Source organism: Antarcticimicrobium sp. (assembly GCF_029212575.1).
GTDB lineage: Bacteria > Pseudomonadota > Alphaproteobacteria > Rhodobacterales > Rhodobacteraceae > Antarcticimicrobium.
The window spans coordinates 1-55,266 of the sequence record NZ_JARGPK010000090.1; the positions used below are offsets into that span (position 1 = coordinate 1).

Consider the following 55,266-nt stretch of genomic DNA (forward strand, 5'->3'; position numbering starts at 1 on the left):
AACGGGAACCCGGCAACAGGGGGCGGCGCGCGCCGCCCCCTTTTATTCAGAGTCCGATCTCCTCGACTGGTGAGATCGACACCGATCGGATGCAGAGTCGGACGCAACGTCCCGAAATGCATTGATTTCCTTGCAATTCCAAAATTTTCATTGAGATGTGGTGCGGGTGAAGGGACTTGAACCCCCACGCCTTGCGGCGCCAGAACCTAAATCTGGTGCGTCTACCAATTCCGCCACACCCGCACGCGGCGCGGCCGGGGCCGCGCGTGCTGCGCCTCATAACAAAGCTCGCTGAGCGATGCGAGGGAAAACCGCCGGTTCCCGGCGCTAGAGGTCGAGCGCGCGGAACGCCGCGGGCAGGATCTCGGGCAGATCCTCGGCGACCAGCCCGGGACCAAAGGCGCGCGCCGCCTCCACATGCAGCCAGGCCGCTGTTTCGGCGGCCTCGAAGGGGGAAAACCCGCGCGCCATAAGCCCTGCGATCAGGCCGGCCAGCACATCGCCCGATCCCGCCGTCGCCAGCCAGGGCGCCGCGCGTTCATAGGCCGCCGAATGGATCGCGCAGCGCCCGCCTGGGGCGGCGATCACCGTATCGGGGCCCTTGAACAGCACCACGCAGCGGGCGCGTTTCGCGGCCTCCCGTGTGGCATCGACCTTGGAATAGGCCGGCCCGGTCTCCACCGGCGCCGCCAGCCTCTCGGCCAGATCCGGGAACAGCCGCGCGAATTCGCCGCCGTGCGGGGTCAGCACGCAGCTGTCATGCAACAGGCCGAACAATACATCCGGGGCCTCGGCAAAGGCAGTCAGCGCGTCCGCGTCCAGCACGATCGCGCGCCCTGCCTCCAGCGCGACCGGCGCAAGTTCCCGCGCCCGGTCGTGGCCAAGCCCCGGCCCGAGGCCGAGCGCGTTGAACCGCGGATCCGCCAGCAGGTCCGACAGGGCTTTGCCATCCGCCACCCGCCGCAGCATCAGTGCGGTCACCTGGCAGGCGACCTCCTGCTGCGCCGCGGGCGGCACCCCCAGCGTCACCAGCCCGGCCCCCACCCGCAGCGCCGCGCGCGCCGCCAGCCGCGCCGCACCGGTCCGGCCGGCGCCGCCGCAAAGGATCAGCGCGTGACCGTGGCGATACTTGTGCCCGACCCGGTGCTTGCCCAAGGCCCGCGCATCCGGCGCGGCCAGTGCCACCCGTTCCCGGTCGCCGCCGTGTTCCCGCAGCCCGATGTCCTTGATCCGCAGGATGCCGCAATGCTCCGGCCCGTCGGCCAGGTAATGCCCCGGCCTGGCCCGGTGAAAGGTGACCGTCAGCGCGGCGCGCACCGTTCCCTGTGCCAGGGGCCGGCCACTGTCCATGCAGAGCCCCGCCGGCGCATCCACCGCGACCAGCCGCGCCGGCACGGGACCTCGCCCGGCCAGCCGCGCGATCGGCTCCAGGATCTCCGGCGCCGGCGCCCGGGTCAGCCCGGCGCCGAACACCGCCTCGACAATCAGGTCGGCGTCGAGTCCGGCCTCGTCCAAGGCCCTCCAGGGGTGGACCGTTCCAATGGCCGCCCAGCGTTCGTAATTCGCCCTTGCATCGGGCGGCATCCGCCCCGGATCGCCAAAGAGAAACACCTCGACCGGCCAGCCCCATCCCTGCAGCAGCCGTGCGATAACGAACCCGTCGCCGCCGTTGTTGCCTGGCCCGCACAGCACGGTGGCGCGGTACGATCCCTGGGCCAGGTCCGGCCAGTGCTCGAACACTGCCTCGACCACGCCGCGTCCGGCGCGCTCCATCAGGTCGCGCCCGCACACCGCCCCTGCGGCGATCGCCGCCATTTCCACCGCGCGCATCTGCGCCGCGGTCAAGAGTTCGTCCATCTTCGTCCCGCGTGTTGCACTTCGATTCAAAACTGCACGTTTTTTATGCACCTTGCCTCAATTTTAATCTCGTCACCGAATTCCGTCACTCCGGCGGGGGGCGCGGCCCGGTATCGGATTGTGACGGTTATTTAGAAGTGATCTGACCCGTCGAGACAAGGTTGCGAGGAGACCGGCGATGAAAAAGATCGAAGCCATAATCAAACCGTTCAAGCTGGACGAGGTCAAAGAGGCACTCCAGGATGTCGGCGTTCAGGGATTGAGCGTGATCGAGGTCAAGGGGTTTGGCCGCCAGAAAGGCCATACCGAGCTTTACCGCGGTGCCGAATACGTGGTTGATTTCCTGCCCAAGGTTAAGATCGAGGTGGTGCTGGACGACGACCAGGTCGATAGCGCCATAGACGCGATCATCGCGGCCGCCAAGACCGACAAGATCGGCGACGGCAAGATCTTCGTCACCACGGTCGAACAAGCCATCCGCATCCGCACCGGCGAGACCGGCTCGGACGCGCTGTAACCCACACCGAAACAAGACTGATCCCATAGAAAAGGACATTGCAGAATGAGCAACGATGCAGTTCTCCAGTTGATCAAGGAAGAAGAGGCGGAATACGTCGATATCCGCTTCACCGACCCGCGCGGCAAATTGCAGCACGTCACCGTCGTGGCGGACCTGGTCGATGAGGACTTTCTTGAAGAAGGATTCATGTTCGACGGCTCCTCGATTGCCGGATGGAAATCGATCGAAGCCTCGGACATGAAGCTGATGCCCGACACCGAAAGCGCCTATGTCGATCCGTTCTATGCCGAAAAAACCATCTGCATCCACTGCTCGGTGGTCGAGCCCGACACCGGCGAACCCTATGAGCGCGACCCGCGCGGCACCGCCGAAAAGGCCGAGGCCTATCTGAAGGCCTCCGGCATCGGCGACAGCGCCTTCTTCGGCCCCGAGGCTGAATTCTTCCTGTTCGACGACGTGCGATTCTCCAACTCGATCAACAAGGTTTCCTACGAGGTCGATGCCACCGACGCCTCGTGGAACACCGACACCGAGTACGAGATGGGCAACATGGGCCATCGGCCCGGCGTCAAGGGCGGTTACTTCCCTGTCAATCCGACCGACGAAGCCCAGGACCTGCGCTCGGAAATGCTCTCGACCATGAAACGTCTGGGCATGAAGGTCGACAAGCACCACCACGAGGTCGCCTCGTGCCAGCACGAGCTGGGCCTGATTTTCGGCACGCTGACCAAGCAGGCCGACGAGCTGCAGAAGTACAAGTACGTGATCCACAACGTGGCCCACGCCTATGGCAAATCGGCCACCTTCATGCCCAAGCCGATCGCTGGCGACAACGGTACTGGCATGCACGTGAACATGTCGATCTGGAAGGACGGCAAGCCGCTGTTCGCGGGCGACAAATACGCCGACCTGTCGGACGAGGCGCTGTGGTTCATCGGCGGCATTCTCAAGCATGCCAAGACGTTGAACGCCTTCACCAACCCCTCGACCAACAGCTACAAGCGGCTGATCCCGGGCTTCGAGGCTCCGGTTCTGCGCGCATACTCGGCCCGCAACCGCTCGGGCTGCGTGCGGATCCCCTGGACCGAAAGCCCCAAGGCCAAGCGCGTCGAGGCCCGCTTCCCCGATCCCAGCGCCAACCCCTACCTGTGCTTCGCAGCGCTTCTGATGGCCGGTCTTGACGGCATCAAGAACAAGATCGACCCGGGCGAGGCGATGGACAAGAACCTCTACGACCTGCCCGCCGAGGAACTGGCCGACATCCCCACCGTCTGCGGCTCGCTGCGCGAGGCGCTCGAAGCGCTGGCATCCGACCACGACTTCCTGCTGCAGGGCGACGTCTTCACCAAGGACCAGATCGACGGCTATATCGGGATCAAGATGGAAGAGGTGGAAACCTACGAGCACACCCCGCACCCGGTCGAATACGGCATGTACTACAGCTGCTGACACCGGATCTGCGGAGACATGCGAAGGGGCGTCCAAGCGGGCGCCCCTTTTGCTTTGCGACCAAGGCCCTCATTTTACGTTGCCTTGGCGGCCCGGGGCAGGCAGGCTGGCGCCATTGATCCACAATCACGATTGCCTGCCCATGTTCCGTTTGTTCCGCTCGCTGTTGGCCGCCGCCCTTGTCCTCGCCCCCCTGCCCATCCTCGCCGCCCCCTGCGGCAACACCGGCGCAGGCTTTGCCACCTGGAAGCGCGATTTCGCCGATGAGGCCCGCCGCGCCGGCGTCGGTGCGCGTGGTCTTCAGGCCCTGGCCCAGGCGCAATACGCCACCCGGACCATCGCCGCCGACCGCAACCAGAAAAGCTTTCGCTACAGTCTCGATAAATTCATGCAGGTGCGCGGCGCCGCCACAATCGTGGCGCAGGGCCGCAAGCGCAAGGCACGCCACCCTGAATTCTACGCCGCGCTCGAACGCCGCTTCGGCGTGCCGGCGGGGATCCTGATTGCCCTGCACGGAATGGAAACCGCCTTTGGCGGCTTCATGGGCGACAGCCCCGTCGTTTCCGCGATCACAACGCTGGCCTATGATTGCCGACGCTCGGACTTCTTTACGCCCCATGCCCTGGCGGCGCTGAAACTGGTCGACCAGGGCACCATCACCGGGGCCACTCTGGGGGCCCGGCATGGCGAGTTGGGCCATACCCAGTTTCTGCCCGGCAACGCGCTGGCTTACGGGGTGGATGCCAACGGCGATAGCCGCGTGGACTTCTACGACATGTCCGACGCGCTGGCCTCGACCGCCAATTTCCTGCGCCAGAAGGGTTGGAAACCCGGCCGGGGCTATCAACCGGGCGAGCCGAACTTCGAGGTGATCCGGCAATGGAACGCCGCCGGCGTCTACCAGAAGGCAATCGCGATCATGGCAGCCCGGATCGACGGCTGATCCCGCCGCGCCCACGCCGCCGCCCTGCCGGGGCGAAGACGCATTTTCGCCCCAATTCGCCGCTCTGGCCGACAAAACCACTGGTTTTTCTCATTTTCTTCACGTTGGCGCCGTTCCGATGCCCCGGAGTTACGCGGTTTTCGACACATTTTTTCCCTTTTTGTTATCTAATTTTAGTAAACCACGGCACGTCAACGGAGGATCCCGGCGGTGACACAGGACGGAAGGTATCACGGTGGGTTGGTTTATCTGGGGACGACCGAGGGCGCGATCGAGCGCTTCGGCAGGATCGTCACCAGCGTGTTGCAGGATTACGGACATCTGATCGAACGTCACAGCGTGCTCAATCCCGAACAGGCCCGCGTCGTCACCAGCCAGTATATCGTCAAGCTGTCGCTGGACCCGGCCCCCTATACCGGGCGCATCGTCGCCCATGACCACATGTGCGACCAGCCGCGCAAGCCGATGCAGCGGCTCGAGATATCGCTGCTGCCGGTCGCTCCGGGCGAAGAGGACCGCGAGATCACCGAGCTTCTGATGGTGGTGATGCTGTACCGCATGGTCGATGCCTATCCGGTCCAGCAGATCGAATGGATAGATCCCGAAACCATTCTCTGCGTTTCCCAGTTCCTCGGCGCCTTTGCCAGCGTCGCGCCGCGCCGCGTGCACAGCCGCCAGAGCCTCCGCGGCCCCAAATCGCATCTCTTCGCCCCGGTCGAAGAGATGGCGCCGAACCTGTCGCTTCAGGCCGAAACCATCGAAGCCGACTATGAGATCGAGATGGATGACCGCCTGATCCGGATCGGCGAGGAGGATTCGCTTGCCCTGGTTTTCCGCGAAGATGAGGAGATCGACCTGATCGACATCGCCACCACCCCCGAGGAGAAAGCGGAAAACGACATCCGCCGCCTGGCGGCCTGGGGGATGACGGGAATGCTGGTGTTTCTCTCCGGGCCGGTGGCGGTCTCGATGGCCGCGATCAACCTGGCCAAGGGCGAGGATTTCCGCCTCAACACCCATGTTCTTGCGCTGACCGCCTTCATCGTCTCGGTCAGCAGCTCCGGCCTTCTGGCAACCGCCGTCAACGCCCTGCCGATCTGACGCGCCGCCTCAGCTCTCCACACGCTCCAGCCCGTCGCTTCCCGCAGGGGCATCGGCGCGGTCCACCACATAGGTATGGATCGAGAACACCACCGCCCGTGTCTCCGGCAGCCGCAACACCGTCTGACGCTCGCTGCGCAGGTACTGGGCGGCCAAGCGGCCACGCTCGGGGCGGCGATCAAAGGCGCTGCGCGGCTGGTGCAGGTCCGGGTCCGCATACCAAAGCGCATTGAACCGCCACAGCGGCCGCCCCGGCTGCACCCCGTCGAACAGCCGCTGCACCCGCGCGGCGATCCCGGCGTCGTATTCCTCGACCGGCACATGGATCGCGGTCAGCGGGCGCTGGAATTTCTCGGACAGCATCCAGCTTGCCGGGAAACACAGAACCGCCGCGGTCAGCACATGTTCCTCGCCGCGCTTTTCAAGAAGGCACAGATCCTCCTGCACCAGCCGACCCAGCGTGCCCATTGGATCGGCCCGGTCAATCGGCACCGAAATGCCATCCGGCCGCTCCACCACCGCCCCGGCCCCGGGATAGGCCAGTTCGAGAACCATTTGCAGCAATTCGTCCGCCGTTGGCCGCGCGCCTGCGTCCATCGCCAGCACCGCGTCGCGGCGCTCGGCCAGCAGCCGGTCACGATAGGCCATCTGCCCGGCAAAGGCCTCGTCGCGGATCAGCCAGTCTTCGACCGTCAGCGGCTTGATGCCCGGCAGCCGGGGCCGTGCGGTCACGTCATAGGGAATGCGGGTTTGCAGGATCGCGCTCATGCTCTCCGGTTAGCACCCTGCCCCGCCCCTGTCGGCCCAAAAACGACCTGACCCCACGTCGCAGGCGGAACGGACGCCCGATATCCCGGCTTTCACACTGGCCCGGTCACGACAGGGAGGCCCGCGATGAACCTGCATTACAGCGACAGCCGCAAGATCGATCCGACGCGCGGCGCCACGCTGGGCGACGGGACGCCCAACAACCCGGACCGGATCGAGATCGGGCCGACCCGGCTGGCCTTTGGCGAATGGGCGCAGGCGGGGCTGGAATTGCCGAACCTGTCGCATATGCGCGACTACCGCTGGCGGCGGCTGACCGATCACGTGGTCGCGCGCGGCTATGGCGGGCTGTTGATGTTCGACCCGCTCAACATCCGCTATGCCACCGACAGCACCAACATGCAGCTGTGGAACACCCACAACCCGTTCCGCGCGGTGCTGCTTTGCGCCGATGGCTACATGGTGATCTGGGATTACAAGAACGCGCCATTCCTGTCCTCGTTCAACCCGCTGGTGCGCGAGGTCCGCTCCGGCGCCGACCTGTTCTATTTCGATCGCGGCGACAAGGTGGACGTGGCCGCCGACGCCTTTGCCAACGAGGTGCGCCAGTTGCTGGCCGAACACGCGCCGGGCCACCGCCGGCTGGCCGTGGACAAGGTCATGCTGCACGGGATGCGCGCGCTTGAGGCGCAGGGTTTCGAGATCATGGAAGGGGAGGAAGTCACCGAAAAGGCCCGCTCCGTAAAGGGCCCCGACGAGATCAAGGCGATGCGCTGCGCCTCCCATGCCTGCGAGGCGGCGATGCGCGAGATGGAGGATTTCGCACGGCTCAACGTTCCGTTCGGCCAGACATCGGAGGATGACATCTGGGCGGTTCTGCACGCCGAGAACATCCGCCGGGGCGGCGAATGGATCGAAACCCGCCTCTTGTCCTCCGGTCCGCGCACCAACCCTTGGTTCCAGGAATGCGGGCCCCGGATCGTGCAGATGAACGAGATCCTCGCCTTCGACACCGACCTGATCGGCAGCTACGGCATCTGCGTCGACATCTCCCGCACCTGGTGGATCGGCGATCAGAAACCGCGCCCGGATATGGTCTATGCGATGCGGCACGCGCATGAGCATGTCATGACCAACATGCAGATGCTGAAACCCGGCGTGACGATCCCCGAGCTGACCGCCAATTGCCACCGGCTCGACGACCAGTTCCAGGATCAGAAATACGGCTGCATGATGCACGGGGTGGGCCTCTGCGATGAATGGCCCCTGGTCGCCTATCCCGACAAGGCGGTGCCGGGCTCCTTCGACTACGCGCTGGAGCCGGGCATGGTGCTCTGCGTCGAGGTTGCCGCGGGCGCGGTCGGCGGCGATTTCTCGATCAAGCTGGAGGATCAGGTGCTGATCACCGAGGACGGGTTCGAGAACCTGACCACCTACCCCTTCGATCCGGCGCTGATGGGGGAGTAGGCGCTCAGGGCGAAACCGCCACCCGCGCCAGCACGCCCCGGTGATCCGAAGCGAGGCGATCCAGTACCTCGATCGTGCCGGGCGCCGCGCCGCTGGCCAGCACGTGGTCGATCGCCACCCCCATCCCGCCGTAGGGCAACGCGAATGTGGCCACCTCGTGCCCCGCTCGCCGGGTGCCGCTGGCGACCTCGACCCGCGCCAGGGCGTGCGACCAGGCCACCGCGTTGAAATCGCCGCCGATCACGGTGGGTCCGTCGAGCCCGCGCAGAAGCGGTGTGAGTTCCGAGATCTGCTCGGCCTGCCCGTGCGGCCAGGGCCAGCCAAGATGCAGCGACATCGCCCGGACCATTCCCGCCGGTGTCTCAACCTGCAGCCCGCTCAACCCCTGGTCGCAAAAGGCACTGCCCGACACCGCGGGCCAGCGCGACAGCACCGCCGTGCCCCCCACCGCGCGAAAGTTGCAATATTGCTGATAGGGGTAGTCTGCGCGCAGCGCCGCCAGCACCGCCCGGTTGCGCGCGCTGACCTCCTGCAGGGTCACGATATCGGGCGCGCGGGCGCGGATGTCGGCCACCACCGCGCCGGGATCACGCAGGGTGAACAGCAGGTTCTTCTGATAGACCGTCAGCCCGAGTGTCTGCGCCGCCGGCCCCGCCTGCACCGGCGACAGCGCCCAGAGACGCGGCACCACCGCGAGCGCGACCACCGCGAGACCCGCCACGGTCACCGCCCCGCGCGGTCGCCAGACCAGCAATGCCAGCCCCCCCAACAGGGCCAGCGGCACCCGAAACACCGCCAGGCTGTCGCCCGCCGGATGCAGCGCCCCGCCATAGCCCGCCAGCACCGCAGCCAGCGCAATCAGCGCGGCCCCGCCCGCGATTCTCCTGATTTTCCTCACCACCGCGTGACCTTCCTGTCACATTGCTTGATATGTCTGCCGATACCGCCCAGCCTTATCCCGAGCGCAAGACAAAGGACATCCCATGCCCACCGAACGCATCACCTTTCCCGGCCACGATGGCACCGAGCTTGCCGCGCGGCTGGACCTGCCCGAGGGGCCGCATCTGGCCACCGCGCTTTTCGCCCATTGCTTCACCTGTTCCAAGGATATCCCCGCCGCCCGCCGGATCGCGGCGCGACTGGCGGCGATGGGTATCGCGGTGCTGCGCTTCGATTTCACCGGGCTGGGCCATTCCGCGGGGGAGTTTGCCAATACCGATTTCAGCTCCAACGTCGCCGACCTGCTGAAGGCGGCGGAGTATCTCGGCGGGCGCGGCATGGCGCCGGCGCTGCTGATCGGCCATTCGCTGGGCGGCGCGGCGGTGATCCGCGCCGCGGGCCGGATCGACAGCGTCAAGGCGGTGGTGACCCTCGGCGCGCCGCACGATCCCGAGCACGTAACGCATAATTTCGCCGACGCTCTGCCAGAGATCGCCGAAAAGGGCGTCGCGCCGGTCAACCTCGGCGGGCGCGCGTTCTGCATTTCGCAAGCCTTCGTCGAGGATGTGCGCGGCGAAAAGCTGGACGCCGCGCTGCACGACATGAAGGCGGCGCTGCTGGTCATGCACGCGCCGCGCGACGCGGTGGTGGGCATCGACAACGCCACGCGGATTTTTCAGGCCAAGAAACACCCGAAGAGCTTCGTAACCCTGGACACCGCCGACCACCTGATCAGCCGCGGCGCGGATGCCGAATACGCCGCCGAGGTGATCGCCGCCTGGGCCCGGCGCTATGTCGATCTGGCGCCGGTCGCCCCGCCCGCCGGCGCGCCCGAGGGCATCGTTCGCGTCACCGAGGCCGACCCGGAAGGGTTCCTGCAGGACATCCAGTCCGGGCCCGACCATCACCTGCTGGCCGATGAGCCGCGCAGCGTCGGCGGCACCGACCGGGGGCTGTCGCCCTACGGGCTGGTCTCGGCGGGGCTGGGGGCCTGCACCGCGATGACGATCCGCATGTACGCCCGCCGCAAGGGCTGGCCGCTGACCGGGGTCAGCGTCGATATCTGCCACGACAAGGCCCACGCCCAGGACGCCGAGAGCGGCGGTCAGCAAGGCAAGATCGACCGTTTCACCCGCAAGATCCGGCTCAGCGGCGGTCTCGACGACGACCAGCGCGCACGGCTGCTGGAGATTGCCGACAAATGCCCGGTCCACCGCACCCTGAGCCACGGCGCACGGGTCGACAGCACGCTGGTCGATCCCGAGGGGTAAACGCCGCCCCTCCGGCGCAACGAAAAAGGCCCGGGCGCTGTGCCCGGGCCTGTCGCGTCTCATCAGTTCGGGATCAGCCGCGGGCGCGGCCCACCATCTTCCACAGCGCCGGCAGCAGCACGGCGGCCAGCGCCAGCTTGATCGCGTCTCCCAGCAGGAACGGGGTCAGGCCCCACTGCAGGATCGGCTTGTCCCAGCCATAGAGCTGGCCCAACCACAGCAGGCCCGGCGCGTAGATCAGCGCGTTGCCGATCACCATGGCCAGCGCCATCTTGCCAAAGGACCGGTCCCAGCCGCGCGCGGCCAAAGCGCCCAGCGCGACGGTGGCCAGAACGTAGCCCACGAGATAGCCGCCGGTGCCGCCCATCATGTAGGTCAGGCCGAATTTCTCGGCCGAGGAGCCGGCGAAGACATCGAAGCCCAGCGCGCCGACGATCATGTAGCCAAGGATCGTCGCCAGCCCCAGCCGGGCGCCGTAGGCGGCGCCGATCGACAGAACGGCAAAAGTGCCCATGGTGATCGGCACCGGCCACATCGGCACCTTGATCTTGGCGGCAACGGCCAGCACGGCGATGCCAAGCAGCACCAGGGCAACCTGCTTCACGCGCAGCGCTGCCCCGCTGCGGGGGCCGAGCGCCTCGGCGAGAACGCGGTCAGTTGCGGCAAGGGTCATGTGGATGTCTCCTGTTTTCTGGTATCGGTTCGGGGTTTGATGCCCAAAACTCGCCCCGGTCGCAAGCAAATTTGCTTCGTACCTGCGGCAAATCAGCCTCAGCCGACCACTTGACGCATGTCAAGGTGCCTTCGCCGCCACCGTGCGATCATGACCAGAGTACCGCATATCGCGGAGGGAGAGGAACATGGGTATCATTGACAGGCTTTCCACCAGCACCGATCTGGTCCTTGGCATGGCCGAGCGGCTGGGTGTCGATATGGACGCGGTGCTGCTGCATGACCCTGAACGCGGCGGGCTGCGGCTCCGGTCGCTGGCGCTGCGGTGCTCGGGGTGCCCCAAACAGGGCGGTTGCGCCGAGCTTCAGCGCGCTTGCGAGCATCTTGACGCGGCACCGGGCTACTGTCGCAACAAGGCGTTCCTGGACTACGCCGCTCACACCTGACCGCGCCGGAACCATCGGGCCATCGGGACTAGGGTCTTGCCGCCGCAAGCGGACGGTACAGACTGGTCATCGTATAATCCTTGCGCGGGCCGCGCACCTGCCAGGTGACGCGGAACACGGGCCAATCGTCGAATTCATAGGCGGCGTCGTATTGATCCGGGTCGCACCAATGGTCGCTGCGCCCGCCCTGCGGCGGCACCCTGTGAAAAAACCGCCCGTCCTCGAACCAGACGGTGAGATCCGCACCCCAGCGATACCGCCGTTCCGCCTGCATCGGGGGATGCCGATCGAGCGTCAGCTGCCCGGTCTCGGTATGAAGCGCGCCCTGCCCCTGCGGCGTCCAGCGCGCCTGCCCGGAAAATCGGGCGGTTTGCCCGTCCGACTGTACGATCCGGCGGTCCAGATCCCAGGTGCCCAGGAAATCGCCCAGCCGGCGCGGTGCGATCGTCATGTCTCCCCTCCCCCGAATGGCCACGACGGCCCGCCGATTGCCCTTGGCGCGGCTGCCGCCTTGTCGTCGCGCCCGGGCCGGTCTATGAGGCGCCCTGATCCCCGCCTAACCACAAAAAGGTGACGCTGCCAATGATCCCGCGCTATTCCCGCCCCGAGATGACGGCCATCTGGTCGCCCGAGACCAAGTTCCGCATCTGGTACGAGATCGAGGCCCACGCCTGCGACGCGCAGGCCGAGCTGGGGGTGATCCCGAAGGAAAACGCCGAAGCCGTCTGGAAAGCCAGGGACGTGGAATTCGACGTCGCCCGGATCGACGAGATCGAGGCGGTGACCAAGCATGACGTGATCGCCTTTCTGACCCACCTGGCCGAGCATGTCGGCAGCGAAGAGGCCCGGTTCGTCCACCAGGGCATGACCTCCTCGGACGTGCTCGACACCTGCCTGAACGTGCAACTTGTGCGCGCCGCCGACATCCTGCTCACCGATCTCGACAAGGTCCTGGCAGCGCTGAAGAAACGCGCCTTCGAGCACAAGGACACCGTGCGCGTCGGCCGCTCCCACGGCATCCATGCCGAGCCGACCACGATGGGGCTGACCTTTGCCCGGTTCTACGCCGAGATGGACCGCAACAAGCAGCGGCTCGCGGCGGCGCGGGACGAGGTCGCCACCGGCGCGATTTCGGGCGCGGTGGGCACTTTCGCCAATATCGACCCGGCGGTCGAGGATCACGTGTGCAAGATGCTGGGCCTGCGCCCCGAGCCGATCTCGACCCAGGTGATCCCGCGCGACCGTCACGCAATGTTCTTTGCCACCCTCGGGGTGATCGCCTCGTCGGTCGAGAACATCGCCATCGAGATCCGCCACATGCAGCGTACCGAGGTGCTCGAAGGCGCGGAGTTCTTCTCGATGGGGCAAAAGGGCTCCTCGGCGATGCCGCACAAGAAGAACCCGGTGCTAACCGAAAACCTGACCGGGCTGGCCCGGCTGGTGCGGATGACCGTGATCCCGGCGATGGAGAACGTGGCGCTCTGGCACGAGCGGGACATCTCCCACAGCTCGGTCGAACGTGGCATCGGGCCGGATGCGACTGTCACCCTCGATTTCGCGCTGAACCGTCTGGCCGGCGTGGTGGAAAAGATGCTGATTTTCCCCGATAACATGCTGGAAAACATGAATAAATATCCGGGTCTGGTGATGTCGCAGCGGGTTCTGCTGGCCCTCACCCAGGCCGGCGTGTCGCGCGAGGACGCCTACACCATGGTGCAGCGCAACGCGCTGAGGGTCTGGGAAGAGCGGGTCGATTTCCGCGAACAGCTTCTGGCCGACAAGGATGTCGTTGAAGCCCTCGGCGAGGACGGCATAAACGAGAAATTCGACATGGGCTATCACACCAAGCACGTCGACACGATCTTTGCCCGGGTGTTCGGCGGCTGATCCCGGGCGGATCCCCATTGTGCGGGTTTTCCCGGCGCCGTCCAGCCTGTGCGCGGGGCGGCGCACGGTTTTTCTTGGCCGAAACGCCGCGCCGGACTACCTTACACCAAGGATCTTTTTAGCCGGGAGACTTGCCATGACTTTCAAGACCGCTCTTGTCGCCGCCACGCTTGCCCTGTTGCCGTCCCTTTCCTTTGCCATGTGCTCGGATCACGAGCAGCAGGCGCAGTCCTGCGCCGCGGGGATGGTGTGGGATTCGTCACAACAGACCTGCGTCAAACAGGTCAACAGCTGATCACGTCTTGGCCAATCGGGACCGCCGGGCGTCTACCTCTGGACGCGCCACCGGTTCCGTACGTTTTTCCGAGCCTTTTGTACATTTCTGACCGGAGTCCTCCATGCGCCTCGCCCCCACCCTTGGCCTTGCCCTGATCCTGACCCTGCCCGGCCTCGGCCACGCTGCCGGCATGGGCGGCAGCGACAACACCCCGCCGAAGCCGACCGAGACCACCGGAACCTGCGAGGGGGTGCAGGTCTGGGACCCCGAAACCAAGAGCTGCGTCGATCCGAAAGAGGGCGCGCTTGACGCCGACACGCTCTATCGCGCGGTGCGCGAACTGGCCTATGCGGGCCGCTACAATGACGCGCAAGGGGTGCTGCGCGCGATGCCGGACCAGTCGGAGGACCGGGTGTTGACCTATTGGGGGTTCACTCATCGCAAGATGGGGGATCGCGTCCTGGCCCGCAGTTTCTACGAACGAGCGCTCGCGGCCAATCCCGACAACCTTCTGGCGCGCTCCTACATGGGCCAGGGGTTTGTCGCCGACGGCGACACCGAGGCCGCCATCGCCCAGTGGCGCGAGATCAAGGCGCGCGGCGGCGATGGCACCTGGGCCGAGGCCGCGCTGCGGCAGGCGATCCGAACCGGGCTGACCTATAACTACTAGCCCCGATCGGGCGGGCGCGCATGGCCGGTTTGCGCCCTGCCCGATGGACAGCCCCGCCGTTCGCGCCTAAACCCGCGCCATGAGCAAACCGTCGCCCGCATCGATCCGCCGCGCCCGATACATGCTGCACCCCGCATGAGCCCGGCCGAGACATTGGCGGTGCGCAACAAGGCGATCCTGATGATGATCGCGGCGATCCTGTGCTTTTCGCTGATGGATGCCAGCGTCAAGGCGCTGGCGCCGCGCGTGGGCGTGGTCCCGGCGCTCTGGGTGCGCTACGCCGGACAGATGCTGCTGGTGCTGATCCTCGTCGCGCCAAGGCTGCGCAGCGTCGCGCGCACCCGCTACCCGGTACAGCAATTCCTTCGCTCGGTGCTGCTGATGTGCGCAACCGGGTTCTTCTTCACCGGGATCAGCCTGATTCCCCTCAGTGACGCGGCGGCGCTGATGTCGGTCAACCCGGTGCTGATCACGCTGGGCGCGGCCCTGTTCCTGCGCGAACCGCTGGGGCCGCGCCGCATCGCGGGCATCGCCGCGGCGATGTGCGGGGCGGTGATCGTGATCCGGCCCGGCAGCGACGTGTTCACGCTGGCCGCGCTGCTGCCTCTTGGCGCGGCGGTCTGCTATTCCGGCTATGCGCTTCTGACCCGCCGCGTCGGCCCGGACGAGGATCCGTGGACCTCGTTGTTCTATACTGGGCTGGTCGGGACCATCCTGCTCAGCCTGTTCATTCCCGGCCAATGGCAGACGCCGGACAGCCCGGCCCTGTTGCTGATCCTCTCGGTGGCCTGTTTCGGCACCATCGGACAAATGTTCCTGATCCGCGCCTTTTCCAGCGGCGAGGCGGCGATGCTGGCGCCCTATGCCTATACCGGGCTGATATTTGCCGCGGTCTGGGGGATGCTGTTCTTTGCCGAATGGCCCGATCTCTGGACCGTCTGCGGCGCGCTTGTGATCGTACTGGCGGGGCTCTATGTCTGGCACCGCGAAACCTTTCGCAGCTGACCCCCGCCCCGGAACCGAGCCGCCCGCATGCCTGCCGATCCTTCGACCCTCTCACTTGCCGACCGCGCCGGCTACATCGCCTCGAACCTTGTCCTGCGCGGGCTGATCGGGGTGTTCCGGGCGATCCCCTACCGCTGGCGGGTGCCGGCGATGGGCTGGCTGGTCAGTCGGGCCGCGCCCCTGTTCGGGGTGACCCGCCGCATCCGCAGCAACCTGGAACTGGCCCGCCCCGACCTGTCCGAGGCCGAGGTCCGGCGCCTGTGCCGCGCGGTGCCCGACAATGCCGGGCGCACCCTGATCGAGCTTTACTCCGGCGCGCCCTTCATCGCACGCGCGCGCCGTGCGCCGATCCACGGCCCCGGCCTCGCGGCGCTGGAGGCGGCCCGCGCGGCAGGGCGGCCGGTGATCCTGATCACCGGGCATTTCGGAAATTACGACACGGCACGCGCCAACCTGATTGCGCGCGGGCATGAGATGGGCGCGCTTTACCGCCGGATGGCCAACCCCTATTTCAACGCGCATTACGTCCGCACCATATCGAACATCGGCACGCCCATGTTCGAACAGGGCCGGCGCGGCATGACGCAGATGGTGCGCCACCTGAAACAGGGTGGCATCATCGCCATCGTCGGCGATCTGCACGCCCACGGCGGGCTCGATCTGGATTTCTTCGGCCAACCGGCCGTGACCTCGACCGTGCCGGCGGAACTGGCGCTGAAATACGATGCCGCGCTGATCCCGGTCTACGCGATCCGGCAGCCGAACGGGCTGGATTTCGAGATCGTGATGCCCGACGAGATCCCCCCCGGCGATGCGGTCGCCATGACCCAGCAGGTCAACGACGGGCTGGAGGCGCTGGTGCGCGAGCATATGGAACAGTGGTTCTGGATCCACCGCCGCTGGAAGCCCTATATCGGCATCGAGGGCCACGACAACGCCGGACGCTAGGCCGGACCGGACCCTAGCGCAGCCGCGCGCCCGCTAGGATCGGGCCGAAGTCCGGGCGTTGCACCAGAACGGCGGCCTGCAGACCGTCTTGCGGTGCTGCCACCTTCAGCCGCAGCGGCGCGGTGCCGTCCCATTGCCGCAACAGCTGCCAGCCCTCGACCACATTGGCATAGTCCATGCTGCGCCCGGCGTTCTCGCCGCGGGTGATCTCGACCCGGCGCAGCGGCGCATAGCGAACCAGAACCACGTCGAGCGGGCCGGTCACCCCCGCGCCGGTCGGGCTGAGTTCGATGCTGAGCCCGGCCCCGGCCGGGGTCACAGAGAGGGCGACCACGAGGGGCTGCCGCAGGTGGGCCTGAATCAGTTCGGCCAGTTTCATCGAACGGGCGCCAACGATACCCTCCTGTCCCATGACGATCATCTGGGGGGTATAGATCATGTCGCGCCCGGCGGCCCGGGCATAGCCTTTCTGGCGCGTGGTATGGGCATGGATGGCAAAGGAATCCGCCCAGCCGATGTAATCCCAGTAGTCCACATGCAGCGCCAGCGGCAGCACGTCGTCGCGCGCGGACAACTCGCTCAGCAGCGCGTCGGCCGGCGGGCAGGAGGAACACCCCTGGGAGGTGAACAGTTCGACCACCACAGGCCCGCTGTCCTGCGCCGCAACAGGTGCCGCCAGCACCGCCCAGATCGCGGTGGCGATGCCGGCCAAGCCTGTGCCGAGTTGTTTCATTTTTCCCGCCTATCCCCTATCGTGCAGGCTCAGGCTTAGCCGCTGCGGGTTGCAATAACCAATCAATGTTTCTTGAGACTGGGGCGACAAGACGGCGGCGATGTAAATTCTGTGTGCAATGGTATACAAAATCGCCGCACCGGGAACGATCTCTATTGAATGCGGCGCTTTGCTGATGCAGAAGGCGCGCAGCGAATTCCTGTGATCCACGACTCTCTGAGGAGGCCAACATGCCCATCACCGTCGGACAGGACACAGCCAAGACACGCAAGACCCTCAGCGTGAATGGCCAGTCCGTTTCCTATTATTCCATCCCCGCCGCCACCGAGGCCGGTCTCGGCGATTTCTCCAAGCTGCCCGCCGCGCTGAAGGTGGTGCTGGAGAACATGCTGCGCTTTGAGGATGGCAAGACCGTCAGCGTCGATGACATCAAGGCCTTTGCCGACTGGGCGAAAAAGGGCGGCAAGAACCCGCGCGAGATCGCCTATCGTCCGGCCCGGGTTCTGATGCAGGATTTCACCGGCGTTCCCGCCGTGGTCGACCTGGCCGCGATGCGCGACGGCATCAAGGCGCTGGGCGGCGACGCGCAGAAGATCAACCCGCTGAACCCGGTTGACCTGGTCATCGACCACTCGGTCATGATCGACGAATTCGGCAACCCGCGCGCCTTCCAGATGAACGTGGACCGCGAGTATGAGCGGAACATGGAACGCTACCAGTTCCTGAAATGGGGCCAGGGCGCGTTCAACAATTTCCGCGTGGTGCCGCCGGGCACCGGCATCTGCCACCAGGTCAACCTGGAATACCTGGCCCAGACCGTCTGGACCGATACCGACCAGAGCGGTGAAGAGGTGGCCTATCCCGACACGCTGGTGGGCACCGACAGCCACACCACCATGGTCAACGGCATGGCCGTTCTGGGCTGGGGCGTGGGCGGCATCGAGGCCGAGGCGGCGATGCTGGGCCAGCCGATCTCGATGCTGATCCCCGAGGTCGTCGGCTTCAAGCTGACCGGCGAGATGCTCGAGGGCACCACCGGCACCGACCTGGTGCTGAAGGTGGTCGAACTGCTGCGCGCCAAGGGCGTGGTCGGCAAGTTCGTCGAATTCTACGGCCCCGGCCTCGACAACCTGCCTCTGGCAGACCGTGCCACCATCGCCAACATGGCCCCCGAATACGGCGCCACCTGCGGGTTCTTCCCGATCGACGGCGAGACCCTGCGCTATATGCGTCAGACCGGCCGGGACGAGGACCGCATCGCGCTGGTCGAGGCCTATGCCAAGGAGAACGGCTTCTGGCGCACTGCGGATTACGACCCGGTCTATACCGACACGCTGGAGCTGGACATGGGAACCATCGTGCCGGCGATCTCCGGCCCCAAACGCCCGCAGGACTATACCCCGCTGACGCAGTCGGCCAATGCCTTCTACAAGGTGGTCTGCGACTATCGCGGTGTGGATTGCACCGACGCGGCCAGTGACATGGCCGCCGAGGGCGACCAGAACACCGCGCAGAACGACGTGCGCAATTCCATCGCGGTCGAAGGTGAAGAGTACAAGCTGCGCGATGGCTCGGTGGTGATCGCCTCGATCACGTCGTGCACCAACACCTCGAACCCCTATGTGATGATCGGCGCCGGTCTGGTGGCGCGCAAGGCCCGCGCGCTGGGTCTGACCCGCAAGCCCTGGGTCAAGACCTCGCTGGCACCGGGCTCGCAGGTGGTTTCGGAATACCTGGAGGCGGCCAACCTGCAAGAGGACCTGGACGCCATCGGCTTCAACCTCGTGGGTTACGGCTGCACCACCTGCATCGGCAACTCCGGCCCGATCCAGAAGGAACTGAGCGAGGCCATCGCCAAGGGCGACCTGGTCGCAACCTCGGTGCTGTCGGGCAACCGCAACTTCGAAGGGCGGATCAGCCCCGACGTGCGCGCCAACTACCTTGCCTCGCCGCCGCTGGTGGTGGCCTATGCCATCGCGGGCGACATGAACATCGACCTCACCTCCGAGCCGCTGGGCCAGGACAAGGACGGCAACGACGTCTATCTCAAGGACATCTGGCCGACCAACAAGGAGATCGCCGACCTGGTGCACGAGACCGTGACCCGCGAGGCGTTCCGGTCCAAGTACGCCGACGTGTTCAAGGGCGACGAGAAGTGGCAGGCGGTCGAGACCACCGAGGCCGAGACCTATGACTGGCCGCCGACCTCGACCTATATCCAGAACCCGCCCTACTTCCAGGGCATGGGCACCGAGCCGGGCACCATCACCAATATCGAGGGCGCCAAGCCGCTGTTGATCCTGGGCGACATGGTCACCACCGACCACATCTCGCCGGCCGGCTCCTTTGCCACCACCTCGCCCGCCGGGGAATACCTGCTGGAGCGCCAGGTGCAGCCGCGCGAGTTCAACTCCTATGGCTCGCGCCGGGGTAACCACGAGATCATGATGCGCGGCACCTTCGCCAACATCCGCATCAGGAACGAGATGCTGGACGACGTCGAGGGCGGCTATACCAAGGGCCCCGATGGCGCGCAGACCTCGATCTTCGACGCGGCGATGGCCTATCAGGCGGCGGGCACGCCGCTGGTGGTGTTCGGCGGCGAACAGTACGGCGCGGGCTCTTCGCGCGACTGGGCGGCCAAGGGTACGGCACTGCTGGGGGTCAAGGCGGTCATCGCCGAGAGCTTCGAGCGCATCCACCGCTCCAACCTGGTGGGCATGGGCGTGATCCCGTTCGAGTTCACCGCCGGTGAGACGCGCAAGTCGCTGAAGCTGACCGGAGACGAGACCGTGGCGATCTCGGGCCTCGACACCATCGAGCCGCTGCAGGAGGTGCCCTGCACCATCACCTACGCGGACGGCACCGAGAAGACGATCCAGATCAAGTGCCGGATCGATACCGCCATCGAGATCGAGTACATCGAACACGGCGGCGTTCTGCACTACGTGCTGCGGAACCTGGCCAAGTCGTAAGACGGGCCAGCACCGGAAACAGGAAAGCCCCGCCAATGGCGGGGCTTTTTCTTTGAGCGGAGCGCGAGAGGGGCCACGCCGGACCGGCGGTCAGGCCGCCCCTTCCAGCGCCGCTTTTGCCTTTTCCTCGTATTCCATCACCGGCACGGCGCCGGCCCGCTCGGTCACCCGCGCGACCCAGTCGCGCACCGCCGCGTTGTCCGGCGTCAGTTGCGGGGCCCATTGAAACGCCGAGGCCATGATCAGGTCGGCGATGGTGAACCTTTCCCCCATCAGGAAGGGGGCGTCGCCCAGCCCCGCCTCGATCTGCGCGCCGACCTCGGTCAGCGAGCGGAAGGCGGTTGCGAAGGCCGGATGCGTCGCGCCGGAAAAGGCACAGACCATCGCCGGTTCCACCACCCCGCCGTAATAGCACATCCATGACAGGAAGGCACCGCGCCCCGGCTGCCCCGGCGCGATGCCCAGCGGATGGCCGTGAAGCTCGTCGAGATAGAGCATGATGGCGTTCGATTCCCGGATCGCCTCGCCGTCGTCTGCGATCAGGAAGGGCACCTTGCCCTCGGGGTGCGGGTTGGCCGCGTCATGCTGGCCGGAGCCGTCCTGGCGGCGCACCACGACCGGGCGCACATCGACCGCGTCGAGACGGTCCGTCAGCATCAGCTGGGTGATGATCCGCGTCGAGCGGCTGAGGGGGGAATGATAAAGGGTCGGCATCCGAAGGACCTTTGCTATTGGTTTCGATGATCCGGGTATGCCATGATCCTCCTGACAGTTTCCGTCATGAGGGATGAGGCAGGATCGCGCCATGGCCAAGACCGACCGCCTGTTCCGCCTGCTGCACCTGATCCGGGGGTTGACGCCGCCGGTCACCGCCGCGCGGCTAGCCGCGGCGATGGAGGTGTCGGAGCGCACGATCTACCGCGATATCGACGCGCTGCGCGCCGCCGGCGCCCGCATCGATGGCGAGGCCGGGCTCGGCTATACCATGACCGAGGACCCGGCCCTGCCGCCGCAGACCTTCACTCAGCTGGAGATCGAGGCGCTGGTGCTGGGTCTGTCCGAGGTGCAGGCACGCGGCGACGCGGCGCTGGGGGACGCGGCGGCGGATGCGCTGACCAAGATCACCGCCACCCTGCCCGAGCGCCAGCAGCGCCAGGCGGTGCAGGCGATCACCCTTGTTCACCGGTTCGCACAGCCCCACGCCGCCGCCGTCGACATGACGCTGCTGCGCGAGGCGAGCTGGGCCGAGGAGGCGCTGGAGATCACCTATCGCGACAACGCCGGCGCGATAAGCACGCGGTGCATCTACCCGCTGGCGCTGGCCTATCTGGACAGTGTGGTGATGCTGCTGGGGTGGTGCTGCCTGCGGCAGGATTTCCGCCAGTTCAAGGTGGGTTCGATCCTCGCGGCCCGGCGCAGCGGCGACAGCTTCCGGCCAAACCGGGTGCCGCTGCTGCGGCAGTTCGCGGCCCGGCTGCAGGCGCGCCGTCAGGAGCTGGCGCAGGGCGATTGATGCGGTGATCGCGCACTTTGGCGAGGACGGGAAAGGGCGCCCTACTCCGCCTTCGCCGCCTCTTTCAGCACCGGGCGCAGCCGGTTTTCGATCACCCGTTGGGTGACCGGCCCGGCAAAGCGCATCAGGATGGTGCCCTCGCCGTCGATCACATAGGTCTCGGGCACCCCGTAGACGCCCCAGTTCAGCGCCATGCGGCCCTGTGCATCGGCGCCGAGCGCGGCATAGGGATCGCCGAGGTCATCAAGGAACTTGCGGCCGTTCTCGGGCTTGTCCTTGTAGTTAACGCCGAGGATCGTGATCCCCTCTTCGGTCAGCGCGGTCAGGTTGGGATGCTCGACCCGGCAGGGCGCGCACCAGCTGGCCCAGAAGTTGACCAGCTTGACCTTTCCGTCGCGCAGGGCGGCATCATCGAACCCGTCGCGGCCCGGAAACCCGGTCAGCTGTACCGGCGGCGCCTGCTGTCCGACCAGCGCCGAGGGCAGTTCCTGGGGATTCTCGCGGAACATGCCGACGGCGGCCAGCGCCACGAAACCGGCAAAGATCACCGGCGGGATGATCATCAGCGGCGAAATCTTCCTAGCCATCGCGGCGCATCCTTTGTTCCATGTCCTGCATATCGCGGCGCAACCTGCGGCCGCGCCACAGGCTGAGCGCCACCAGCGCCGCCAGCAACAGGATCGAGGCCGCATAGGCCGAAAGAACCGTGTCGGCGTATTTCCCCAGGTCCGGCATCATGCCCCTGCCCTCTCTCTTGCTTGCAGCGCCCGGATCCGGCGGGCGCGGATTTCCGTCCCGGTGCGGTAAAACACCAGCGCGATGAACAACAGCACGAAGCCCGCGATGCAGACCAGCAGCGGCAGATAGAAAACGTCGGCGACGTTCTCTTCCGCGTCCATGCTCAGCGAGGCGCCCTGGTGCAGCCCCTGGTTCCAGAAGTTCACCGCGTAACGGCTGAGAAGTGCGAAGACCGAGCCGACAAGGCAGAGCACCCCGGTCAGGTCGGCGGCGGTATCGGGATCCTCGATCGCCTCCCACAGGGCGATGTAGCCCAGGTAGAACAGGAACAGGATCAGGAACGAGGTCAGCCGCGGATCCCAGGCCCACCAGGTGCCCCACATCGGCTGGCCCCAGATCGCGCCGGTGACCAGCGCGATCACCGTCATCACCGCCCCCACCGGCCCGGCGGCGCGGGCGGCCAGCGCGCTGACGTGGTGGCGGCGCACCAGCCAGATCAGCGAGGCGACCAGCATCATCATCCAGGCGTTGATCGCCATCAGCGCCGAGGGCACGTGCAGGTAGATGATCTTGACCGTCGATCCCTGGCGGTAATCGTCAGGGGTGAAGAAAAAACCCCAGACCAGCCCCGTCACCAGACAGATCAGCGCCGCGGTCCACAAAAACGGCATCAGCCGTTCCGTGGTGGCCAGGAACTTCCTTGGGTTGGCATAGGACCAGAGCGAGCTGTTCATTGCGGGCTGCGTCATGGCGGTTATCTAGCCCCTCCTCCGGGCGATCACAATTCACAAAGCCTAGCGCAGATTGACGCGCAGGACCGCGGCGCTGGCAAAGGGCAGCAACGCCAGGGCGCCGGCGCTGATCCCCACCAGCATCAGCAGCGGAGTGGCGGTATCCATGCCCACCGCGCCGCGCCGCGCCACCTCGGCGCCAAAGATCAGCGTCGGCACGTAGAGCGGCAGCACCAGCAGCGACAACAGCAAGCCGCCGCGTTTCAACCCGACGGTCAGCGCCGCGCCGAAGGTGCCGATCACGCTAAGCGCCGGGGTGCCAGCGGCCAGCGAAATGACCAGCCAGAGATACCCCGGCCCGGGCAGGTTCAACAGCACCCCCAGCGCCGGGGCGGCCAGCACCAGTGGCAATCCGGTGGTGATCCAATGCGCCAGCGCCTTGATGGTGACGACGGCCTCCAGCGGCAGCGGTGCGGTGGCCAGCAGATCGAGCGAGCCATCCTCCCAGTCCAGCGCCAGCAGCCGGTCCAGCGACAGCAGGCAGGCCAGCAGCGCCCCCAGCCACAGCACGCCGGGCGCGATGCTGGCCAGCAGCGCGGGTTGCGGCCCCACCGCCAGCGGCACCATCACGGTGACGATCAGGAAAAACGCAAGGCCGAGGCCAAAGCCGCCGCCTGCGCGGACCGCCAGGCGCAGATCCCGCAGCAGCAGCGCGATCACCCGAAGGCCTCGTCGAAGGCATCGGCCCCGGCGGCTTGCGCCAGGTCGGCCCGGAACGGGGAAACGTCCAGCACCTCGGCCTCGAGCCCGAGGTCGATATGGGTGGCGATCAGCGCGCTGCCGCCCCAGGCCAGGTGCGCCCGGATGGCATCGGCGAACATGGCGACCGCGCGGGTATCGAGCGAGACGGTCGGTTCGTCCAGCACCCAGACCGGGCGGCCCGTCACCAGCAGCCGTGCCAGCCCCAGACGCCGTTTTTGCCCGGCCGAGAGGCTGCCCGCCGGACGGCCGGAAAGCCCAGTCAGGTCAAAGGCCTCCAGCGCCGGTTGGATACCCCCGGCCCCGAACACCCGCGCCCAGAACCGCAGGTTCTCGGCCACGCTGAGGGTCGGCTTGATACCGTCGGCATGGGCGGCATAGGCGATGCGATCCTCCGCCCCCGTGACCCGGCCCGAAACCGGCGGTTGCAGCCCGGCGATGGTTCTGAGCAGGGTCGTCTTGCCGATCCCGTTCGGGCCGCGCAGGATCAGCGCGTGCCCGGGTTCCAGCACGAAGCCCAGCCCGGCCAGAACCGGCACGCCGCCACGGGCGATGGTCAGATCGGAAACGGTCAAATCCATGCCGTCCCGCTTACCTCATTGCGCGGGTTGGAAAAAGGCGCATTCCGCCACAGGGGCACCGCCCCCCGCTCACACCGGCAGCAGCGCCAGGGCGACGCGGCGACCTTCGGACAGGAGCACGTTGTAGGTGCGGCAGGCGGCCGGCGAGGCCATCGCCTCGACCCCGATACCGGCCTCTTCCAACGCGCCGCGTAGGGGCGCGGGGATGTGGGCGGTCTCGGCCCCGGTGCCCAGAAACAGCACGTCGATACTGCCCGCCAGCGCCAGCAGCGGCGCCGGATCCTCCAACCCCGTCCAGAGCCGCGTTCCGCCCGCACCGGTCAGCACCGGCCCTTGGTACACCTGCCCGCCGATCCGGAAAAACCCGGGGCCATAGCCCTCGACCGGGGCGGCATCATTGTAGACAACTTCGTTCAGACGCATTTCCTACCCCCAGACCGGCAAGCCGGACAATGCCGAGACCGCGATGATCGTATAGGCCACCGCGCGATAGACCCGGTCCAACCCGGGACGGAAGATCGCGGCGCCGGCAAGGTTGCCCAACAGGTTCGGCACCGCCAGCGACAGCCCCAGCAACACCGGCACCAGAACCAGCCTGTCCTGAACCGCGAGCAGACCCAGCAGCACGATATCGAAGAAAAACAGATAGGACATGATCGAGGCGCGGACAACCGGCACCGGGTTCGGGCTGGCCATGTAGAGCAGGATCACCGGCGGCCCCGGCATCGCTGCCAGCCCGCCGAGAAAGCCCGCAAGCCCTCCGGTGCCCATAACCATGCGCGGGCCAAGCGTGCCCCGGTAGCGCAGCCCGCCGATCAGGCAGGCCAGCATGCCCAGCGACAGCAGCGACACGCCGGTACGGAACAGGTCCGGCGCGATCATGCTCAGCGCCCAGAGCCCCAGCGGCAGCACCAGCAGGGTCGCCCCGATCAGCCGCGCCAGATCGCCCCGATCGGAGCGGCGCAGCGCGGCGGGAATGTTCGGGATCGGTCCCAGCAGGTCCATCGCCGAGATCGTGATCAGAGCCCAGAGCGGCGGCAGCACCTGGGCGGCCACCGGCACGAAGACAAGGCCGGCGCCGAACCCGGCAAAGCCGCGCACCATGCCCGCCACGAAACCCGCCAGCGCCAGCCAGCCCAGCCCCGGCATTGCCAGGGCCGAGACAAGCGCGTCAGGCGTCCACGTTGGCAAACTGGTTCCCGGTCTTCTTCGGGTCGGGCTTGGACCAGTCACGCTTGACGCCAAGGAACAGCAGGATCGCCGAGGCAACGAAGACCGAGGAATAGGTGCCCACGATCACGCCCCAGATCATCGCGAAGACAAAGCCGCGGATCACGTCGCCGCCCAGCACGAAGAGCGAGATCAGCGCCAGCAGCGTGGTGACCGAGGTCATCAGCGTCCGGCTGAGGGTCTCGTTGATCGAGAGGTTCATCACCTCTTTCAGCGGTTTCTGCTTGTATTTGCGCAGGTTCTCGCGAACCCGGTCGAACACCACCACAGTATCGTTCAGCGAATAGCCCACGATGGTCAGCAGCGCGGCGATGATGGCCAGGTCGAACTTGATCTGGACCTCGGAAAAGATGCCAATGGTCAGAACCACGTCATGGATCAGCGCGATCACCGCCCCCAGCGCGAACTGCCATTCGAAGCGAAGCCAGATGTAGATCAGCACCGCCCCGATGGCCAGGGCCACCGCCATGGCGGCGGTCTGGATCAGCTCGCCCGAGACCTTCGGGCCGACCGACTCGACCGATACGAACGCGATCTCGGGTATCACCTCCTGCAACGCGGCCTCGACACTCTCGATCATCTCGGCGGTGGCGGCCTCTTCGTCCTGCTGCGCCTCGATGCGGATCATGGCGACGTTCTGATCCGGGCCGAAGGTGGGATCGAAGACCTCGGTGATGGTCACGTCCCCCAGCCCCAGCGCGCCGATGGCATCGCGGTAGACGCCGATGTCCACCGCCTGGGCGCTCTCGGTGCGGATCGTGGTGCCGCCGCGAAAGTCGATGCCGTAGCTCAGCCCCTGGATCAGGAACGAGGTGAAGGCCACAATCACCATGACGGCGGAGATGCCCAGCCATAGCTTCCAACGGCTGAAGAAATCGAACGCGGTTTGCTTGGGGACCAGTCGCAGTCGCATCTTATACCTCGATCGTTTTCGGGCGCCGGTGTTCGAACCAGATGACGATGATCAGGCGCGTGACGTAGATCGCCGTGAAGACCGAAGTGAGAATCCCCAGGCCCAGGGTGATGGCAAACCCGCGCACCGGGCCGGAACCGATGGCGAACAGGATCACCGCAGTGATGAAGGTGGTGATATTGGCGTCGAGGATCGCGCTGAGCGCCTTTTCGTATCCCAGTTCGATGGCGCGGCTGGGCCCCTTGGCGGTCAGCAGCTCCTCTCGGATCCGTTCGAAGATCAGCACGTTGGCATCCACCGCCATGCCGACGGTGAGCACGATGCCGGCGATCCCCGGCAGGGTCAGCGTGGCCCCGATCAGCGACAGCAGCCCGAAGATCAGCGTGATGTTCAGGATCAGCGCGATATTGGCGAAAAGGCCGAACAGCCCGTAGCTGAGCGCCATGAACACCAGCACCGCCACGAAGGCGACCCCGGTGGCCACCTTGCCGGCCTCGATGCTGTCGGCGCCCAGTTCCGGGCCGATGGTGCGCTCTTCGAGGAAATCCAGCCCCGCCGGTAGCGCACCGGCGCGCAGCAGCACCGCGAGGTTGGTGCTCTCCTCGACGGTGAAGCGGCCTGTGATGATGCCCGAGCCGCCGGGGATGTGGCTCTGGATCACCGGCGCGCTGATCACCTCGCCGTCGAGAACGATGGCGAAGGGAGAGCCGATGTTGTCGCGGGTGTAATCGCCGAACTTGCGCGCGCCGGAGGTGTTGAAGCGGAAGCTGACCGCCGGGCGCCCGTTCTGGTCGAAACTGGGCTGGGCATCGACCAGCTCCTCGCCGGTGACGACGGGGGCGATCTCGACCGTGTAGTAGACCCCCTCCTCGTCGATCGCGGGCAGGATCTTGTTGCCGACACCGGGGTTGGCATCGGCGTCGCCGCCGCGCCCGACCACCGGGTGGAAGGTCAGCTGCGCGGTGGTGCCGATGATCGTCTTGAGCTCCGCCGCGCTGCCGATGCCGGGCACCTGGATCAGGATGCGGTCGCTGCCCTGGCGCTGGATCGTGGGTTCGCGGGTGCCGACCTCGTCGATGCGGCGACGGACGATCTCCAGCGCCTGTTTCACGGTGCGGTCGTCGGAGGCGAGTTTTTCGGCGTCCGACAGGGTGACGACGATCACGCCGTCGTCGCCGCGAACCGCGATATCGGTCGAGCCGACGCCGCTAAGCGATTGAATAGGCCGGGCTAATCCGCGCACCACCTCGAGCGCACGGGCCATGTTCTCGGGCTGGCTGATGCGGATGCGCAATTCGTCCGGGGCCGAGGGCTGCAGGCGGATGGTGCCGATGGTGGCGCGTTCCGGGCGCAGGGCGTCGCGGATCTCGGGCCACATCGCCTGCATCCGGCTTTCATAGACGTCGCCGACCTTGACCTCGGCCAGCAGATGCGCGCCGCCGCGCAGGTCGAGCCCGAGGTTGACCAGCGAGGACGGAAGGAACGAGGGCCATTGGCCGGCCTGCGCCTGAGACTCCGGCGTGGTCAGCCCGGCCTCGATCGCGGCGCGGGCGTCGTTCGACTGCTCCACCCGGGTATAGAAGGCATTCGGCAGGGCGAGGAACAGACCCAGCGCGCAGAGCAGCCAGATCAGCACCCGTTTCCAAAGATCGAATTGCAGCATTGCCCAGCCTTTTCAGTGGGTTAGATGGTTTGGCTCAGCTCGCCGGCTCGGTCTTGCTGGTGACCTGGGCGATGGTCGACTTGACCACGCGGACCTTGACGCCCTCGGCCAGCTCGACCTCGACCTCGTTGTCGTCCTTGACCTTGGTCACCTTGCCGATCAGCCCGCCCTGGGTGACCACCTGGTCGCCGCGACGTACCGCCGAGACCATGGCCTGGTGGTCCTTGACCTTTTTCTGCTGGGGACGGATCAGCAGAAAATACATGATCGCGAAGATCAGGATGAGCGGGAGAAACTGGCCGATTGCGCCTATGTCCATGCGGGGAATCCTTTGGTCTGCTATGGCGGGGCGGCCCCGCGGGTTGGCCGGAACCTATGCGGTGCCCCGCGGGTTTGCAAGGCGGCGAATTGGGGAGTTTCGGGGGCGTTTCGTACGGGTTTCGGCGGGGTGTTCGGGGCGGTTCGGGTGGATTGGGGAGTTTGGGGGTGATTTTGTACGATCCGGTTGGATTTGGGGGCGGTTTCGCGTCATGGTGGTTAAGAAATCCCTGAAAACGCGCCTGACATGAACACCCCGACCTCCACCACCCTGCCCATCCCGCCTGACCTGTTCTGGGCCATTGCCGGGCTGGGCGGTTGCGCCCTGTTTGTCCTTATCATCTACGGGTTCTTAAACATTCCCGGTCACAACCACGTCGCGCCCTTGGAGCGGGTGAAGCAGAGGCTTGGTTTGGACGAGATGAGTTCAGGACTTTTCCTGATCGCGCTGGCATTCTGGGGCGTGCTGTTCCTGCTCCTGTTCTTTGGGCTGGTCTGGCTGATCTGGAAGATGATCCAGATGGACATATCACCTGAAGACACGGAAAGGTTTTGGGGCTTCGCCATCGCGCGCATCGCCGGGTTGACCGCGACGCTTGGGGCCGTGGTGGCACTGCCATTCACGTTGGTGCGGGTAAAGTTTACGGCTGAACAGACCGCTACCGCCGCCGAAACCCTGTTCAATGACAAGATCAGTGCGGCGAGCGAAGGGCTGCATGCGATGCGGCAGCGTTGGGATGACAATGTGAAACAAAACATCTGGGAACCTGACGTAGGACGCCGGAACGCTGCCATCGACCAGTTGGAGCGATTGGTTCAAAATCAACCGGAAGAAGCTCCGGGTGTTTCACAAATCCTCAGCACATACGTGCGCGAACGGTCAAAGGAAGTCCCTCCAATCTCTGTTGAAGACCTCGATACAGGACAGAGCCCGCAGATCTGGGCAAATCACGACTTCGAACCGGCAACCGATATGGAACGGGCGGTTCGTGCTTTGGGACAAATTAGAAAGATCAAAGGCGTTCAAAAAGCGGAGGTTGTTGTTGACCTCAGAGGAGCCAATTTACAGGGCTTCAACCTCAGCGATTTCCATCAGCTCAAACCAGATTACACAGATGGAAATTTCGAAGGGGCGCACATGCAATGCATAGACCTTGGGTCCGCGACTTTGGATGGCGCATTCCTAAGATACGCGAAGATGCAGGGCGCCTATCTCGACAACGTAAAAATGCGCCCTACGCATCGTCCGGCAAACCTGAACTACGCAAGACTGCAAGGCGCCTATTTCCGAAACGCGAAAATGCCCCAAGCTCTTTTAATCTTTGGCCGGCTGAACAATGCTCACTTTGATGGCGCGAACTTGTCGGACGCGAAACTCACACATCCGGACCTTCAAGGCACATCTTTCCAAGGCGCGCTGATGCGTGGTGTATACCTTGGGTTTGTCGTGCCGGAAAAAATGAACGAATTCACGAGCTTTCGCGATGCGGATTTGACCGGGTCGGCGATTGGCTTTGCGGCCTTCATCGACCCTTGGCCGGACAGCCAACACTTTCCTTTATCCCAAGAGCAAATTGACGGGATGTTCCATGACCTGTCGGTGAATTGGCCTGAGTTCATGCAACCAAGCCCACATCTGCAGAACCGCTATCAGATCGAGAAGGATTTCATTGACGCTTGGCACCGTTGGCAGCAAGAAACCGGCTTCGCTGCAAGCGAGGCGACCTGATATTCCTCTAACTTGGTTCTATCATGTCTGCGTCCTTTCAACCTCCCGCCCGGCCGCAGGCCGGGGCGCGCCCCACCCATCCCCCGGGAGGGCGCCGTGGTGACGTAGTGCGCCAAATCAGCGTTTCGCAGGACGGCGGTGGTGTGCTTTGTTCACAGGTGGAGGCGCCCACCCAGGGTCGGGCGCGGCCCTATGCGCTTTCGTCGCTATCCCGGGGCTCCGCCCTTTCGGCCCTGAAACGCTCCACCGGAGCGTTTCCGAGGCGGGCCTCACCCCAGGATCGGGCGCGGGGCTTTGTGGCTTGATTACCTCTGCCGTGCCGGGCTGAAGCCCGGCCTACGACCCGGTCCACTTTCCAACGCTCCGCCCGGCCGCAGGCCGGGCCGCGCCCGACCCTCAGTCCCTCAGTGTTCAGATCACCTTGCCGCAAATCCACGGTGCCGCGACTGCGCGGCGTGTTCCCCCTGCCCGCGCTTTGCGGCATAAGTCCGGCCAGACCGACTCAAGCCCGAGGACAAGCCCATGCATGACATCCGTGCGATCCGCGAGAACCCGCAGGCGTTCGACGCCGCCCTGGCCCGCCGCGGGGATGCGCCGGTGTCCTCCGAGCTGCTGGCGCTGGACGAGGCGCGGCGCGCCAAGATCCTGGCCGCCGAGACCGCGCAGGCCGAGCAGAACAAGGCCGCCAAGGCGATCGGCGCGGCCAAGGCCAAGGGTGACGAAGCGGCGTTCGAGCGGCTGCGCGCCGAGGTCTCCGACAAGAAATCGGAAGTTGCCGCGATGCAGGCCGAGGCCAAGGCGCTGGACGCGAAACTGACCGACATGCTGGCGCGCATCCCCAACCTGCCGGCCGAGGACGTGCCCGAGGGCAAGGACGAGGGCGACAACGTCGAGGTGCGCCGCTGGGGCACGCCGCGCGAGATGGGTTTCGCGCCGAAGGAGCATTTCGAGATCGCCGGCGTGGTGCCGGGGATGGATTTCGAGACGGCCGCCAAGATCTCCGGCGCGCGTTTCGTGGTGCTGCGCGGCGCGGTGGCGCGGATTCACCGGGCCTTGGCGCAGTTCATGATCGACACCCACGTGGACGAGAACGGGCTGACCGAGACCCAGACCCCGGTTCTGGTGCGCGACGAGGCGATGTACGGCACCGACAAGCTGCCGAAGTTCGGCGAGGACAGCTATCAGACCACCAACGGCTGGTGGCTGATCCCGACCTCGGAGGTTCCGCTGACCTTTTCGGTCGCGGGCGAGGTGCTGGCCGTGGCCGATCTGCCGATCCGGATGACGGCGCATACCCAGTGTTTCCGCAGCGAGGCGGGCAGCGCCGGCAAGGATACCTCGGGCATGTTGCGCCAGCACCAGTTCGAGAAGGTCGAGATGGTCTCGATCACCCACCCGGACGAGAGCGACGCGGAACAACAGCGCATGTTGCGCTGTGCCGAGGGGCTGCTGGAAAAGCTGGGCGTGCCCTATCGCACGGTGGTGCTGTGCACCGGCGACATGGGGTTCGGCGCGCGGCGCACCTTTGACATCGAGGCCTGGCTGCCCGGGCAGGATACCTATCGCGAGATTTCCAGCGTCTCGACCACCGGCGATTTCCAGGCCCGGCGGATGAACGCGCGGTTCAAGCCCGCGGATGGCGGCAAGCCGGAGTTCGTGCATACGCTGAACGGCTCGGGGCTGGCGGTCGGGCGCTGCCTGATCGCGGTACTGGAGAACGGGCAGAACGCGGACGGCTCGGTCACGCTGCCGACGGTGTTGGCGCCCTACCTGGGCGGCAAGACGGTGCTGACCGCGCAGGGCGCGCTGGCCTGACCGGCAGCGCCCCCGGGAGTTGCGATGTGCGAAGGGCGGCGGATCAGCCGCCCTTTTTCTTCTTTTTCTTGCCCTTCTTGCCCTTCTTGGCCTCTTTCGCCTTCAGCTTGGCCTTCTCGGCCTTTGCCTTGGCCTTTTTCTTCGCCTTTGCGAATTCCTCGGCCAGCGCCTCGGCCTTCTTCTTGGCCTTGGCCGCCTTTGCCTTGGCCTTGGCCTTCTTGCTGTCATCCGCTGTCACGGCGGGCGCGGCCGGTGTCTCGACGGGCGCGGCGGCGGGTTTGACGGCGGGCTTGGCGGGAGCAGGCTTGGCGGGGGCGGCGCGGCGCGACGTGGGTCGGGCCGGCGGTTTGGCGCGCGCCCGGGGCTTGGCCACGGCGGTGGCGGCGGGCCTGGCCGGAACCGGTGCCTTGGCCGCGGCGGTCAGCGCCGCCTGTGCCGCTGCGATCATCGCGGCGGCCCGTTGCGGGCCGATCCTGCGCACCGCAACCAGGTCATCCGGCGTGGCCTTGGCCAGGGCCTCGGGCGTGGCGATGCCCAGATCGGCAAGTGCGCGGGCCAGGGCCGGACCGATGCCGCGAATGTCGGTGAGTTGGGTCATTCGTTCTCCTTCTGTATCGTGCCGACTGGATAGCATAAAACGGGGGCTCCGCCCAGAACGGGCAGGATGGCGCGCAGGTTAGCGCAGAGCCGCCCCGGATGTATATTCATAAAATATACGAAATGCGCCGCCCGTGCAGTGCGGCGCATCGGCCCCGGATCAATGGCGCATGTCTGCTAGCCCGCGGCGGCGCGGGGGCCCTGATCGCGGACCGGGCCGCGGCGACCCGGAAAGGGCACCAGGCGCCTGGCGTCCTCGTCCCAGAGCTTGAGCCGCAGCGCCGCCAGCGCCTCGGGGAACCTGATCCGGCGCGGGGCGTATTCGGGCGGCAGGTTGTAGTGGCAGGCGCGCAGCCGGTAGGAGGGGATGCGGGCATTGAAATGATGGATGTCGTGCAGGGTGATGCAGGCCACCGCCAGATCGAAAAACCAGCCGAAATCCAGCGCCGAGGAGCCCTGCAGCGCGGCGATCTGCGGATCGAGGTCCGGGCGGCGGTCCCAGTAGGTATCTTCGAAATTGTGCTGCAGGTAGACCAGGAATACCCCCAGCATGCCGCCGAGAAAGGAAAAGCCGAGATAGACGCCCAGACCGGTCCAGCCGGAGAGCGCGAAGATCAGCCCGACCCACGCCAGCACCGCGAGATTGTGCGCCAGCACGCCCCCGACTCCGAAGCGGGTGGTGTTCTTGGGCCAGCGGTAGCGAATGAAATAGGTGAACAGCGCCCCCAGCGGCACCAGGATGAAGGGATTGCGGTAAAGCCGGTATTGCAGCCGTTGCCAGAACCCGGCGGCGTTCCATTCGCGCAGGGTCATGGTATGGATCTCGCCGCTTTCGCGGTGTTCCAGGTTGCCGACGCCGGAATGGTGCAGGTTGTGGTTCTGCTTCATCACCTCGAAGGGGGCGAAGGTGAAGGGCGACAGGCCATGGCCGGCCCATTCGTTCTGGGCCCGGGTCTCGAACAGGGAATGGTGGCCGCAATCGTGCTGGAGCACGTAGAGGCGCACCGCGGAAACCGCATGCACGATGCCCGCGGGGATCATCACGATCCACAGGTTCACATGGGCGATGGCCAGGTAGAGCGAGGCGAAATAGACCGCAAAGGTCCCGAAATAGCTGAGCGCCGCGATGCGGTTGTCCTTCTGGGTATACTGGCGGGTATAGGTCCTGAGATCCATATCTGTCCCCTTTGGTTTCCTGTCAGGCGGCAGTCTTCAATTAGGGTCGCCGTGCCTGCGCGCAAGCCCGCAGGCGTCCTGTCTTCGTGATAACGTTATTCTGTGACGAAATCACCATCCGGCATAGCACCGGCGAAGGCGGGCCGGCGACCACGGCTCGCCGGCCGGGTTCGGATGGCGGATCGCGCGCGATCGGGGGCCGACGCTATCGAGCTATCCGAAAAGGGATATCTTTGCTACAAATAGCCGCATATCCGGCGTGGGGAATATATCTGGTTCCGGCCATGGTCTGGCACCGGCGTGTTGACCGCGGCGGCGCAGCACGCATTGAAAGGCCGGTCATGCCGAAGACAGCTTTCGCAAATCAGTGGCAAAGGGCGATGGCGGACTATGCCGCCGGGGTCAAGCTCTTGACCGACAACGGCGCCTTGGGCCTGAAGGCAAAGGACGTCGCGATCAAGACGAGCATTGAGAAACATGCCAGAGGGCTCGATAACGCCTCGGGGCTGATCGACTGGTTCGACAAGGAAATCGCGTTTTCGAAAAGCGGTGAGGTGCCGGCCTTGATGCGGCGCGTCGGCGTGGTGCAGGCCACCGTGACCAAGGCCTGCAAAAAAGCCAGGCTGGCGTTCCTGGAGGGGACCGAAGCGCCGGCCAATCTGATCGACGCCGCGTCCACGCTTTTGGCCGAGATCGAGAAAAAGCGGAAAAGCCTGATCAAGGCGCGGACGGACAAGGTGACGGTTGCGACCGTTGCCTTGCTGACCAAAGCGGACATCAGAGCCTACAGGAACGTCGACCCGGCGAAGGTCGGCGCGTTTGTCGTCGAGGTCGAAATGAGGCTGCCGCCGGACCTGCTCGACGATCTGGCGGCCGGCGTCGAGGGCGTGGGGCTGGCGACGTTCCACGACGAGGCGCAAAAGGTCATAAACTCGAAGTACAAGAGACAGGCCCTGAACGAGGTCGAGTTCGTCCATCTCAACGTGCTTGATTTCTCGAACCTGGAGAACCTGGCGAACGCCAATCTGCGCAGGCTTTCGGATAAGGCGGGCGACGATTGCATCAAGGCGATCGAGAAGCGGTGGGCCACGCTGGCGCGGGGTCGCGACGCCCTGAAATCCATGCGGATCAGTTGCGCGAAGAAAATCACCTACGGAATTCTGAGCCTGTCCGCCGTCGCGGTCGCGGGCGTTGCGTCCTTTGGGGCGGCCGCGGTCTTATATGCCAAGATAATCAAGGACCTGGTCACGATTGCCCTGGAGATCAAGAAACTGGCGCAAAGCGCGGAGTCGGCGGCCAAAGACGTGCAAAAGAAGCTGCTGGTCGTCGAAAAGGCGCTTCTGGACGGGACGGTTGCAAACAGTTCGTCCACCGCCCAGGAACTGCTGTCCATTCTCGGCGTGCCGTTTTTGAAGACCTGCAAGGCGGCGGAGGACGATACCACAAAGCTTCTGGCGAAAACCGTGCAATTGAGGCGGGAAGCGACCAACCTTCTGGGAAAAGCTGAAACCGGGCTGAAGCAGCTCGACCACATGGAACGCGTCATCGGTAAACTCGGGCAGAAAGACAGCGCGAAACTGAAGACGCTTGCCAAGCTCAGGGATGGTAACCAGACGCTCATTGAGAAGACGCAAAGCGTTCTGACCGCGCATCAGGGGCACATGGACCTTGTGGATGAGGCGGAAAGAGCGATCAAGGAATTCAAGGCCGCGCAGAACCCGAACCTGAAGACCCTTCGCAACGCGGTCGATTCCTACAAGGAGGCGAGCGGCGCAAAGACGGCCTGTGACAACCTGGCGGCCCTCGCGGGCGCACTTGTTTGAGGATCGGCGGAAAATACCGGGCGAAAGGCGCCTCATCCTGCCCTGACGCGACGCAAAAGGGCGGACCGTCACGGCCCGCCCTTTCGATGTCCAGGGATCAAAGCCGCTCTATGCGTTCCAGGGGTGATCGCCGTTGGCGTCCTTGACGCGGGTGGGCAGGCCGATGCGGTCGAGCAGGGTGAAGAAGGGTTTGGGATCGAGCTCCTCGACGTTCGTCATGGTGCCCGCGTCCCAGTCGCCCGAGGCCACCAGCAGGGCGGCGGCGACGGGGGGCACGCCAGCGGTGTAGGAGATGCCCTGGCTGCCGACCTCCTTGTAGGCCTCGGCATGGTCGGCCACGTTATAGACGAAAAGCTCGACCTCTTGGCCGTCCTTCACGCCTTTGACCAGATCGCCGATGCAGGTCTTGCCGGTGTAGCCCGGCGCCAGCGACGCGGGATCGGGCAGCACCGCCTTGACCAGTTTGAGCGGCACCACCTCGAGCCCTTCGGCGGTTTTCACCGGCTGTTCCGACAGCAGGCCGAGGTTCTGCAACACGGTAAAGACGTTGATGTAATGCTCGCCGAAGCCCATCCAGAAGCGCACGTCGGCCTGCGGGTAGTTGATGGCGAGGCTGTGCACCTCGTCATGGCCGGACTGATAGGCACGCTGTTTGCCGACGACCGGCAGATCCCAGTCGCGGCCGGATTCGAACATCTTCTTTTCCTTCCACTGCTGGTCCTCCCAGTAGTAGACGGTGCCGGTGAATTCGCGGAAATTGATCTCCGGGTCGAAATTGGTGGCGAAATACTTGCCATGGGAGCCTGCGTTGATGTCGACGATGTCGATGCTTGTCACCTCGTCCATCTGGTCGATGGCGAAGCGGGCAAAGGCGTTGACCACGCCCGGATCGAAGCCGGCGCCGAGAATGGCGGTGACGCCCTTTTGCGCGCAGAGATCGCGTTTCTTCCATTCGTAGTTGGCGTACCACGGCGGGGTTTCGCAGATTTTATCGGGCTCTTCGTGAATGGCGGTGTCGATATAGGCCGCACCCGTTTCGATGCAGGCGTCGAGCACGGTCATGTTGACGAAGGCGGAGCCGACGTTGATGACGATCTGCGCGCCGGTGTCGCGGATCAGCCGGGCGACGGCGGCAGAGTCCATCGCGTCGACCTGATGCGCCTTGAGCACGCCCTCCTGTTTCATCGCGCCCTTGTCGCGGACCGAGGCGAGGATCGCCTCGCATTTCGACAGGGTGCGGCTGGCAATATGGATATCGCCGAGCTCATCGTTGTATTGCGCGCATTTATGCGCCACGACCTGAGCGACGCCGCCAGCGCCGATGATGAGAACGTCACGTTTCAACTCAAGGGACCTCCGTCTTGGGTGTTGGGGTTGGGTAGTCTTTCGGTGTCAGGGGTTCACGACAGGGCCGCCGTGAAATCCGCATAGGTGAAGTCGCGCACCAGACGGGTGCTGCCGTCGAGTTCACGGATCGCGATGGCCGGCATCTGGACGCCGTTGAACCAGTTCTTCTTGACCATCGTGTAACCGGCCGCGTCCTGGATCGAGAGCCGGTCGCCGGGTTTCAGAGGCGCCGGGAAGCGGAACTCGCCGAAGATATCGCCGGCAAGACAGGATTTGCCGCAGACCATCCATTGGTGATCGCCGCTTTCCTCCATCTTGGCGGATTCGCGGTAGATCAGCAAATCGAGCATATGCGCCTCGATCGAGCTGTCGACGATGGCGAGGTGTTTGCCGTTGAAAAGCGTGTCGAGAACGGTGACCTCCAGCGTGGTGGAGTTGGTGATCGCGGCCTCACCCGGCTCCAGATAGACCTGCACCCCATTCTCGCCGGCAAAGCGTTTGAGCCGTTCGGCGAGGCGGTCGAGCGGATAGCCTTCGCCGGTGAAATGGATGCCGCCGCCGAGGGAGATCCACTCCATGCGCTTGATCAGCGGGCCGAAGCGCGCCTCGATCTGGGTCAGCATGGCATCGAAGCGGTCGAAATCGGCGTTCTCGCAGTTGTTGTGGAACATGAAGCCGCTGATCTGGTCGGCGATGGGTTCGATCACCCTGGGGTCGTGTTCGCCGAGGCGCGAGAACGGGCGCGCCGGGTCGGCGAGGTCGAAGCCGGAGGTGGAGACGCCTGGGTTGACGCGCAATCCACGGATGTGGGCGCGGCTGGCCTCTTCGAAGCGGGAGAGCTGGCCCACGGTGTTGAAGATCACCTTGTCGGAGTTGACCAGCACCTCACCGATCTCATGATCGGCCCAGGCGACGGAATAGGCGTGGGTTTCGCCCGGGAATTTCTCGCGCCCCAGTTTGACCTCGTAGAGCGAGGAGGAGGTGGTGCCGTCCATGTAGTCGCTCATCAGGTCGAAGACCGACCATGTGGCGAAGCATTTCAGCGCCAAGAGCGCGCGGGCGCCGGAGGCCTCGCGCAGATGGGCGATCTTCTCCAGGTTCGGCAGCAGCCGGGATTTGTCGATCAGGTAATAGGGGGTTTGCATCGGCGGTGCGCCTCCGGCCAGTGGGGACCTGTAACAGGAAGCGGCCAATTAACAGGTTGGGGCGCTGAAACAAGGGTGGAATTGGGGGGAAGTGCGGGGCCTTGTCCCCTCCCCGGTCCGGACGCCCGCCCTGAGCCCTGCCTGGGAGAGGGCATGGCCGGGTCTGTAAAAGCCTCCCTGGCGGGAAGGACGCGCCGCTTCCTTCGACGTCAGTGCTTTCTGGGCGCGCTCGGGTCCGGCGGCTTGTGCCCTTGGGCGCCGGGCTGAAGCCCGGTCTGCGGGGGCGGGGCGCGGCGGGGTCTGGGCGCCGGGCTGAAACCCGGTCTGCGGGGGCGGGGCGCGGCGGGGTCTGTAGGGCGGGCTTCAGCCCGCCTTCCACTGTCCCGGGGGGTGGGGGGCGACGAACCGCGCCCCGCCCCTTACTTCAGGTGCTTTTTCAGCTTGCTCGGCTGGGCCTTCTTGCGGCCCTTGTAGGGGTTCTTGTCGCCCTGCCCGCGCAGGATCAGGCGGATCGGGCTGCCGGGCATGTCGAAATCCTCGCGCAGCCCGTTGACGAGATAGCGCGAATAGCTTTCCGGCATCTTGTCGGGATGCGAGCACATCACCACGAATCCCGGCGGCCTTGTCTTGGCCTGGGTCATGTAGCGCAGCTTGATCCGCTTTCCCTGCGGCGCGGGCGGCGGGTGCTGTTCCAGCATGCCGATGAGCCAGCGGTTGAGCCGGGCGGTGGAGACCCGGCGGTTCCACACGTCGTAGGCGCGCAGGATCGCGTCGTGCAGCCGGTCGAGCCCCCTGCCCGTCTTGGCCGAGACCGTCACCAGCGGCGCGCCGCGCAGTTGCGGCAGCAGCCGGTCGAAGGCCTCTTTCAGATCGCGCAGCTTTTCCTGCTTGTGCTCCTCGACGTCCCATTTGTTGACGGCGACGACCACGGCGCGCCCTTCGCGCTCGGCCAGGTCGGCGATGCGCAGATCCTGCTGTTCAAAGGGAATCGCGGCGTCGAGCAGCACGACCACCACCTCGGCGAACTTGACCGCGCGCAGCCCGTCGGAGACCGAGAGCTTTTCCAGTTTCTCCTGCACCTTGGCCTTCTTGCGCATGCCGGCTGTGTCGAAGATCCGAATCGGGGTGCCGTCCCATTCCATCTTGAGCGAGATGGCGTCGCGGGTGATCCCCGCCTCGGGCCCGGTGAGCAGGCGCTCCTCGCCGAGGATCTTGTTGATCAGCGTCGACTTGCCGGCGTTGGGGCGGCCGACCACGGCGATCTGCAGCGGCTTGGCCGTGGTGGGAACCGGGGTGCGCGAGATCTCCTCTTCGTCATCGAACTCCTCGTCCTCGTCGAGATCGACCTCAATCTCGGGGGCGTGGTCCTCGGCGCGGGTGGCAAAGGCATCGGCCAAGGGCTGCAACTGGGAATACAGGTCGTTCATGCCCTCGTTGTGCTCGGCGCTCATCCGGATCGGTTCGCCGAGGCCAAGGCCCCAGGCCTCGATCACGCCGGCGTCGGCGGCGGAGCCCTCGGATTTGTTGGCCGCCAGCAGCACATGGGCGGAGCGCTTGCGCAGGATCTCGGCGAACATCTCGTCGATCGGGGTGACGCCGGTGCGGGCGTCAATCATGAACAGGCAGACATCGGCCATGTCCACGGCACGCTCGGTCAGACGGCGCATGCGGCCCTGGAGGCTGTCATCGGTGGCGTCCTCGAGCCCGGCGGTGTCGATCACGGTAAAGCGCAGGTCGCCCAGCCGCGCCTCGCCCTCGCGCAGGTCGCGGGTGACGCCCGGCTGGTCGTCGACCAGCGCCAGACGCTTGCCGACGAGACGGTTGAACAGGGTGGACTTGCCCACATTGGGCCGACCCACGATGGCGAGGGTAAAGGACATGTGCCTCAAACTTTCGAAAACTCAGATGCGCCCCTTAGCGCATCCGCGCGTCAACGGAAAGCGTGCAGTTGGCCCGTGGTGCTGACCACGTAGAGCGTGCGCCCGGCCACCACCGGCGCGGTGGTGGCGCCGCCGGGCACCTCGACCGAGCCGGCAAGGCTGCCGTCCTCGGGATCGAAGAAGCGCAGATAGCCGTCGTTGGAGGCCACCACAATGCGCCCGCCGGCAAGGATTGGCCCGTAGTTGGCGTAGACTGCGCCGCGTTTGCGGGCGTTCGGATTGTGGAAATCCGAGAGGTTCACCGCCCAGACCGTGCTGCCGTCGCGGTTGTCTAGGCGCACCAGCTGGTTGCGGTCGGTGATCGCGAAGACGCTGTCGCCGGCAGGCTGCACCGCCCCCAGCGCGCCCTCGCGCGCGGTCCAGATCCGGTCGCCGGTGTCCAGATCATAAGCCACGGTGCGGCCGGCGTGGTTGCCGGCGTAGACCCGGTTCCCGACCACCACCGGGCTGCCGGTCACATCCATGATCAGCGCCTGGGCGCGGCCGGTGCGCCGGCCCGCGACCGAGGCGAACCAGCGGCGCAGACCGCCGCGGCGGAAGGTGGCCATCAGGTCGCCCGAGCCGAAGGCGAAGATCGCCAGCTCCGGGGTCAGCGCGGGCGCCGGCGCGCCCAGCACGTTGGCGACGCTGGGGGTGCCGGAGACCTGCCAGGCGATGCGGCCATCCTTCGTATCGACCGCCCAGCCGGTATCGTCGCCGGCGACCAGGTAAATCAACCCCTTGTAGACGGTGGGCTGGCCAGACCCGGTGGCGTCGAGCTGCTGCTGCCAGCGCTGCTTGCCGGTGGCGGCATCCAGCGCGGTGAGCAGCCCGTAACCGGAGGAGACATAGAGCGTGCCGTCGTGATAGGCCATGCCGCCGCCGGTGGCCTGCCCCTCGTCATCCTCGGGCGGGGTGAGATCGGTGCTCCAGGCCAGCTCGCCGTCCCGGGTGACGGCCGAGACGCGGGCGGCGGAATCGAGGGTGAAGATCAGCCCCTTTGCCACCACCGGCGCGGCTGTGATGCGCTGCCGGCGGTCGTCGCCGGAGCCGATCGGCGTGGACCATGCCAGTGCCGGAGAGGACCCCAGCGCGGGGTGCGTCACGCGGTAGGCCGGCGTGCCCTGTCCCTGGGTCCATTCGGCATTGGCGGTCTGGGTGCCCAAGCGGATCGCGCGGGCGGTGTTGCCGGACATGTCGTCGGCAAAGCGTTCTTCCGCGACCGGACGGATATCCTCGCGCTCGCCGGGGAGGATCACCTCGGGCTCGGCGCAGCCGGTCAGGGTAAGCACCGCGGCGCCGACAAGGGCCAGACCGGTGCGCGAGAGGGAAAACGCTGCGTTCATCTCAGGGTGCCTGTCGTTCTGTCCGTGTTTCATCCGCCGGGGCGAACCGCTGTGCGCGGCCCCGCCCCTAGCCCTGCTGTCGTCCGGGCTCGGGCGCCGGTGTGCCGCCAAGCGCCACGATGACCTGTCTGACGCGCTGCCGCAAGACGGCATCGGTCTCGGCATCCTGCAGGATCGCCTGCAGGCGGTCGAGTGCGGCGCCGGTTTCGCCCTCGGAGATGTCGATCAGGGCGATCTGCTCCTCGGCCAGCAGCCGCAGCGGCTTGCCCGGCTGGGCCAGCGCCTCGAACTGGAGGCGACGGTCGGCGGCGGGCAGCGTTTCGCGCTGCAGCACCAGCGCCTTGAAGTTGGCAATCTCGCGGTAGATCGCGGGCAGATCGCCGTTGCGGGCGATGTCCTGAAGATCGGCGACGGCGGCCTCGGCCTCGCCGGCCTCGGCGCGGGCGGCCGCGGTCAGGAAATCGAGCATCGCCTCGCCACCCGGGCTGTCAGCCTCGATCGCGGCCAGCGAAGTGGCCCGGTCCCCCGGCGCGTCATGGTCGAGCGCCGCGAGCATGGCATCCCCCAGCGCCTGCGCGGCTGCGGTCGCCTGGGCCTTGCGGTATTCGTTGAAGGCGGCACCGGCGACCACCGCGACGATCACCAGCGCGGCGATCCAGCCGTAGCGGCGGAACAGCGCGAAAAGCCGGTCGCGGCGGACCTCTTCGGTAACCTCGTCGATAAAACTGTCGGCGTCGCTCATGCCTTGCCCCCCGGCCGCTGTGTCGTGGCCTGTGTTGGCCCGTGTTCCGCGAGCGTTCCCTGCCCCTGAGCCCGGGCCCGCCGCGGATTTCCGCCCCGTGACCACCCCCGCGGCTGCCCGACAGGGCAGATCCGGGCGATGCCCAATCTGGCGATTTGCCTCCTATTACCCCGCATGCGGCGACAAGCCAAGGGCCGGGAAGGTTGAAAAAAGCCGCCTATGTGATGCTGCTTTACAAAAAATCCAAGTGAACCGCTCGGTTCAGACTAGACTCATGCGGCACGAGGCTCCATCTGATGCGCTGATCGAGGCGCCTTGGCACCTGGCCGAGAAAACCGAAAGACCCTGCGATGCGACTTATCCCTTTCCTGACCGCGATCCTGGTGACGGTGACGCTGTACCTGGCCGTGTTCGAGCGCGACCGGCTGCTGGCGTTTGCCCGCGGCGCGACGATCGAAGAGGCGGCGCAGGCCAGCGAAGCGGCGGGCGCCACGGCCGGCGAGACAGGCAGTGCCGAAACCGCGCTGGCCGAGGGCAAGGCAGTGGGCGTCGTGGTGATGCGGTCGCAGGCGCGGACCATCGACAGCGCGGTGCTGCTGCGCGGCGAAACCCGGGCGGTGCGCCAGGTCGAGGTGCGGGCCGAGACCTCGGGCGCGGTGATTTCCGAGCCGCTGCGCAAGGGCGCCTTCATCGCGCGCGGCGACGTGCTGTGCGAGCTCGATCCGGGCACCCGCCAGGCGACGCTGGCACAGGCGCGCGCGGCGCTGGCCGAGGCGCGCGCCCGGGTTCCCGAGGCCAAGGCGCGGCTGGAAGAGGCCAAGGCGGTGCTGGAGGAGGCGCAGATCAACTATCGCGCCGCCTCGAAACTGAACGAGGGCGGCTACACCGCCGAGACCACGCTTTTGGCGCGGGCCGCCGGGGTGCGCGGCGCCGAGGCCGCCATCGCCTCGGCCGAGGCCGGGGTCGAGGCGACGCAATCGGGCATCGAGGCGGCGCAGGCGACGGTTGCCGCCGCCGAACGCGAGATTTCGCGGCTGACCATCACCGCCCCGTTCGAGGGGCTGCTGGAATCCGATGCCGCAGAGTTGGGCAGCCTGTTGCAGCCCGGCGGCCTCTGCGCCGAGGTGATCCAGCTCGATCCGATCAAGGTGGTCGGCTACGTGCCCGAAACCGAGGTGTCCAGGGTGAACCTGGGCGCGCTGGCGCAGGCCCGGCTCGCCACCGGCGAGGAGGTTGTCGGCAAGGTCACTTTCCTGAGCCGCTCGGCCGACCCGACCACCCGCACCTTCGAGGTGGAGATCACCGTGCCCAACCCCGACCTGACCATCCGCGACGGCCAGACCGCCAGCATCGGTATCTCGGCCGATGGCGCGCTGGCCCACAGGGTGCCGCAATCGGCGCTGACGCTGAACAACGAGGGCACGCTGGGCGTGCGGGTGGTGCTGCCCGGCGACGTGGTCGGTTTCCAGCCGGTGGAGCTGCTGCGCGACGCGGTTGACGGGGTCTGGCTGGGCGGTCTGCCCGAGCGCGCCGACATCATCGTGGTCGGTCAGGATTTCGTGACCGCGGGCGTGCATGTGGCGCCGACCTACCGGGAGGCGGCGCAATGACCGGCATCGTCGACTGGGCCGCCTCGCGGGCGCGGATGGTCCTGGCCTTTATCGCGATCTCGATCCTTGTCGGCAGCTATGCCTATTCCAGCCTGCCGAAAGAGGGCGAGCCGGATATCGAGATCCCGGCGCTGTTCGTGTCGGTGCAGTTTCCCGGCATCTCGGCCGAGGATGCCGAGACGCTGCTGGTCAAGCCGATGGAGACCGAGTTGGCCGATCTCGACGGGCTCGACAAGATGTCGGCGACGGCGGCGGAGGGCTATGCCGGGGTGGCGCTGGAGTTCGAGTTCGGCTGGGACAAGACCGCGATCACGGCGGATGTGCGCGACGCGATGAACTCGGCCCAGGCCGAATTTCCCGACGGCGCCGAGCAATACACCATCACCGAGATCAACTTCTCGGAATTTCCCATTGTGATCGTCAACCTGACCGGCGCGGTGCCCGAACGCACCATGGCGCGGGTCGCCAAGCAGTTGCAGGACGATCTGGAGGCGCTGGACCCGGTGCTGGAGGCCGGCATCGCCGGCAACCGCGACGAGATGCTGGAGGTGGTGATCGACCCGCTGCGGCTGGAATCCTACAACGTCACGGCGGGCGAACTGATCAGCGTGGTGCAGAACAACAACCAGCTGATTGCCGCCGGCGAGGTGGAAACCGATCAAGGCACGTTCTCGGTCAAGATCCCGTCGTCCTTCGACAGCCCGCAGGATGTCTATGACCTGCCGGTAAAGACCAACGGCGACCGGGTGGTCACGCTGGGGGAGCTGGCGCAGATCAACTATACCTTCGAGGACCGCAAGGGCACCGCGCGGTTCGATGGCGAGAACACGGTCGCGCTGCAGGTGGTCAAGCGCAAGGGCTACAACCTGATCGACACCGTGGATCTGGTGAAACAGACGCTGGCGGCATCGCGCGCCAAGTGGCCGCCGGAATTGCAGGCGGCGATCCAGGTCGGCACCTCGAACGACCAGAGCCGGGTGGTCGGCTCGATGGTGAGCCAGCTCGAGGGGTCGGTTCTGACCGCGATCGCGCTGGTGATGATCGTGGTACTGTCGAGCCTGGGCAGCCGCGCGGCGCTGCTGGTGGGCTTTGCGATCCCGACCTCGTTCCTTTTGTGCTTTGCGCTGCTGGCGATGATGGGGGTCTCGATCTCGAACATCGTGATGTTCGGGCTGATCCTGGCGGTGGGGATGCTGGTCGATGGCGCCATCGTGGTGGTGGAATACGCCGACAAGCGCATCACCGAGGGTGTCGGCCCGATGCATGCCTATGTGGATGCGGCGCAGCGGATGTTCTGGCCGATCGTCAGTTCGACCGCGACGACGCTCTGCGCCTTCCTGCCGATGCTGTTCTGGCCCGGGGTCCCGGGCGAGTTCATGGGCATGCTGCCGGTGACGCTGATCTTCGTGCTGTCGGCCTCGCTGGTGGTGGCGCTGGTCTACCTGCCGGTGATGGGCGGGGTGACCGGGCGGATGTCGCGGGGCTTTTCCCGCGTCTCGGACCGGCTTCGGGCGCGGCTGCCCTGGGTGCTGCGGGCGGCCTTGGTTCCGGTGGCGCTCTACTCGATGTTCCTAAGCGCGATGCAGGTTCTGAACCCGGCCTACCTGTTACCTGCCGAGGTTTCGGCGCAGATGCCGCCGGTGGCGGGATCGCTGATCGGGGCGGTGCTGTTCCTGCTGGCGGCCTTTGCCGCCTCGATCACCCTGAGCGCGGCCAGGATCCAGCGTGTGCCGCGCCGGGTCGCGGCGCAGAACGGGCACACGCTGTTCGGCTGGGTGATCTATGCCATCGCCGGCAACCCGGTGATGCCGGTGGTCGCCATCGGAACGGTGTTCGCCGGGGTGTTCTATGTCACCGCCGTGCTGTTTCCGGCCAATTCGCGCGGCGTCGAGTTCTTTGTGGAATCCGAGCCCGAGCAGGCCACGGTCTATGTCCGCGCGCGCGGCAATGTCTCGCTGACCGAGACCGACGAGATGGTGCGCCAGGCCGAACAGGTGGTGATGGCCCATCCGGCGGTGATCAACGCGTTTTCCTTCGCCGGCGACGGCGGGCTGAACCAGAACACCGGCGGCGCGCAGCTGCCGCCCGACACGGTGGGCCAGATCCAGTTCGAAATCATCCCCTGGGAGGATCGCCCGAGGGTGACGCAGAGCTGGGGCGACGGACGGTTCGAGCGCGAGGTGACGGCGCCCGAGTACGACGGCGATTTCGTTCTGGACCAGCTGACAGCCGAACTGAACAAGCTGCCCGGATTCGAGACCGAGGTGGTGGCGCTGGGGCGCGGACCGGCCTCGGCCAAGCCGGTGCACCTGCGGCTGAAGGGCGACCGTTGGGACACCCTGACCGCCGCCACGGTGCAGGCGCGGGCGGTGTTCGACGCAACCCCGGGGCTGATCAAGACCGAGGATTCGCTGCCCCTGCCCGGTATCGACTGGCAGATCGACGTCGATGTGGAAAAGGCCGGCCGGTTCGGTGCCGATGTCGCCACGGTGGGCGCGATGGTGCAGCTTGTCACCCGCGGCATCCTGCTGGACACCATGCGGGTCGACAGCAGCGACGACGAGATCGAGATCCGCGTGCGTCTGCCGCGCGAGGACCGGGTGCTGAGCACGCTGGACACGCTCAAGGTGCGGACCCAGGACGGGCTGGTGCCGCTGTCGAATTTCGTCACCCGCAAGCCGGTGGAAAAGCTCGCCTCGATCAGCAGGGTCGATCAGCAGCGCTATTTCGACGTCAAGGCTGACGTGCAGGCGGGGCTTTTCAAGATCGTCGGCGCCGATCCCGAGACCGGGGACGAGCGGCGGCTGGCGGCGGTGCACAGCCTGGAAAGCGCGGTCTCCTCCGGCGGCGAGGTGATCGAGAACGCCAAGGGCGACCGGTTCGAGCTGATCATGCTGACCGGGGCGCAGAGCGCCGCGGCGCTGCGCCAGGCGCTGGCCGACGGAGACGCGCATTTCGCCCCGATCAACGCCAACGAGCGGATCACCACCCTGACAGAATGGCTGGAGAGTGCCCCCTTCCCCGCCGATATCGCCTGGGAGTGGACCGGCGACCGGGAGGAGCAGGCCGAGAGCCAGGCGTTCCTGTCCAAGGCGTTCCTGGCCGCGCTGGGGCTGATGTTCATCATCCTGCTGGCGCAGTTCAACAGTTTCTACAACTCGGTGCTGGTGCTGCTGGCGGTGGTGCTGTCGACCACAGGCGTGCTGATCGGGATGATGGTGATGCAGCAGCCGTTCTCGATCATCATGACCGGCACCGGGATCGTCGCGCTGGCCGGGATCGTGGTGAACAACAACATCGTTCTGATCGACACCTACCAGGAGTATTCCCGCTACATGCCGCGGATCGAGGCGATCGTGCGCACCGCGGAATCGCGCATCCGCCCGGTGCTGCTGACCACGATCACCACCATGGCGGGGCTGACGCCGATGATGTTCGGCCTGTCGCTCGATTTCATCGGCGGCGGCTACTCCATCGACAGCCCGACCGCGCTGTGGTGGAAGCAGCTGGCCACGGCGGTTGTGTTCGGGCTGGGTATCGCCACGGTGCTGACGCTGGTGGTGACGCCCTCGTTCCTGGCGCTGCGGGTCTGGGTAGCGACCTATGCGGCCTGGACCGGCCGGATGCTGGCGCGGATCACCTCGGGACGGTCGAGCCGGATCGCCCGCGACATGCGCCTGAGCCGTTCGGCGCGCAAGCTGAAGGCGACCGAGATCCTGTGGGACGATGGCAGCGAGTTTGCAGCGCCGCGGCTCGATGCTGTGGCCCGGCCCGGCGCGACGACGTTGAAGGCGGCGGAATAGCCAGAGGGCGAGTCGTCGAGATGAGTCGCCCGGCCCCTCCCGGATGGGGCCGGCGACTCGACAGGTTTTGCCCTGATTGCGCAACAATTCCCTGGCAATACCATGAATTGTCGCGGCTTTCGAAGGGGATTTACCGCGAATTCTAAACAACTTTTGCGAATTTCCCGCAGATCTGAGAGATTAATCTCAACATTTTGGTCTGGAGGATTGATCTCATGTACCGTCGCTCAGTTACGATTGCCGCATCATCGGCAGCGCTTTTGATGTCGGCCGTCTCCGCCTCGGCCGGGTCCTGCGGCTGGTTCGGCTCCTGGCTGGGCGCGCGTTGCGGCGGTCAAAGTGGCGGCGGATCGCGGGTGCCCGAGATCGACGCCTCGACCGGCCTGCTTGCGCTGGCCGCTGTCGGCGCCGCGCTGGCGCTGGCCTGGGAAATCAAGCGCCGCCGCAACCGGGGCTGAACCCGCGCCGGCCTGAACGCCGTCAGATAAGCGACCAATCGCCAGTGACCAACGCCGCGGCTGCCACCGCGGCGTTTGCCGTTGCATGGGCCAGGATCGCGTCGCCCAGCCGCCCCCGGCGCAGCATCACCAGCGCAAAGATCACCCCCGCCGCTCCGGCCTCGAGCATGCGGCCGTGCAGCAGTGCGAAGGCGAGGCTGGAGATGATCACCGCAGCAAGCCGCATCTGCCAGCTGCCGGTGTCGAGCCGGTCCAGCAGGTAGCCGCGAAAGAACGCCTCCTCCACCACCGGCACCAGCAGCGAGGTGCCGAGGATGCGGATCACGGCCCAGAGCGCAAAGGCACCGGCGCCCAGCCGCTCCAGCCCCGCCAGCGGTTCGGCACCGGCGGGCGCCAGCGCGATCCAGCCCAGCCCCACCGCGAGGCCTGCCAGCAGCGCCACGGGGTCAAGCCGCCAGGTCAGCGCCAGCAGCGGCGCCCGGAACAGCCAGAGCGCGCCGGCCATCATCGCCGCCTGCAGCGGAAAGCCCAGTGCCGGGGTCTGCCAGAAGGCATTGACCACCAGCCCCGACAGCATGAAGACGATGAAGGGCACGATGCGGGCCGCTGTGGCATCCCCGGTCAGGGCCGGCGCGGTTGCGACGGCGGCGCCCTCGCGCTGCAGCCACGTCCTCCCCTGCACCACCGCCAGGATGCCCAGTGCCAGCACGGTGAAGAACAGCCAGCCGGCGAAGCTGTGAAACCCGTTCACCGCCAGCGCCGGAGAGGCATGCGCCCCGATCAGGATCAACCCGGCGATGCGCAGGAGGTTGAACAGCCAACTGACCAGAAGCGCCAGCGGCAGGGCCACCAGCCAGTAGCGCCCCATGCGCAGGCTTCCCAGCATCAGCAGCGCATAGATCGCCATGAATCCCGCGATCAGCGCGAATCCCTCGATCCCGGAGCAGGACGGGGCGATCTCGGCAAAGAACCCGTTGGTACCGATGGTGGGCGGGGTCAGGTTGATCGTCACGCTCTGACCGGCCAGCGTGAGCAGGACCGCCACCCCGTAAAAGGTGGACAGGAGCAGCGCGTCGATGCTCCAGGCAAAGCCGAGCGCATCGGCAAGGTCCGGGATCAGCACAGCCACGGCCAGCATCGCCAGCACGCCGGTTCCGCCGGTCCGCAGCCAGCCCGACCAGTCGCGCGGCGCCATCAGCCAGAACAGCCCGCCCAGCACGGCCAGCGCCGCACCGCCGCAGAGCGCACCGAGGAAAAGGTGGAACCCGGCGCGATGGGCCTCGGCGCCGCTGGCCAGCCAGGGCAGGAAGATCACCGCAAGGCCCAGCCCGTGCAGCAGCGCCCAGCCGAAACGGCTCCGGGTGGCAGCGACGCGCGCGGTGAGATCGTGACGCAGATCGGCGCGCAGCCCCAGGACGAGGCCCAGCGCCGCCACCACGCAGAGCCCGCGCAATGCAAGACTGCGCAGGCTGCGGCAGGCAGTCTCCAGCCCGGTCTGGCGGCATTCGAAATCGGACAGGACCTGGAACACCAGAACCACGGCGACCAGTTCGGCCACAACAAGCGCCACCGCCCCGATCATCCTGTTCTGCATCGTCCTGCCTGCCCGGTTGCCTGTTTTCCGCACGCGGTCAGACCATAGCAAGCGGGCCGAAACATGGCGACACCCGGCCATTTTCGCGCAGGGGCGGCGGGGGCCGCGTCAGGCAGCCTCGGCGTTGCTCTGCTGGCGCTGCCACAGGGTGAAGTAGCGGCCCTGCCGGGCCAGCAGGTCGTCATGGGCGCCCTGTTCGACGATCTCGCCATTGTCCAGCACCACGATGCGGTCGGCCTCGGCGATGGTCGAGAGGCGGTGGGCGATGGTGATCACCGTGCGCCCCTCGCCGGCACGGGCGAGCGCGCCCTTGATCTCCTGCTCGGTCTGGGTGTCGAGGGCGCTGGTGGCCTCGTCCAGCAGCAGGATCGGCGGGTTCTTGAGCAGGGTGCGGGCGATGCCGACGCGCTGTTTCTCGCCGCCCGAAAGCTTCAGCCCCCGTTCGCCCACCTTGGTCTCGTACCCGTCCGGCAGGGTGACGATGAAATCGTGGATCTGGGCATCACGGGCAGCCTGCTCGATTTGCTCCTGGGTGGCGCCGTCGCGGCCATAGGCGATGTTGTAGAGGATGGTGTCGTTGAACAGCACGGTATCCTGCGGCACCACGCCGATGGCGTCGTGCAGGCTGGTCTGGGTCACGTCGCGCACGTCCTGCCCGTCGATCTTCAGCGCCCCGCCGGTGACATCGTAGAACCGGAACAGCAGCCGCCCGATGGTCGATTTGCCCGAACCGGTGGCGCCGACGATGGCCACGGTCTGGCCCGCCGGCACCTCGAGGCTGACGCCCTTGAGGATCTCGCGGTTGGGATCGTAGCCGAAACGCACGTCGTCCAGCTCGATCCGGCCGCCAGTGACATTGAGCGGTTGCGCGCCGGGCTTTTCGCTGACCTCCTGCGGCTGTTCCAGCAGATCGAACATCTCGCCCATGTCGACCAGCGATTGGCGGATTTCGCGGTAGACGGTGCCGAGGAAGTTCAGCGGGATGGTGATCTGGATCATGTAGGCGTTGACCATGACAAAATCGCCCACCGTGAGCGCCCCGCTCTGCACCCCGAGCGCGGCCAGCACCATCACCCCGATCAGCCCCAGCGTGATCAGAAAGGACTGGCCGAAGTTCAGGAAGGCCAGCGAATAGGCGGTCTTGAGCGCGGCGCGCTCGTATCCGCGCATGGCGCTGTCATAACGGGTGGCCTCGCGCGCCTCGGCGCCAAAATACTTGACCGTCTCATAGTTCAGCAGGCTGTCGATCGCCTTTTGGTTTGCGTCGGTATCGGAATCGTTCATCTCGCGGCGCAGTTGCACCCGCCATTCGGTGACCTTGAAGGTGAACCAGACATAGAGGCCGATGGTCACCGCCACGATCAGCAGGTACCAGGCGTCGAACAGCACGGTGAGGATGATCGCGACCAGCGACAGTTCGAGGATCAGCGGCCCGACACTGAACAGCATGAAGCGCAGCAGGAATTCGACACCCTTGACCCCGCGTTCGATGATGCGGGACAGGCCGCCGGTCTTGCGCGAGATGTGATAGCGCATCGACAGCCGGTGGATGTGCTGGAAAGTCTCCAGCGCCAGCCGCCGCAGCGCCCGCTGCGCCACCGGGGCGAACAGCGCATCGCGCAACTGTTGCAGCCCCACCGTCATCATCCGCGCCACGCCGTAAGCCACGGTCAGTCCGACCGCGCCGAGGGCCAGCATCGGCACCCCCTCATCGGCCAGCGCATCGACCGCGCCCTTGTAGAGCACCGGCGTATAGACGGAGATCAGCTTGGACAGCACCAGCATCACCATCGCCAGCACCACGCGGCGTTTGATCCAGGGATGCTCGGCGGGCCAGAGATAAGGGGCCACCCGGCGGATGGTGCGCCAGCCCGAGCGGCGTTCGGCCTCGGCGGCGGCGGGGATTTGTGGTGTGTCGCTCATGGTGAGATCAGATAGCGCCTGTGTGACTTGACATCCATGGCCTGAATGTGGCCTTAATTGTTCAATAGTTCATGAGTAGTTGAAGCATGAAGCAGAGTCGAGTCCTAAACGTGCTGTCCGCGCTGGCCAACGAGCACCGGCTGGAGGCGGTCCGCCTGATGGTTCCAAAGGGGCCGGATGGCATGACCGCGGGCGAGATCGGCGCGGCGCTGGATCTGTCGGCCTCGCGGCTGAGCTTTCATCTGAATGCGCTGGAGGCGGCGGGGCTGATCGAATCGGAACGCAAGGGGCGCAACATCTGTTACCGGGTGAATTACGCGACGCTGCGCGATTTGATGGGCTATCTCTTGACCGACTGCTGTGGCGCGCATCCCGAGATCTGTTCGTCCCTGATGGCCTGCGACGGCGGCCCCCCGGGCGCGCCGCGCAGCTGATCCGGGACCGCCCCATTCCGGCATCTATTCGGGAATGGTGAACACCTGGCCGGGATAGATCAGATCGGGGTCGCGGATGCGGTCGCGGTTGGCCTCGAACACCCGCACGTAGAGAATACCCTCGCCGTAGCGCGCGCGGGAGATCGCCCAGAGCGTATCGCCCTTCTGCACCGTCACGGCGCGCACCGCGGGGGCGCCGGCGGGATCGCCCTCGTCCGGGGTGCCGGGCGCGCGCAGCGCCTCGGGCGCCTCGCGCTTGAACGGGGTTTCGAGGCGGCTGACCACCTCTCCTGCCGCGTTCACCTCGTCCAGCCGCAGGATGTAGACACCCGGCTCCACCCCGTCGAGCTGGCCCTTCCAGCGGCCCTTGGCATCGGCGGCAAGATCGGTCACCGCGCGGTTGTCGAGATAGACCCGCACCACCGAGAGCACACCGGCGCGGCCGGAGATCAGCACGTCGCCGGTTTCGCTGTAGCTGATGGTGTCGAGCGCGATCTCGTCCATCACCACCGGCTCGGGCGCGGTGGCGGGCTGGATCAGTTCGACCCCGTCGGCACCGGCGCGCAGCACGGCGACGGGCGCGGGTGCTGTTTCGGGCGCCGAGGCGGCGGCCGCAGGCGTGCCCTGCCCCTCCGCCGTTGTCGGCGGCTCCGGCTGGGCCGGGGCCAGGGCGGTTTCCTCGGCCACCGGCGCGGGTTGCGGCTCGGAAGTGGCGGTTTCGACCGGGGCGGCGGGGGCTTCGGCGGACTCCTGCGGCGCGCCAGCGGCAGCGGCGGCGGGTTCGGGGGCGGGCTCGGGGGCCTCGGTTGCCGGGGCGGCGGGCAGGGACTCTGTGGTGTCGGCGCGGGCCACTTGCGTGGGCTCGGGGTCCTTGTCCGGTGCGGGATCGGAAGACGTCTGCACGGTTGCGGCCGGGGGAGCCTCGGGTTCGGGCGCGGTATCGGATGCGGTCTCGGTTCCAGCCTCGGGTTCGGCGGCCGGTGGTTCCGGCGCGGCGGCGGTATCGGCAGTCGCCTGGGGCGCAGCGGCGGGTTGCTCCGGCTCCGGCTCGGGCCCGGTATCGCCGGCGAGCGCCAGTTGCTGGTCGGGCTGCGGGACAGGCCCCGGTTCGGGCGCGGCGCGCGTCGGTGCGAGGATGATCTGGTCCTCCGACAGCGCGCTCTGCCCGTCCAGCACGGCGCGCAGCGTCATCACCCGGGGCGCGGTGCTGGAGCCCAGAGACAGGAAGCTGACGAATTCGCCGGTGGCGGCGACGGTGAAACTGTCCAGCTCAGCCTCGTCCAGCAGCACGGTAACGGTGCTGGCCGGGGCGGAGCGGCCGGCGATCACGGTGGTGCCGTCGGGCTCCACCCGCACCAGGTCGAAGCTGGGCGCGGTCAGCGGCGGCGCGGCAGGCTCGGGCTGGGGCGTTGCCGTTTCGGTGTCATCCGCTGCGGCCTGATCCTGGGGCTGCGCCTGCGGCGTGGCCTCGGCGGGCTGGTCCTGCGGCGCCGGTTCGGGCTGCGGCGCGGTCCCGGCGGTTTCTTGCGGCACCGCGGGGTCCGGGGCCGGTGTGGGGGCCGCTGCCGGTGCGGGGTCGGAGGCTGATGGCGCGTCCGAGGCGGTATCTTCCGCCGGGCTGGGCACAGGTGCAGGTGTGGGGGCGGGTGTGGGCGCGGGGGCCTGAACGGTGGGGGTCTCGCCCGCCGGTGTCGGCGATGGGGCGGGGCCAAAGACGCCCGCGACATAGAGCCCCCCGGCGACGACGGCCGCGGCCCCCCCGGCCAGCAAAGCCCAGACCCAGGCGCCGATCCCGCCACTTCCCGATGCAGATGCCATTCTTTTTTCTTCCCCCATCCGCGAACCCGGCGGCCGCGCAGTTGAGCCAGAGTATCAATCCGGCTATCAGGGGTCAAAACACGTAACTCACCCCCTTGACAAGAGCATGAAAGGCGTCCCGATGCCCGCAAAATCCGTCTGTGTCTATTGTGGCTCACGCGCGGGCGCCCTGCCCGCCTATGCGTCATCCGCGCGGGAACTGGGCCGGGCGCTGGCGCTTGAGGGGTGGCGGCTGGTCTATGGCGCGGGCGATGTCGGGCTGATGGGCGAGGTGGCGCGCGCCGCGCAGGCCGCGGGCGGCGACACCTTCGGCGTGATCCCGGCGCATCTGGTGGCCTGGGAGGTCGGCAAGAGGGATCTGACCCGCTACGTGGTGACCGAGACCATGCACGAGCGCAAGAAGGTGATGTTCATGAACGCCGACGCGGTGGTGGTGCTGCCGGGCGGCGCGGGATCGCTGGACGAGCTGTTCGAGGCGCTGACCTGGCGCCAGTTGGGGCTGCACGACAAGCCGCTGGTAATGCTGAACGTCCAGGGCTATTGGGATCCGCTGCGGGCGCTGATCGACCATGTGATTGATCAGGGCTTTGCCGATGCCTCGCTTTCCGGGTTCCTGACCTGGGCCGACACGCCGGTGGCGGCCATGGCGGCCCTGCGCGAGGCCCTGTCCTGACGCAGGGCCGAGACCGAGAACAGCGCCAGCGCCGCCCAGATCAGCCCGAACGCGATCTGGTGCCAGAAGGTGAAGGCCTCGCCAAAGATCGCCACGGCGCAGAAGAATTGCAGCGTCGGGTTAAGGTATTGCAGGATGCCGACGGTCGCCATCGGCACCCGCCGCGCCGCCGCGCTGAACAGGATCAGCGGCGTCGCGGTCAGCGGGCCTGAGAACACCAGCAGCGCGCTGTCCCAGAGCTCGCGGCCGAAGGCGCCCTGACCGCTGCCGTACTGGATCGCCAGCATGGTCAGGCCGACGGGCAGGAAGAACAGGATCTCGATGGTGACCGAAACCATCGGCCCCACCGGCAGGTATTTCTTGACCGCGCCATAGGCACCGAAGCTGCCCGCGAGGATCAGCGAGATCCAGGGCGCCACCCCCAGCCCCCAGGTCAGCACTCCGACCGCCAGCGCCGCCAGCCCGACCGCCAGCCATTGCGCCCGCGCCAGTTGCTCGCCGAAGCCGAAGCGGCCGATCAGCACCGCCACCAGCGGAAAGATGTAATAGCCCAGCGAGGCCTCGGTCGCGTGACCGATCTGGATCGACATGATGTAGAAGAACCAGTTGGTCGAGATCATCGCCGAGGCCAGCGCGAAGAGCCCCACCCGGCGCCAGCCGGTCAGCGCGGTCCGCATCTCGGTCAGGCGACCGCGCATCGCGAGGATGGTGATGAACAGCACGAAGGACCACAGCGTGCGATGCGCCAGCACCTCCAGCGGCGGGATATGGGCCAGCATCTTGTAATAGAGCGGCGACAGCCCCCAGATCACGCAGGCGCCGATCATCGCCAGCATGCCTTTTCGCGTCTCGGTCATGTCGCCTGCCCTCCTGTGCGCCGCCGCTCGTGTCATCGGCGCGGCGCCCGGTCAGAGGTATGGGTATTTCAGATGTGAGGAAG

General features: G+C 66.4%; 50 protein-coding genes and 1 tRNA gene. 22 read left to right on the forward strand and 29 right to left on the reverse strand.

Features of this window, described 5'->3' with window-relative positions; genetic code table 11:
• Window positions 1-158 precede the first annotated feature (158 nt).
• Window positions 159-243, reverse strand: a tRNA-Leu gene (locus P1U75_RS18825).
• An 84-nt stretch (window positions 244-327) separates the two neighbouring features.
• Window positions 328-1,857: an NAD(P)H-hydrate dehydratase gene (locus P1U75_RS18830; RefSeq protein ID WP_300246064.1), complete on the reverse strand. Its 1,530-nt coding sequence runs from the start codon at window positions 1,855-1,857 to the stop codon at window positions 328-330.
• A gap of 178 nt (window positions 1,858-2,035) precedes the next feature.
• On the opposite strand from P1U75_RS18830, the gene P1U75_RS18835 reads away from it, so the two are divergent.
• From P1U75_RS18835 to P1U75_RS18850, 4 genes are all read left to right on the forward strand, one after another.
• Window positions 2,036-2,374, forward strand: a complete 339-nt coding sequence (locus P1U75_RS18835) for a P-II family nitrogen regulator (protein WP_300246067.1) — start codon at window positions 2,036-2,038, stop codon at window positions 2,372-2,374.
• Between the two features lie 45 nt (window positions 2,375-2,419).
• Complete coding sequence (gene glnA / locus P1U75_RS18840) at window positions 2,420-3,826, forward strand: type I glutamate--ammonia ligase (RefSeq protein ID WP_300246070.1); 1,407 nt, start codon at window positions 2,420-2,422, stop codon at window positions 3,824-3,826.
• 142 nt (window positions 3,827-3,968) lie between these two features.
• Window positions 3,969-4,769, forward strand: a complete 801-nt coding sequence (locus P1U75_RS18845; protein ID WP_300246072.1) for a lytic transglycosylase domain-containing protein — start codon at window positions 3,969-3,971, stop codon at window positions 4,767-4,769.
• A gap of 210 nt (window positions 4,770-4,979) precedes the next feature.
• On the forward strand, window positions 4,980-5,870 hold the full coding sequence (locus P1U75_RS18850) for a hypothetical protein (protein ID WP_300246074.1): 891 nt from the start codon (window positions 4,980-4,982) through the stop codon (window positions 5,868-5,870).
• 9 nt (window positions 5,871-5,879) lie between these two features.
• Here the strand turns inward: P1U75_RS18850 and P1U75_RS18855 are convergent, their stop codons facing one another.
• A complete protein-coding gene (locus P1U75_RS18855; RefSeq protein WP_300246076.1) occupies window positions 5,880-6,638 on the reverse strand; it encodes a DUF3445 domain-containing protein in 759 nt (252 codons plus the stop codon).
• A gap of 126 nt (window positions 6,639-6,764) precedes the next feature.
• Here P1U75_RS18855 and dddP point away from each other — a divergent pair, with 126 nt between their 5' ends.
• Complete coding sequence (dddP, locus tag P1U75_RS18860; protein ID WP_300246078.1) at window positions 6,765-8,105, forward strand: dimethylsulfonioproprionate lyase DddP; 1,341 nt, start codon at window positions 6,765-6,767, stop codon at window positions 8,103-8,105.
• Window positions 8,106-8,109: 4 nt separating this feature from the next.
• Here dddP and P1U75_RS18865 read toward each other — a convergent pair whose 3' ends face one another.
• Entirely contained in the window at window positions 8,110-9,006 is an 897-nt protein-coding gene (locus tag P1U75_RS18865; RefSeq protein WP_300246080.1) for an endonuclease/exonuclease/phosphatase family protein, read from the reverse strand.
• Window positions 9,007-9,088: 82 nt separating this feature from the next.
• Between P1U75_RS18865 and P1U75_RS18870 the strand changes: the two genes are divergently transcribed.
• Window positions 9,089-10,315, forward strand: a complete 1,227-nt coding sequence (locus P1U75_RS18870; RefSeq protein WP_300246082.1) for a bifunctional alpha/beta hydrolase/OsmC family protein — start codon at window positions 9,089-9,091, stop codon at window positions 10,313-10,315.
• 73 nt (window positions 10,316-10,388) lie between these two features.
• Here P1U75_RS18870 and P1U75_RS18875 read toward each other — a convergent pair whose 3' ends face one another.
• Window positions 10,389-10,988 carry a biotin transporter BioY gene (locus tag P1U75_RS18875; RefSeq protein WP_300246084.1) on the reverse strand — a complete coding sequence of 200 codons (600 nt, stop codon included), beginning with the start codon at window positions 10,986-10,988 and terminating at the stop codon, window positions 10,389-10,391.
• A gap of 187 nt (window positions 10,989-11,175) precedes the next feature.
• Here P1U75_RS18875 and P1U75_RS18880 point away from each other — a divergent pair, with 187 nt between their 5' ends.
• Window positions 11,176-11,433: a DUF6455 family protein gene (locus P1U75_RS18880; protein ID WP_300246086.1), complete on the forward strand. Its 258-nt coding sequence runs from the start codon at window positions 11,176-11,178 to the stop codon at window positions 11,431-11,433.
• 28 nt (window positions 11,434-11,461) lie between these two features.
• Here P1U75_RS18880 and P1U75_RS18885 read toward each other — a convergent pair whose 3' ends face one another.
• Entirely contained in the window at window positions 11,462-11,884 is a 423-nt protein-coding gene (locus tag P1U75_RS18885) for a DUF6314 family protein (RefSeq protein ID WP_300246088.1), read from the reverse strand.
• 131 nt (window positions 11,885-12,015) lie between these two features.
• Between P1U75_RS18885 and purB the strand changes: the two genes are divergently transcribed.
• From purB to P1U75_RS18910, 5 genes are all read left to right on the forward strand, one after another.
• Window positions 12,016-13,320 carry an adenylosuccinate lyase gene (purB, locus tag P1U75_RS18890; protein WP_300246090.1) on the forward strand — a complete coding sequence of 435 codons (1,305 nt, stop codon included), beginning with the start codon at window positions 12,016-12,018 and terminating at the stop codon, window positions 13,318-13,320.
• 136 nt (window positions 13,321-13,456) lie between these two features.
• Window positions 13,457-13,615 carry a carbohydrate-binding module family 14 protein gene (locus tag P1U75_RS18895; protein WP_300246093.1) on the forward strand — a complete coding sequence of 53 codons (159 nt, stop codon included), beginning with the start codon at window positions 13,457-13,459 and terminating at the stop codon, window positions 13,613-13,615.
• A 103-nt stretch (window positions 13,616-13,718) separates the two neighbouring features.
• Window positions 13,719-14,267 (forward strand): hypothetical protein, encoded by a 549-nt coding sequence (locus P1U75_RS18900; RefSeq protein ID WP_300246095.1) that lies wholly within the window; start codon window positions 13,719-13,721, stop codon window positions 14,265-14,267.
• 135 nt (window positions 14,268-14,402) lie between these two features.
• On the forward strand, window positions 14,403-15,272 hold the full coding sequence (locus P1U75_RS18905) for a DMT family transporter (RefSeq protein ID WP_300246096.1): 870 nt from the start codon (window positions 14,403-14,405) through the stop codon (window positions 15,270-15,272).
• Window positions 15,273-15,299: 27 nt separating this feature from the next.
• Complete coding sequence (locus tag P1U75_RS18910; protein ID WP_300246097.1) at window positions 15,300-16,220, forward strand: lysophospholipid acyltransferase family protein; 921 nt, start codon at window positions 15,300-15,302, stop codon at window positions 16,218-16,220.
• Window positions 16,221-16,233: 13 nt separating this feature from the next.
• Here P1U75_RS18910 and P1U75_RS18915 read toward each other — a convergent pair whose 3' ends face one another.
• Window positions 16,234-16,953 carry a thioredoxin family protein gene (locus P1U75_RS18915; protein WP_300246099.1) on the reverse strand — a complete coding sequence of 240 codons (720 nt, stop codon included), beginning with the start codon at window positions 16,951-16,953 and terminating at the stop codon, window positions 16,234-16,236.
• Window positions 16,954-17,183: 230 nt separating this feature from the next.
• On the opposite strand from P1U75_RS18915, the gene acnA reads away from it, so the two are divergent.
• Entirely contained in the window at window positions 17,184-19,928 is a 2,745-nt protein-coding gene (gene acnA, locus P1U75_RS18920; RefSeq protein WP_300246101.1) for an aconitate hydratase AcnA, read from the forward strand.
• Window positions 19,929-20,018: 90 nt separating this feature from the next.
• Here acnA and P1U75_RS18925 read toward each other — a convergent pair whose 3' ends face one another.
• Complete coding sequence (locus P1U75_RS18925) at window positions 20,019-20,642, reverse strand: glutathione S-transferase family protein (RefSeq protein ID WP_300246103.1); 624 nt, start codon at window positions 20,640-20,642, stop codon at window positions 20,019-20,021.
• Window positions 20,643-20,733: 91 nt separating this feature from the next.
• On the opposite strand from P1U75_RS18925, the gene P1U75_RS18930 reads away from it, so the two are divergent.
• Entirely contained in the window at window positions 20,734-21,441 is a 708-nt protein-coding gene (locus tag P1U75_RS18930; RefSeq protein WP_300246106.1) for a YafY family protein, read from the forward strand.
• Window positions 21,442-21,482: 41 nt separating this feature from the next.
• Here the strand turns inward: P1U75_RS18930 and P1U75_RS18935 are convergent, their stop codons facing one another.
• From P1U75_RS18935 to yajC, 10 genes are all read right to left on the reverse strand, one after another.
• Window positions 21,483-22,028 carry a DsbE family thiol:disulfide interchange protein gene (locus P1U75_RS18935; protein ID WP_300246108.1) on the reverse strand — a complete coding sequence of 182 codons (546 nt, stop codon included), beginning with the start codon at window positions 22,026-22,028 and terminating at the stop codon, window positions 21,483-21,485.
• The gene (gene ccmD / locus P1U75_RS18940; RefSeq protein WP_300246110.1) at window positions 22,021-22,179 is read right to left on the reverse strand and encodes a heme exporter protein CcmD; all 159 of its coding nucleotides are present in this window, start codon (window positions 22,177-22,179) and stop codon (window positions 22,021-22,023) included. The genes P1U75_RS18935 and ccmD overlap by 8 nt, the downstream gene beginning before the upstream one ends.
• The gene (locus tag P1U75_RS18945) at window positions 22,176-22,928 is read right to left on the reverse strand and encodes a heme ABC transporter permease (protein ID WP_300246112.1); all 753 of its coding nucleotides are present in this window, start codon (window positions 22,926-22,928) and stop codon (window positions 22,176-22,178) included. Before P1U75_RS18945 ends, ccmD begins: the two co-directional genes overlap by 4 nt.
• A gap of 45 nt (window positions 22,929-22,973) precedes the next feature.
• Window positions 22,974-23,630 (reverse strand): heme exporter protein CcmB, encoded by a 657-nt coding sequence (ccmB, locus tag P1U75_RS18950; protein WP_300246114.1) that lies wholly within the window; start codon window positions 23,628-23,630, stop codon window positions 22,974-22,976.
• Entirely contained in the window at window positions 23,627-24,250 is a 624-nt protein-coding gene (ccmA, locus tag P1U75_RS18955) for a heme ABC exporter ATP-binding protein CcmA (RefSeq protein ID WP_300246116.1), read from the reverse strand. Before ccmA ends, ccmB begins: the two co-directional genes overlap by 4 nt.
• A 69-nt stretch (window positions 24,251-24,319) precedes the next feature.
• A complete protein-coding gene (locus P1U75_RS18960) occupies window positions 24,320-24,673 on the reverse strand; it encodes an Mth938-like domain-containing protein (protein ID WP_300246118.1) in 354 nt (117 codons plus the stop codon).
• A 3-nt stretch (window positions 24,674-24,676) separates the two neighbouring features.
• Complete coding sequence (locus P1U75_RS18965) at window positions 24,677-25,441, reverse strand: TSUP family transporter (RefSeq protein ID WP_300246121.1); 765 nt, start codon at window positions 25,439-25,441, stop codon at window positions 24,677-24,679.
• The gene (secF, locus tag P1U75_RS18970) at window positions 25,422-26,393 is read right to left on the reverse strand and encodes a protein translocase subunit SecF (protein WP_300246124.1); all 972 of its coding nucleotides are present in this window, start codon (window positions 26,391-26,393) and stop codon (window positions 25,422-25,424) included. Before secF ends, P1U75_RS18965 begins: the two co-directional genes overlap by 20 nt.
• A 1-nt stretch (window position 26,394) precedes the next feature.
• Window positions 26,395-28,056 (reverse strand): protein translocase subunit SecD, encoded by a 1,662-nt coding sequence (gene secD, locus P1U75_RS18975; RefSeq protein ID WP_300246126.1) that lies wholly within the window; start codon window positions 28,054-28,056, stop codon window positions 26,395-26,397.
• A 34-nt stretch (window positions 28,057-28,090) separates the two neighbouring features.
• Window positions 28,091-28,375 (reverse strand): preprotein translocase subunit YajC, encoded by a 285-nt coding sequence (gene yajC / locus P1U75_RS18980; RefSeq protein WP_300246128.1) that lies wholly within the window; start codon window positions 28,373-28,375, stop codon window positions 28,091-28,093.
• A gap of 246 nt (window positions 28,376-28,621) precedes the next feature.
• Here yajC and P1U75_RS18985 point away from each other — a divergent pair, with 246 nt between their 5' ends.
• Both P1U75_RS18985 and serS read left to right on the forward strand, forming a co-directional pair.
• The gene (locus P1U75_RS18985; RefSeq protein ID WP_300246130.1) at window positions 28,622-30,103 is read left to right on the forward strand and encodes a pentapeptide repeat-containing protein; all 1,482 of its coding nucleotides are present in this window, start codon (window positions 28,622-28,624) and stop codon (window positions 30,101-30,103) included.
• A gap of 522 nt (window positions 30,104-30,625) precedes the next feature.
• Window positions 30,626-31,918: a serine--tRNA ligase gene (gene serS, locus P1U75_RS18990; RefSeq protein ID WP_300246133.1), complete on the forward strand. Its 1,293-nt coding sequence runs from the start codon at window positions 30,626-30,628 to the stop codon at window positions 31,916-31,918.
• A gap of 43 nt (window positions 31,919-31,961) precedes the next feature.
• Here the strand turns inward: serS and P1U75_RS18995 are convergent, their stop codons facing one another.
• Entirely contained in the window at window positions 31,962-32,516 is a 555-nt protein-coding gene (locus tag P1U75_RS18995; protein WP_300246135.1) for a helix-hairpin-helix domain-containing protein, read from the reverse strand.
• Between the two features lie 176 nt (window positions 32,517-32,692).
• Window positions 32,693-33,691, reverse strand: coding sequence for a fatty acid desaturase (locus P1U75_RS19000; RefSeq protein ID WP_300246137.1), 999 nt, complete (start codon window positions 33,689-33,691; stop codon window positions 32,693-32,695).
• 380 nt (window positions 33,692-34,071) lie between these two features.
• Here P1U75_RS19000 and P1U75_RS19005 point away from each other — a divergent pair, with 380 nt between their 5' ends.
• The gene (locus P1U75_RS19005; protein WP_300246139.1) at window positions 34,072-35,514 is read left to right on the forward strand and encodes a hypothetical protein; all 1,443 of its coding nucleotides are present in this window, start codon (window positions 34,072-34,074) and stop codon (window positions 35,512-35,514) included.
• A 108-nt stretch (window positions 35,515-35,622) separates the two neighbouring features.
• On the opposite strand, the gene P1U75_RS19010 is transcribed toward P1U75_RS19005, so the two are convergent.
• The 5 genes from P1U75_RS19010 to P1U75_RS19030 form a co-directional block, all read right to left on the reverse strand.
• On the reverse strand, window positions 35,623-36,858 hold the full coding sequence (locus P1U75_RS19010; RefSeq protein WP_300246141.1) for a saccharopine dehydrogenase family protein: 1,236 nt from the start codon (window positions 36,856-36,858) through the stop codon (window positions 35,623-35,625).
• 56 nt (window positions 36,859-36,914) lie between these two features.
• A complete protein-coding gene (locus tag P1U75_RS19015; protein ID WP_300246142.1) occupies window positions 36,915-38,006 on the reverse strand; it encodes a carboxynorspermidine decarboxylase in 1,092 nt (363 codons plus the stop codon).
• Between the two features lie 419 nt (window positions 38,007-38,425).
• Window positions 38,426-39,886, reverse strand: coding sequence for a ribosome biogenesis GTPase Der (gene der / locus P1U75_RS19020; RefSeq protein WP_300246145.1), 1,461 nt, complete (start codon window positions 39,884-39,886; stop codon window positions 38,426-38,428).
• A gap of 50 nt (window positions 39,887-39,936) precedes the next feature.
• Window positions 39,937-41,271, reverse strand: a complete 1,335-nt coding sequence (locus P1U75_RS19025; protein ID WP_300246148.1) for a PQQ-like beta-propeller repeat protein — start codon at window positions 41,269-41,271, stop codon at window positions 39,937-39,939.
• Window positions 41,272-41,338: 67 nt separating this feature from the next.
• Window positions 41,339-42,013: a hypothetical protein gene (locus P1U75_RS19030; protein WP_300246150.1), complete on the reverse strand. Its 675-nt coding sequence runs from the start codon at window positions 42,011-42,013 to the stop codon at window positions 41,339-41,341.
• Window positions 42,014-42,363: 350 nt separating this feature from the next.
• Between P1U75_RS19030 and P1U75_RS19035 the strand changes: the two genes are divergently transcribed.
• The 3 genes from P1U75_RS19035 to P1U75_RS19045 all read left to right on the forward strand — a co-directional run bounded on the left by P1U75_RS19035 (window position 42,364) and on the right by P1U75_RS19045 (window position 47,884).
• Window positions 42,364-43,623 (forward strand): efflux RND transporter periplasmic adaptor subunit, encoded by a 1,260-nt coding sequence (locus tag P1U75_RS19035; RefSeq protein WP_300246152.1) that lies wholly within the window; start codon window positions 42,364-42,366, stop codon window positions 43,621-43,623.
• Window positions 43,620-47,426, forward strand: coding sequence for an efflux RND transporter permease subunit (locus P1U75_RS19040; RefSeq protein ID WP_300246154.1), 3,807 nt, complete (start codon window positions 43,620-43,622; stop codon window positions 47,424-47,426). The genes P1U75_RS19035 and P1U75_RS19040 overlap by 4 nt, the downstream gene beginning before the upstream one ends.
• A gap of 263 nt (window positions 47,427-47,689) precedes the next feature.
• Complete coding sequence (locus P1U75_RS19045; protein ID WP_300246156.1) at window positions 47,690-47,884, forward strand: VPEID-CTERM sorting domain-containing protein; 195 nt, start codon at window positions 47,690-47,692, stop codon at window positions 47,882-47,884.
• A gap of 22 nt (window positions 47,885-47,906) precedes the next feature.
• On the opposite strand, the gene xrtE is transcribed toward P1U75_RS19045, so the two are convergent.
• Window positions 47,907-49,478 carry an exosortase E/protease, VPEID-CTERM system gene (gene xrtE, locus P1U75_RS19050; RefSeq protein WP_300246158.1) on the reverse strand — a complete coding sequence of 524 codons (1,572 nt, stop codon included), beginning with the start codon at window positions 49,476-49,478 and terminating at the stop codon, window positions 47,907-47,909.
• 108 nt (window positions 49,479-49,586) lie between these two features.
• Window positions 49,587-51,401 (reverse strand): ABC transporter ATP-binding protein/permease, encoded by a 1,815-nt coding sequence (locus P1U75_RS19055; RefSeq protein ID WP_300246160.1) that lies wholly within the window; start codon window positions 51,399-51,401, stop codon window positions 49,587-49,589.
• Between the two features lie 86 nt (window positions 51,402-51,487).
• Here P1U75_RS19055 and P1U75_RS19060 point away from each other — a divergent pair, with 86 nt between their 5' ends.
• Window positions 51,488-51,835 carry a metalloregulator ArsR/SmtB family transcription factor gene (locus P1U75_RS19060; protein ID WP_300246162.1) on the forward strand — a complete coding sequence of 116 codons (348 nt, stop codon included), beginning with the start codon at window positions 51,488-51,490 and terminating at the stop codon, window positions 51,833-51,835.
• 24 nt (window positions 51,836-51,859) lie between these two features.
• On the opposite strand, the gene P1U75_RS19065 is transcribed toward P1U75_RS19060, so the two are convergent.
• The gene (locus P1U75_RS19065) at window positions 51,860-53,653 is read right to left on the reverse strand and encodes a LysM peptidoglycan-binding domain-containing protein (protein ID WP_300246164.1); all 1,794 of its coding nucleotides are present in this window, start codon (window positions 53,651-53,653) and stop codon (window positions 51,860-51,862) included.
• A 121-nt stretch (window positions 53,654-53,774) separates the two neighbouring features.
• On the opposite strand from P1U75_RS19065, the gene P1U75_RS19070 reads away from it, so the two are divergent.
• Window positions 53,775-54,326, forward strand: coding sequence for a TIGR00730 family Rossman fold protein (locus P1U75_RS19070; protein ID WP_300246166.1), 552 nt, complete (start codon window positions 53,775-53,777; stop codon window positions 54,324-54,326).
• Here P1U75_RS19070 and rarD read toward each other — a convergent pair.
• Entirely contained in the window at window positions 54,233-55,183 is a 951-nt protein-coding gene (gene rarD, locus P1U75_RS19075) for an EamA family transporter RarD (RefSeq protein ID WP_300246169.1), read from the reverse strand. The two genes, P1U75_RS19070 and rarD, sit on opposite strands and share 94 nt — an antisense overlap.
• Window positions 55,184-55,266 lie beyond the last annotated feature (83 nt).

Coding starts and splice junctions, on each gene's coding strand:
- P1U75_RS18895 (WP_300246093.1), top strand. CDS start 13,457: ATGACTTTCAAGACCGCTCTTGTCGCCGCCACGCTTGCCCTGTTGCCG.
- P1U75_RS18960 (WP_300246118.1), bottom strand. CDS start 24,673: ATGCGTCTGAACGAAGTTGTCTACAATGATGCCGCCCCGGTCGAGGGC.
- P1U75_RS18935 (WP_300246108.1), bottom strand. CDS start 22,028: ATGGCTAGGAAGATTTCGCCGCTGATGATCATCCCGCCGGTGATCTTT.
- P1U75_RS19065 (WP_300246164.1), bottom strand. CDS start 53,653: ATGGCATCTGCATCGGGAAGTGGCGGGATCGGCGCCTGGGTCTGGGCT.
- P1U75_RS18835 (WP_300246067.1), top strand. CDS start 2,036: ATGAAAAAGATCGAAGCCATAATCAAACCGTTCAAGCTGGACGAGGTC.
- P1U75_RS18995 (WP_300246135.1), bottom strand. CDS start 32,516: ATGACCCAACTCACCGACATTCGCGGCATCGGTCCGGCCCTGGCCCGC.
- glnA (WP_300246070.1), top strand. CDS start 2,420: ATGAGCAACGATGCAGTTCTCCAGTTGATCAAGGAAGAAGAGGCGGAA.
- P1U75_RS19015 (WP_300246142.1), bottom strand. CDS start 38,006: ATGCAAACCCCCTATTACCTGATCGACAAATCCCGGCTGCTGCCGAAC.
- P1U75_RS19070 (WP_300246166.1), top strand. CDS start 53,775: ATGCCCGCAAAATCCGTCTGTGTCTATTGTGGCTCACGCGCGGGCGCC.
- P1U75_RS19025 (WP_300246148.1), bottom strand. CDS start 41,271: ATGAACGCAGCGTTTTCCCTCTCGCGCACCGGTCTGGCCCTTGTCGGC.
- P1U75_RS19045 (WP_300246156.1), top strand. CDS start 47,690: ATGTCGGCCGTCTCCGCCTCGGCCGGGTCCTGCGGCTGGTTCGGCTCC.
- P1U75_RS19060 (WP_300246162.1), top strand. CDS start 51,488: ATGAAGCAGAGTCGAGTCCTAAACGTGCTGTCCGCGCTGGCCAACGAG.
- P1U75_RS18885 (WP_300246088.1), bottom strand. CDS start 11,884: ATGACGATCGCACCGCGCCGGCTGGGCGATTTCCTGGGCACCTGGGAT.
- P1U75_RS19000 (WP_300246137.1), bottom strand. CDS start 33,691: ATGGATCTCAGGACCTATACCCGCCAGTATACCCAGAAGGACAACCGC.
- acnA (WP_300246101.1), top strand. CDS start 17,184: ATGCCCATCACCGTCGGACAGGACACAGCCAAGACACGCAAGACCCTC.
- ccmD (WP_300246110.1), bottom strand. CDS start 22,179: ATGATGCCGGACCTGGGGAAATACGCCGACACGGTTCTTTCGGCCTAT.
- P1U75_RS19030 (WP_300246150.1), bottom strand. CDS start 42,013: ATGAGCGACGCCGACAGTTTTATCGACGAGGTTACCGAAGAGGTCCGC.
- P1U75_RS18985 (WP_300246130.1), top strand. CDS start 28,622: ATGAACACCCCGACCTCCACCACCCTGCCCATCCCGCCTGACCTGTTC.
- P1U75_RS18845 (WP_300246072.1), top strand. CDS start 3,969: ATGTTCCGTTTGTTCCGCTCGCTGTTGGCCGCCGCCCTTGTCCTCGCC.
- P1U75_RS18910 (WP_300246097.1), top strand. CDS start 15,300: ATGCCTGCCGATCCTTCGACCCTCTCACTTGCCGACCGCGCCGGCTAC.
- xrtE (WP_300246158.1), bottom strand. CDS start 49,478: ATGCAGAACAGGATGATCGGGGCGGTGGCGCTTGTTGTGGCCGAACTG.
- P1U75_RS19040 (WP_300246154.1), top strand. CDS start 43,620: ATGACCGGCATCGTCGACTGGGCCGCCTCGCGGGCGCGGATGGTCCTG.
- ccmA (WP_300246116.1), bottom strand. CDS start 24,250: ATGGATTTGACCGTTTCCGATCTGACCATCGCCCGTGGCGGCGTGCCG.
- P1U75_RS19055 (WP_300246160.1), bottom strand. CDS start 51,401: ATGAGCGACACACCACAAATCCCCGCCGCCGCCGAGGCCGAACGCCGC.
- P1U75_RS18830 (WP_300246064.1), bottom strand. CDS start 1,857: ATGGACGAACTCTTGACCGCGGCGCAGATGCGCGCGGTGGAAATGGCG.
- P1U75_RS18870 (WP_300246082.1), top strand. CDS start 9,089: ATGCCCACCGAACGCATCACCTTTCCCGGCCACGATGGCACCGAGCTT.
- secF (WP_300246124.1), bottom strand. CDS start 26,393: ATGCGACTGCGACTGGTCCCCAAGCAAACCGCGTTCGATTTCTTCAGC.
- P1U75_RS18925 (WP_300246103.1), bottom strand. CDS start 20,642: ATGCCGACCCTTTATCATTCCCCCCTCAGCCGCTCGACGCGGATCATC.
- secD (WP_300246126.1), bottom strand. CDS start 28,056: ATGCTGCAATTCGATCTTTGGAAACGGGTGCTGATCTGGCTGCTCTGC.
- P1U75_RS18880 (WP_300246086.1), top strand. CDS start 11,176: ATGGGTATCATTGACAGGCTTTCCACCAGCACCGATCTGGTCCTTGGC.
- P1U75_RS18855 (WP_300246076.1), bottom strand. CDS start 6,638: ATGAGCGCGATCCTGCAAACCCGCATTCCCTATGACGTGACCGCACGG.
- P1U75_RS18945 (WP_300246112.1), bottom strand. CDS start 22,928: ATGACGCAGCCCGCAATGAACAGCTCGCTCTGGTCCTATGCCAACCCA.
- P1U75_RS18900 (WP_300246095.1), top strand. CDS start 13,719: ATGCGCCTCGCCCCCACCCTTGGCCTTGCCCTGATCCTGACCCTGCCC.
- purB (WP_300246090.1), top strand. CDS start 12,016: ATGATCCCGCGCTATTCCCGCCCCGAGATGACGGCCATCTGGTCGCCC.
- P1U75_RS19005 (WP_300246139.1), top strand. CDS start 34,072: ATGGCGGACTATGCCGCCGGGGTCAAGCTCTTGACCGACAACGGCGCC.
- P1U75_RS18905 (WP_300246096.1), top strand. CDS start 14,403: ATGAGCCCGGCCGAGACATTGGCGGTGCGCAACAAGGCGATCCTGATG.
- P1U75_RS18875 (WP_300246084.1), bottom strand. CDS start 10,988: ATGACCCTTGCCGCAACTGACCGCGTTCTCGCCGAGGCGCTCGGCCCC.
- der (WP_300246145.1), bottom strand. CDS start 39,886: ATGTCCTTTACCCTCGCCATCGTGGGTCGGCCCAATGTGGGCAAGTCC.
- yajC (WP_300246128.1), bottom strand. CDS start 28,375: ATGGACATAGGCGCAATCGGCCAGTTTCTCCCGCTCATCCTGATCTTC.
- dddP (WP_300246078.1), top strand. CDS start 6,765: ATGAACCTGCATTACAGCGACAGCCGCAAGATCGATCCGACGCGCGGC.
- P1U75_RS19035 (WP_300246152.1), top strand. CDS start 42,364: ATGCGACTTATCCCTTTCCTGACCGCGATCCTGGTGACGGTGACGCTG.
- P1U75_RS18930 (WP_300246106.1), top strand. CDS start 20,734: ATGGCCAAGACCGACCGCCTGTTCCGCCTGCTGCACCTGATCCGGGGG.
- P1U75_RS18915 (WP_300246099.1), bottom strand. CDS start 16,953: ATGAAACAACTCGGCACAGGCTTGGCCGGCATCGCCACCGCGATCTGG.
- serS (WP_300246133.1), top strand. CDS start 30,626: ATGCATGACATCCGTGCGATCCGCGAGAACCCGCAGGCGTTCGACGCC.
- rarD (WP_300246169.1), bottom strand. CDS start 55,183: ATGACCGAGACGCGAAAAGGCATGCTGGCGATGATCGGCGCCTGCGTG.